The 57,671-nt window shown below is 43.2% G+C and carries 51 protein-coding genes and 1 other RNA gene (2 of these 52 cut by a window edge); 17 read left to right on the forward strand and 35 right to left on the reverse strand.

Annotated elements, in window-relative coordinates; genetic code table 11:
- On the forward strand, nt 1-796 hold the 3' portion of the coding sequence (locus tag DL796_RS01195) for a TolC family outer membrane protein (RefSeq protein WP_110199186.1). It extends 578 nt beyond the left edge of the window; only the last 796 of its 1,374 coding nucleotides appear in the window; the start codon falls outside the window, past its left edge; the stop codon is at nt 794-796.
- A gap of 40 nt (nt 797-836) precedes the next feature.
- Here DL796_RS01195 and waaA read toward each other — a convergent pair whose 3' ends face one another.
- Genes waaA through DL796_RS01210 form a run of 3 tightly spaced genes read right to left on the reverse strand, consistent with a single transcriptional unit; the run spans nt 837 to nt 2,873 of the window.
- Nucleotides 837-2,093 (reverse strand): lipid IV(A) 3-deoxy-D-manno-octulosonic acid transferase, encoded by a 1,257-nt coding sequence (gene waaA / locus DL796_RS01200; RefSeq protein WP_227592922.1) that lies wholly within the window; start codon nt 2,091-2,093, stop codon nt 837-839.
- Nucleotides 2,094-2,408, reverse strand: a complete 315-nt coding sequence (locus DL796_RS01205) for an RnfH family protein (protein WP_110199188.1) — start codon at nt 2,406-2,408, stop codon at nt 2,094-2,096.
- Between the two features lie 33 nt (nt 2,409-2,441).
- Entirely contained in the window at nt 2,442-2,873 is a 432-nt protein-coding gene (locus DL796_RS01210; protein ID WP_110199190.1) for a type II toxin-antitoxin system RatA family toxin, read from the reverse strand.
- A 137-nt stretch (nt 2,874-3,010) separates the two neighbouring features.
- Between DL796_RS01210 and smpB the strand changes: the two genes are divergently transcribed.
- Nucleotides 3,011-3,490 carry an SsrA-binding protein SmpB gene (gene smpB / locus DL796_RS01215; protein ID WP_110199192.1) on the forward strand — a complete coding sequence of 160 codons (480 nt, stop codon included), beginning with the start codon at nt 3,011-3,013 and terminating at the stop codon, nt 3,488-3,490.
- 83 nt (nt 3,491-3,573) lie between these two features.
- Complete coding sequence (locus tag DL796_RS01220) at nt 3,574-4,593, forward strand: LysM peptidoglycan-binding domain-containing protein (RefSeq protein WP_110199193.1); 1,020 nt, start codon at nt 3,574-3,576, stop codon at nt 4,591-4,593.
- Between the two features lie 2 nt (nt 4,594-4,595).
- Here DL796_RS01220 and DL796_RS01225 read toward each other — a convergent pair whose 3' ends face one another.
- Genes DL796_RS01225 through DL796_RS01235 form a run of 3 tightly spaced genes read right to left on the reverse strand, consistent with a single transcriptional unit; the run spans nt 4,596 to nt 7,659 of the window.
- Complete coding sequence (locus tag DL796_RS01225) at nt 4,596-6,293, reverse strand: serine/threonine protein kinase (protein ID WP_110199194.1); 1,698 nt, start codon at nt 6,291-6,293, stop codon at nt 4,596-4,598.
- Nucleotides 6,294-6,300: 7 nt separating this feature from the next.
- Nucleotides 6,301-6,855 carry an FHA domain-containing protein gene (locus tag DL796_RS01230; protein WP_110199196.1) on the reverse strand — a complete coding sequence of 185 codons (555 nt, stop codon included), beginning with the start codon at nt 6,853-6,855 and terminating at the stop codon, nt 6,301-6,303.
- Nucleotides 6,856-6,867: 12 nt separating this feature from the next.
- Nucleotides 6,868-7,659, reverse strand: a complete 792-nt coding sequence (locus tag DL796_RS01235; RefSeq protein ID WP_110199198.1) for a PP2C family protein-serine/threonine phosphatase — start codon at nt 7,657-7,659, stop codon at nt 6,868-6,870.
- A gap of 140 nt (nt 7,660-7,799) precedes the next feature.
- Here DL796_RS01235 and ssrA point away from each other — a divergent pair.
- Nucleotides 7,800-8,151, forward strand: a transfer-messenger RNA (tmRNA) gene (gene ssrA / locus DL796_RS01240).
- Nucleotides 8,152-8,301: 150 nt separating this feature from the next.
- On the opposite strand, the gene DL796_RS01245 is transcribed toward ssrA, so the two are convergent.
- From DL796_RS01245 to DL796_RS01255, 3 genes are read right to left on the reverse strand one after another with little or no spacing between them, the layout of a single operon-like run.
- Nucleotides 8,302-9,105 carry a DODA-type extradiol aromatic ring-opening family dioxygenase gene (locus DL796_RS01245; RefSeq protein WP_170114196.1) on the reverse strand — a complete coding sequence of 268 codons (804 nt, stop codon included), beginning with the start codon at nt 9,103-9,105 and terminating at the stop codon, nt 8,302-8,304.
- A 17-nt stretch (nt 9,106-9,122) separates the two neighbouring features.
- Nucleotides 9,123-10,067, reverse strand: coding sequence for a glutathione S-transferase family protein (locus tag DL796_RS01250; RefSeq protein ID WP_110199200.1), 945 nt, complete (start codon nt 10,065-10,067; stop codon nt 9,123-9,125).
- A 60-nt stretch (nt 10,068-10,127) separates the two neighbouring features.
- Nucleotides 10,128-10,619 (reverse strand): DoxX family protein, encoded by a 492-nt coding sequence (locus tag DL796_RS01255; protein ID WP_110199202.1) that lies wholly within the window; start codon nt 10,617-10,619, stop codon nt 10,128-10,130.
- A gap of 149 nt (nt 10,620-10,768) precedes the next feature.
- Between DL796_RS01255 and DL796_RS01260 the strand changes: the two genes are divergently transcribed.
- Nucleotides 10,769-11,677, forward strand: coding sequence for a LysR family transcriptional regulator (locus tag DL796_RS01260; protein WP_110199204.1), 909 nt, complete (start codon nt 10,769-10,771; stop codon nt 11,675-11,677).
- 291 nt (nt 11,678-11,968) lie between these two features.
- Here the strand turns inward: DL796_RS01260 and DL796_RS01265 are convergent, their stop codons facing one another.
- The 9 genes from DL796_RS01265 to DL796_RS01300 form a co-directional block, all read right to left on the reverse strand.
- Nucleotides 11,969-13,108: a 5-(carboxyamino)imidazole ribonucleotide synthase gene (locus DL796_RS01265; RefSeq protein WP_110199206.1), complete on the reverse strand. Its 1,140-nt coding sequence runs from the start codon at nt 13,106-13,108 to the stop codon at nt 11,969-11,971.
- Nucleotides 13,109-13,119: 11 nt separating this feature from the next.
- Nucleotides 13,120-13,602 carry a 5-(carboxyamino)imidazole ribonucleotide mutase gene (gene purE / locus DL796_RS01270; RefSeq protein ID WP_110199208.1) on the reverse strand — a complete coding sequence of 161 codons (483 nt, stop codon included), beginning with the start codon at nt 13,600-13,602 and terminating at the stop codon, nt 13,120-13,122.
- 225 nt (nt 13,603-13,827) lie between these two features.
- Complete coding sequence (locus DL796_RS01275) at nt 13,828-14,514, reverse strand: 2OG-Fe(II) oxygenase (protein ID WP_227592923.1); 687 nt, start codon at nt 14,512-14,514, stop codon at nt 13,828-13,830.
- Nucleotides 14,515-14,759: 245 nt separating this feature from the next.
- On the reverse strand, nt 14,760-16,511 hold the full coding sequence (locus tag DL796_RS01280; RefSeq protein ID WP_170114197.1) for a reprolysin-like metallopeptidase: 1,752 nt from the start codon (nt 16,509-16,511) through the stop codon (nt 14,760-14,762).
- A 337-nt stretch (nt 16,512-16,848) separates the two neighbouring features.
- Nucleotides 16,849-18,861, reverse strand: coding sequence for an asparagine synthase (glutamine-hydrolyzing) (gene asnB, locus DL796_RS01285; protein WP_110199212.1), 2,013 nt, complete (start codon nt 18,859-18,861; stop codon nt 16,849-16,851).
- 52 nt (nt 18,862-18,913) lie between these two features.
- Complete coding sequence (locus DL796_RS01290) at nt 18,914-19,972, reverse strand: aspartate/ornithine carbamoyltransferase family protein (protein ID WP_406946418.1); 1,059 nt, start codon at nt 19,970-19,972, stop codon at nt 18,914-18,916.
- A gap of 5 nt (nt 19,973-19,977) precedes the next feature.
- A complete protein-coding gene (locus DL796_RS11740) occupies nt 19,978-20,100 on the reverse strand; it encodes a hypothetical protein (protein ID WP_265090336.1) in 123 nt (40 codons plus the stop codon).
- On the reverse strand, nt 20,097-21,524 hold the full coding sequence (locus tag DL796_RS01295; protein ID WP_110199216.1) for a sodium:solute symporter family protein: 1,428 nt from the start codon (nt 21,522-21,524) through the stop codon (nt 20,097-20,099). Before DL796_RS01295 ends, DL796_RS11740 begins: the two co-directional genes overlap by 4 nt.
- A 2-nt stretch (nt 21,525-21,526) precedes the next feature.
- Nucleotides 21,527-22,078, reverse strand: a complete 552-nt coding sequence (locus tag DL796_RS01300) for a hypothetical protein (RefSeq protein WP_110199218.1) — start codon at nt 22,076-22,078, stop codon at nt 21,527-21,529.
- 111 nt (nt 22,079-22,189) lie between these two features.
- Between DL796_RS01300 and DL796_RS01305 the strand changes: the two genes are divergently transcribed.
- Nucleotides 22,190-23,419 (forward strand): Zn-dependent hydrolase, encoded by a 1,230-nt coding sequence (locus DL796_RS01305; RefSeq protein WP_110200679.1) that lies wholly within the window; start codon nt 22,190-22,192, stop codon nt 23,417-23,419.
- Nucleotides 23,420-23,513: 94 nt separating this feature from the next.
- Here the strand turns inward: DL796_RS01305 and DL796_RS01310 are convergent, their stop codons facing one another.
- From DL796_RS01310 to tcdA, 3 genes are all read right to left on the reverse strand, one after another.
- Nucleotides 23,514-23,987, reverse strand: coding sequence for an Hsp20 family protein (locus DL796_RS01310; RefSeq protein ID WP_110199220.1), 474 nt, complete (start codon nt 23,985-23,987; stop codon nt 23,514-23,516).
- 188 nt (nt 23,988-24,175) lie between these two features.
- Nucleotides 24,176-26,137: an alpha/beta hydrolase family protein gene (locus DL796_RS01315; protein WP_110199222.1), complete on the reverse strand. Its 1,962-nt coding sequence runs from the start codon at nt 26,135-26,137 to the stop codon at nt 24,176-24,178.
- A gap of 58 nt (nt 26,138-26,195) precedes the next feature.
- Nucleotides 26,196-26,969, reverse strand: coding sequence for a tRNA cyclic N6-threonylcarbamoyladenosine(37) synthase TcdA (gene tcdA, locus DL796_RS01320; protein WP_265090338.1), 774 nt, complete (start codon nt 26,967-26,969; stop codon nt 26,196-26,198).
- Between the two features lie 137 nt (nt 26,970-27,106).
- Between tcdA and DL796_RS01325 the strand changes: the two genes are divergently transcribed.
- A complete protein-coding gene (locus DL796_RS01325) occupies nt 27,107-27,862 on the forward strand; it encodes a TIGR04219 family outer membrane beta-barrel protein (protein WP_110199226.1) in 756 nt (251 codons plus the stop codon).
- A 45-nt stretch (nt 27,863-27,907) separates the two neighbouring features.
- Here DL796_RS01325 and DL796_RS01330 read toward each other — a convergent pair whose 3' ends face one another.
- A complete protein-coding gene (locus DL796_RS01330; RefSeq protein WP_406946415.1) occupies nt 27,908-29,287 on the reverse strand; it encodes an AmpG family muropeptide MFS transporter in 1,380 nt (459 codons plus the stop codon).
- 37 nt (nt 29,288-29,324) lie between these two features.
- Between DL796_RS01330 and msrB the strand changes: the two genes are divergently transcribed.
- Nucleotides 29,325-30,593, forward strand: coding sequence for a peptide-methionine (R)-S-oxide reductase MsrB (gene msrB, locus DL796_RS01335; RefSeq protein WP_110199230.1), 1,269 nt, complete (start codon nt 29,325-29,327; stop codon nt 30,591-30,593).
- Nucleotides 30,590-31,102: a thioredoxin family protein gene (locus DL796_RS01340; protein WP_110199232.1), complete on the forward strand. Its 513-nt coding sequence runs from the start codon at nt 30,590-30,592 to the stop codon at nt 31,100-31,102. Before msrB ends, DL796_RS01340 begins: the two co-directional genes overlap by 4 nt.
- On the opposite strand, the gene DL796_RS01345 is transcribed toward DL796_RS01340, so the two are convergent.
- Nucleotides 31,099-31,863: an SPOR domain-containing protein gene (locus DL796_RS01345; RefSeq protein WP_146205062.1), complete on the reverse strand. Its 765-nt coding sequence runs from the start codon at nt 31,861-31,863 to the stop codon at nt 31,099-31,101. The genes DL796_RS01340 and DL796_RS01345 overlap by 4 nt on opposite strands.
- Nucleotides 31,864-31,942: 79 nt before the next feature.
- Nucleotides 31,943-32,758, reverse strand: a complete 816-nt coding sequence (locus tag DL796_RS01350; protein WP_146205063.1) for a tetratricopeptide repeat protein — start codon at nt 32,756-32,758, stop codon at nt 31,943-31,945.
- Nucleotides 32,759-32,848: 90 nt separating this feature from the next.
- On the opposite strand from DL796_RS01350, the gene DL796_RS01355 reads away from it, so the two are divergent.
- Both DL796_RS01355 and DL796_RS01360 read left to right on the forward strand, forming a co-directional pair.
- Nucleotides 32,849-33,460: a malonic semialdehyde reductase gene (locus tag DL796_RS01355; RefSeq protein ID WP_110199238.1), complete on the forward strand. Its 612-nt coding sequence runs from the start codon at nt 32,849-32,851 to the stop codon at nt 33,458-33,460.
- Nucleotides 33,461-33,471: 11 nt separating this feature from the next.
- Nucleotides 33,472-34,344 carry a BPSS1780 family membrane protein gene (locus DL796_RS01360; protein ID WP_110199240.1) on the forward strand — a complete coding sequence of 291 codons (873 nt, stop codon included), beginning with the start codon at nt 33,472-33,474 and terminating at the stop codon, nt 34,342-34,344.
- Nucleotides 34,345-34,425: 81 nt separating this feature from the next.
- Here the strand turns inward: DL796_RS01360 and DL796_RS01365 are convergent, their stop codons facing one another.
- Entirely contained in the window at nt 34,426-36,852 is a 2,427-nt protein-coding gene (locus tag DL796_RS01365; protein WP_227592924.1) for an alpha/beta hydrolase family protein, read from the reverse strand.
- Nucleotides 36,853-37,255: 403 nt separating this feature from the next.
- Here DL796_RS01365 and DL796_RS01370 point away from each other — a divergent pair, with 403 nt between their 5' ends.
- Together DL796_RS01370 and DL796_RS01375 are read left to right on the forward strand one after the other, a co-directional pair.
- Nucleotides 37,256-38,980, forward strand: coding sequence for a M28 family metallopeptidase (locus DL796_RS01370; protein WP_110199242.1), 1,725 nt, complete (start codon nt 37,256-37,258; stop codon nt 38,978-38,980).
- Nucleotides 38,981-39,202: 222 nt separating this feature from the next.
- Nucleotides 39,203-40,840, forward strand: a complete 1,638-nt coding sequence (locus DL796_RS01375; protein ID WP_110199244.1) for a GGDEF domain-containing protein — start codon at nt 39,203-39,205, stop codon at nt 40,838-40,840.
- A 43-nt stretch (nt 40,841-40,883) separates the two neighbouring features.
- On the opposite strand, the gene DL796_RS01380 is transcribed toward DL796_RS01375, so the two are convergent.
- Together DL796_RS01380 and DL796_RS01385 are read right to left on the reverse strand one after the other, a co-directional pair.
- Nucleotides 40,884-41,678, reverse strand: a complete 795-nt coding sequence (locus tag DL796_RS01380) for an SDR family oxidoreductase (protein WP_227592925.1) — start codon at nt 41,676-41,678, stop codon at nt 40,884-40,886.
- 219 nt (nt 41,679-41,897) lie between these two features.
- Entirely contained in the window at nt 41,898-42,803 is a 906-nt protein-coding gene (locus tag DL796_RS01385) for a transcriptional regulator GcvA (RefSeq protein ID WP_110199248.1), read from the reverse strand.
- 445 nt (nt 42,804-43,248) lie between these two features.
- On the opposite strand from DL796_RS01385, the gene ctlX reads away from it, so the two are divergent.
- Entirely contained in the window at nt 43,249-44,175 is a 927-nt protein-coding gene (ctlX, locus tag DL796_RS01390) for a citrulline utilization hydrolase CtlX (RefSeq protein ID WP_227592926.1), read from the forward strand.
- Between the two features lie 45 nt (nt 44,176-44,220).
- Here ctlX and DL796_RS01395 read toward each other — a convergent pair whose 3' ends face one another.
- The 6 genes from DL796_RS01395 to DL796_RS01420 all read right to left on the reverse strand — a co-directional run bounded on the left by DL796_RS01395 (nt 44,221) and on the right by DL796_RS01420 (nt 52,594).
- Complete coding sequence (locus DL796_RS01395) at nt 44,221-45,378, reverse strand: hypothetical protein (RefSeq protein WP_110199252.1); 1,158 nt, start codon at nt 45,376-45,378, stop codon at nt 44,221-44,223.
- Nucleotides 45,371-45,880: a hypothetical protein gene (locus DL796_RS01400; protein ID WP_146205064.1), complete on the reverse strand. Its 510-nt coding sequence runs from the start codon at nt 45,878-45,880 to the stop codon at nt 45,371-45,373. Before DL796_RS01400 ends, DL796_RS01395 begins: the two co-directional genes overlap by 8 nt.
- Before the next feature lie 750 nt (nt 45,881-46,630).
- Nucleotides 46,631-49,627: a toxin VasX gene (locus DL796_RS01405; protein ID WP_110199256.1), complete on the reverse strand. Its 2,997-nt coding sequence runs from the start codon at nt 49,625-49,627 to the stop codon at nt 46,631-46,633.
- Nucleotides 49,617-50,651: a DUF4123 domain-containing protein gene (locus DL796_RS01410; protein ID WP_110199258.1), complete on the reverse strand. Its 1,035-nt coding sequence runs from the start codon at nt 50,649-50,651 to the stop codon at nt 49,617-49,619. The genes DL796_RS01405 and DL796_RS01410 overlap by 11 nt, the downstream gene beginning before the upstream one ends.
- 177 nt (nt 50,652-50,828) lie before the next feature.
- Nucleotides 50,829-52,085: a DUF819 family protein gene (locus DL796_RS01415; RefSeq protein WP_110199260.1), complete on the reverse strand. Its 1,257-nt coding sequence runs from the start codon at nt 52,083-52,085 to the stop codon at nt 50,829-50,831.
- Between the two features lie 41 nt (nt 52,086-52,126).
- Nucleotides 52,127-52,594: an Mpo1 family 2-hydroxy fatty acid dioxygenase gene (locus tag DL796_RS01420; protein ID WP_110199262.1), complete on the reverse strand. Its 468-nt coding sequence runs from the start codon at nt 52,592-52,594 to the stop codon at nt 52,127-52,129.
- 168 nt (nt 52,595-52,762) lie between these two features.
- On the opposite strand from DL796_RS01420, the gene mscL reads away from it, so the two are divergent.
- Complete coding sequence (gene mscL / locus DL796_RS01425) at nt 52,763-53,164, forward strand: large-conductance mechanosensitive channel protein MscL (RefSeq protein WP_110199264.1); 402 nt, start codon at nt 52,763-52,765, stop codon at nt 53,162-53,164.
- A 48-nt stretch (nt 53,165-53,212) separates the two neighbouring features.
- Here the strand turns inward: mscL and DL796_RS01430 are convergent, their stop codons facing one another.
- Together DL796_RS01430 and DL796_RS01435 are read right to left on the reverse strand one after the other, a co-directional pair.
- The gene (locus DL796_RS01430) at nt 53,213-54,085 is read right to left on the reverse strand and encodes a 1-aminocyclopropane-1-carboxylate deaminase/D-cysteine desulfhydrase (RefSeq protein ID WP_110199266.1); all 873 of its coding nucleotides are present in this window, start codon (nt 54,083-54,085) and stop codon (nt 53,213-53,215) included.
- A 122-nt stretch (nt 54,086-54,207) separates the two neighbouring features.
- A complete protein-coding gene (locus DL796_RS01435) occupies nt 54,208-55,182 on the reverse strand; it encodes a PstS family phosphate ABC transporter substrate-binding protein (RefSeq protein ID WP_110199268.1) in 975 nt (324 codons plus the stop codon).
- Between the two features lie 273 nt (nt 55,183-55,455).
- Between DL796_RS01435 and DL796_RS01440 the strand changes: the two genes are divergently transcribed.
- A complete protein-coding gene (locus DL796_RS01440) occupies nt 55,456-57,528 on the forward strand; it encodes a cytochrome D1 domain-containing protein (RefSeq protein ID WP_110199270.1) in 2,073 nt (690 codons plus the stop codon).
- Nucleotides 57,529-57,543: 15 nt separating this feature from the next.
- On the forward strand, nt 57,544-57,671 hold the 5' portion of the coding sequence (locus DL796_RS01445; RefSeq protein ID WP_110199272.1) for a TonB-dependent hemoglobin/transferrin/lactoferrin family receptor. 2,062 nt of this gene lie beyond the right edge of the window; only the first 128 of its 2,190 coding nucleotides appear in the window; the start codon lies at nt 57,544-57,546; the stop codon falls past the right edge of the window.

A 57,671-nucleotide genomic window follows, 5' to 3' on the forward strand; every position in this document is an offset into this window, starting at 1 on the left:
AGCGAACTTTGACCAGTCTGTTGCTAACGAAATCAGCCAAGAAACAAATTTAATTAACGCCCAAGAAGCGCTGCGCGAACTTACAGGGCAGTATTACAGCGAACTTGAGGATGTTGGCAATAGCATCCAAATGACACCACCGAGACCAGCTAATATTGATGACTGGTTACGAGTGGCTAATGAGTCGAATCTTGGTTTAAAAGCTCAGCAAATGAGTGTCCGTATCGCTCGAGATGAAATTAAGCGTAATCGCAGTGGGCATTATCCAAACGCTAACTTTCGAGTGAGTTATTCTGATCGTGAAAGTGATACCGAGCGCATGTTCCCTACTTTAGGTGTTAATCAAAACACATCAAATTTGACGGACGGCTACCAAGCTGGAGTTACGGTTTCTATCCCTATCTTTTCAGGGCTTAGAACCTCTGCTCAAACAGAGAAGGCGAAGCAAAACTATCTGCGGACGACTCACGAACTAGAGCAAAACGCGCGCCAAATACAACGTAGTGTGCGCTCGGCTTATACCACGCTCGAGGCTTCTATCCAGTCATTCAATGCAAATAAGCGTGTCCTTGAGTCGAGTCAAAGCTCTTTAGAAGCGACAAGAGATGGCTATCAGGCAGGAACACGAAACATTATTGATGTCTTGCAGGCGACTCGTTCCGTTTATGCCGCCCAACGCTCGCTAAGTCGAGCCAAGTTTGACTATTTAATTAATGGTTTAAAGCTGAAGGAAGCCGTTGGAACTTTAACTAAAGATGATATTGAAGAAGTGAATCAGTGGTTATTGAATAACTAGTCTAGCCATTAAAAACATGCAAAATGCTAGAGCTAATCTTTTATAAGAAAGGCTCTAGCTGATTAACCGTTTTATCTAACGCACCGCGGCTTTGCTCCACCACTGCTAAGGCTTTCTGCCCCATAAGCTGCCTTTCCTGCTGATCAAGCATCAAACGTGTCACAGCCCCGCTGATACTTTCCACTGAATCTACCGTTTTTGCGCCCCCTTGAGTGCTCAGCTCACGATATACCTCACTAAAGTTATGCACATGAGGCCCTGAAAGGACAGGTTTACCAAGCGAAGCCGGCTCAATCATATTATGGCCACCAATAAGCACTAAGCTTCCACCGACAAAGGCAATGTCAGAAAGTTTATAGGCCAGCATAAGCTCGCCCATACTGTCCCCAAGCATCACTTGATTGTCGTCATTCCAAGTGTTTGGTTGTGAGCGGCTGTGAAAACTAAAGCCAAGCTCAGCCACTAAGTCTGACACTTCATCAAAGCGCTCGGGATGGCGAGGCACAATAATCAGCTTAGCCTCAGGTAGCGATTCTAAAACCTTCTGATGCGCTTTTAATAAGATCTCATCTTCCCCTTTATGGGTACTGGCCGCCAACCACACTAAGGTACTAGGATTATTTTCCCAACTGTGAAAATAGGATTCATCGCCATTGCTTTTAAATACCTGATCAAACTTAATGTTTCCAGTAGTGACGCACCGTTCTGGACTGACTCCTAAACGAATAAAACGCTTGGCGTCTTTTTCATTAACAGGCAAGACCAATTTGAAAGCACTCATCATTTGCTGGCTTAAGGTGCGGAACTTTAAATACTTTTGCGCTGATTTTTCCGACATTCGAGCATTCGCCAGAATGACAGGTATATTCTTAGACTTGAGGTGATGCAACCAATTTGGCCACAGTTCGGTTTCCATTATAACCAAAGCGCTTGGTTGAATCCTCTTGGTGAAGCGTTTAATAGTTCCCGGTAGATCACAAGGCGAGTAATGATGAATCACCTTATCCCCTAGCCCCTCGATAATTTGTTTAGCACCTGTCGGAGTCGTGGTCGTAACCACAATATTTAGGTCCGGTTTAAGCTTAAGCAACTTCTCGATGATGGTTTTTGCGGCAATAGATTCGCCCATAGACACAGCATGAATCCATATCGATGACGTCTGCTGTCTTCGAACAATTCCAAAACGTTCACGCATCGGCTCACGATACTGGGGCGGTTTAAAGCTTTTATAAACCCAGCGCAAGCACAGCAAAGGTGCGCAAAGATAGTAAATCGTCGTATAAATAAATCGTAGCACCTATTTTTTTTCCTTGTTTTTTTCGGCGTCCTGTTTTGCCTTTAAGGCTCTTTGCTTTCTGACTTCTTTAGGGTCAATCAGTAAGGGGCGATAAATTTCAATTCTATCACCATCGTGTAATGTCGCATCCAACGTGGTCAGTTTACTGAAAATTCCTACTTTATTTTTTGATAAGTCTATCTCAGGATGAAGTTCCATCACCCCAGATTGGTGAATCACCTCTTCAACGGTTACATCTTTATCGACCATTAGCTCCAAAAGCGTCTGCTCTTCGGGTAAGGCATAACACACCTCAACACGCAGTTTATTGTCCATTAGAAGTCACTCCTAACTCGTCACCAGTCCACCTCAACCGTAAACTTCGGCGGCTCTTTTAGAAAAAGCTTCGACAAATGACTCTGCCAAGTGGTTGAAAACACTACTAAAAGCCATACTGGTTAAAATATTAGAGAATTCGAAGTTCACTACTAACTCTATCTTACAGGCTTTCTCGTCGAGAGACGTGAATTCCCAGCGCCCATCTAAATGTTTAAAAGGGCCATCGACAAGCTTCATATCAATGGAATCATAAGGATTATTCGTGTTCTTTGTTGTAAACGTCTTCTCAAAACCGCCTTTTGCTACGGCTAAACTCGCAACAACTTCCGTCTCTGTGCGCTCTATCTCAGTTGCGCCAACACAATTGGGCAAAAACTCTGGATATTTTTCAACGTCATTGACTAACTCAAACATCTGCTGCGCAGAATAAGGTAATAAGGCTTGGCGCTTAACTGTCTTCATAACTCTATCGTAAAACTGACTTGCGGCAATTGTAACATTGCCTGTTTTAAACTCCTAACCTATTGAGACTCTGTGCGTTGCCCCCTATAATCCCTTAACAGAGATTATTTTGAGTTTCAGCAACGAGAGTTCATTGAGTGGCAAAAAAAGGTAAAAACAAACCATCCAGTAGCGCCATAGCTTTAAATAAAAGAGCTAGACACGATTACTTCATCGAAGAAACTTTTGAAGCAGGCGTGATGCTACAAGGCTGGGAAGTCAAAAGTTTACGTGCAGGCAAAGTAAATTTGGCTGAAAGCTATGTATTACTGAAAAATGGGGAAGCATTTCTTTTTGGCTGCCATATTTCACCATTACTAAGCGCTTCTACTCACGTTGTCGCAGATCCCTTGCGGACCCGTAAGTTATTGTTGAATAACCATGAAATAGCCAAGTTATTTAGAGGTGTTGAACAGCAAGGTTATGCAGTCGTCGCGCTCAAGCTCTATTGGAAAAAATCCCTAGTCAAGCTAGAGATTGGCCTGGCTAAAGGTAAAAAGTTACACGATAAACGTGCTACCGAGAAAGAACGCGAATGGAACAAGACCAAAGAGCGTATTATGAAGCATAGTGTGTGACTTAGTTCAAGAAAGACCGGAGTTAGGCAGAGCCTCTGAATAATTCCTGCTACTATTGTTTGTTCACAATAATTATTAGGAAAATGAATAGTTTGAAAGCAACCACATCAATCAAAAGAGCCCCCCTATCAACGGGCTTCAAGCTTCTCGCCTTAACTGCGACAATTGCTTTGGCAGGGTGCTCCTTTAAGGAAGATCGAAATGATGTTGTGGTTCCTATCATCGATGCTACGCCAGCAAAAAAATCTGCAGATTATTCATCGACAGTGAATGAGCATGCTAACAATGAGTCAGACACTTATATCTACAGGGTGCAGCCTGGTGATACGCTAGGTACTATTGCACAGAAATATTTGGGTGCCTCAAGCCGCTATACAGAACTTTTGACGTTGAACAACTTGTCGCCTAATGACTCGATTTTTGTCGGACAAAAGCTAAAATTACCAACCAAAGGGTTAACCATTCCAAAAGAGCGCCAAAACTCACAGCCTACAAAAGCTCGTCAGGAAGTAGCCCAACAAACATCAACGACTGACTCTTTTCCAGAGTTAGAGTCTTTAATCGAAGCTGAAGACTACAACAAAGCTATACAGTGGGCATTAAACCACGAGCAACTTAGCTCCAACTCAGCTCTACAGCAAAAACTAGTTTTTGCCGCCAAAGCTCAATCACATCAATATAAACGTCAACAAAACACGGCTGATGCAGAAACGCTGCTTTCAGGTTTAATCAGTGAAGCACCTTTGTCGGAGCCGAATAAGGCCGAACTCGAGTCAGAACTGTCAACTCTTAGAGCAGAACAGCAGTTATTAACAGCTAAGCAATATGCAGATCGCTCACAATTCGATGACTCTTATGAGTTATTATTAAATGCTTGGAATAAGGTGGGGAAACCACTCGAAGAGAACATACTGTTCACGACCACTCGAAATAAAGTTTCTGAGAATTATCACCAAAAAGCACTTCGTCTATATCGTAATCAAAAACTTGATGATGCACTCGTTTTTTGGAAGAAGATACTAGCCATTAACCCTAACGATGACTTAGCATTGGTGTATCAGGATAGAGTAAAGGCACTACAGAACAAACTCGAAAATTTATAACATCATTGACTAGGATTTTCGTTAGAGTCGGCAACATCGATTAGTAATGTTTTCTCGATGTCTGTGAGCTCACTCAAAGCTGGGTCAGTATTGTTTTTAAAGCCCATATGTTGGGTTTTCGTTAGGCCCGCCAACTTCTGCGTTAGTTCGTTGACCTCTTGTTGCAGACGCCCCACTTCATCATGCGCATTAATTTTTATTAAGTCTGACTGACCGTGAGAACGAATATCTTTTATAACCTGACGCGTCTTATTAATTCGTTGCGTAAACTTATTCGCTAGCCAATAAACACCGGAAAATACCGCAAGCATAATCACAAACATCCAAATAATCATGGTTAACAGTGATGAGCGCGTAGCATTTATTAAGTTACTTCTTCCAACAGCGATATTAGCGTGGCCAATAACTTTTTCTTGGAACATGATGGGCGTATCGAAAATAAAAGCTTCTTGGTTAAAGCTATCTAAATTCTCATAAATTCGACTCGAACCTTTTCCGCCGATGATTTGACTGCCATCAAAGGGCTTGTAGATTTTGCCAACCTGGCTTTCAAGACTACTGCTTTGTACCAAGTTATCTTTGTCTCTTATGGATAAATACAAAACTTCTGAGCTATTAACTATATCTTGGGTAATGGCTTGTAACGCTACATCTTCATCCAATAACAATGGCTCTGCAGTTTCGCTAGAAATAATCTGAGCCATTGAGTTGCCATAATCAAATACTAGCTGGTTCATTAGTGTATTTTGCTTGTTATAAACCCAAATCATACCAAGCACCATCACAACCAAAACTAGCGAAGATAAAGACACAGCCCAACGGGCACGCATCGATACAAAGCGAATTGTCGAGATCCCTTTTCGTTCTTGCGCTATTTCCTCAGCTAAAGCCTCGAGCTCTTGTGTAAGCTCTTCCGTTTTCGTGTAACGTAAATCTGGGTTTTTCTGCAGCAGCCTAAAGATAATACTCTGCCAGATAAATCCCTGTTCTGAATAGGCGTTTAATGGTTCAGGGTTATCTTGTAATACGGCCTGCATCATAGCGCCGTAATTTGCAGCTTGGAAAGGCAATTCCCCTTTTGTCACCTTATAAAGAATAACTCCTAAGGAATACAGATCTGTTTTGAAGCTGGTTTCATTGCCTGAAATTTGTTCCGGTGACATATAAGCAGGTGTGCCCATTACTTTTTCTCGATCTTCTGTCCCAGCTTCCATAAACTGATGCTCAACACGAGCGATACCAAAGTCGGTAATTTTAAAACGCTTACCACCCTCTAGGACTAAAATATTCTCGGGCTTAATATCTCGATGGATTACGCCTTTAGAATGCGCATAATCTAGAGCATCTGTTAGTTGTTGAGCCAACTCAAGAGCATCACCAATTGAAAATACGCCGTGTTCTTCAAGATAATCATCCAAGTTATCCCCTTCAAGAAGCTCCATTGCGATATAAGGCCTATCTTGCCAGATACCAACATCATATATGGTCACGATCCCTGGGTGGCTTAAGCTTCCAGCTGCTCTTGCCTCTCGTAAAAATAAAGCACGGTACTCTTCTTCTTCAACAAGCTCATGTTTCAGAAGCTTGATCGCAAGAGAGCGCCCAATCTCAGGGTCTTTAGCTAGATAAACAACAGACATGGCGCCACGACCAATCTCCTCGATTAGCTCGTAACGACCGATTTTCAAATGGTTAGTCATTTAAGAATTATGCGAACAACCAGATTAATACACCAATAAAGATCACAGCCGCCACTCCTAGCGCACCGACTAACATCCAGTTTATTTCTGCAGACTCTTCTTCGTTTTCCTCTGGCGAATCAACCAGCGTGAATAAAAACTCGGTGTGACCAATTTGGATTTTGTCCCCAAGCGTTAAAACTCTCTCAGTAATTTTTTCGCCATTAACAATCGTACCGTTTGAGGATAATAGATTTAGGATTTTCCACTCGCCATTGTAATACGTTACTTGCGCGTGGGTGGACGAAGCAGCTGGATCGTAAATAGTTACACTGTTGCCTTTACCTCGACCAATGACATTTTTGCCATAACTTAGTAAAAAAGCTGTGCCTGCGTGGGGTTTTGTCGTAGCCAAAAGAGCTGGAACTTTAGTCCCATCATCTTCTAATTTCTGAATTTCTGCGGCAATCATCCTATCGACTTCTTTCGAGTCGAAAACAAGCGTTCCCTGCGGCCCAGCCTTATCTTCCCTATACCCCTTCTTTGGCTCAGCTTTTTTGTTTGACGAATCTTGTGATGACATATTTACCTCACGTTAATTTATTTTTAATAATTTTTTAATTTGATCGATAAAGCTTTTTTTCTTTCGCTTTTTTTGTGCCTTGACAGGTGACGATATAAGTATCACTGAAACATTGTCGCTGCCCCCATTCTTGCACGCAAGCGACACCATATATTCAATTTTTGCTTGGTTATCCCGCGGCATGCGCAACGCCCCAATTAACTCTGTGCGAGATAGCTCATCATATAAACCATCACTCGCTAACAACACATGCTCCCCGTAGTCCCACTCACGATTGATAAGTCCAATATGAAGCTGGTTATCATTTTCAATCCCTAAACATTGAGTAATGACGTGTCGCTTGGGGTGATGCTTTACTTGTGAATTCTCGATTAACCCTGCGTTGAGGAGTTTTTGAACTAAGGTGTGGTCTTCTGTTAATTGCGATAACTCGCCTGTCACCTCATTCCAGAGATAAGCCCGGCTATCGCCGACCCACGCTATATCATAGCTGTCTTCTTTTGAATGCAACGCTACGACCGTAGCTCCTCGGTCTTCTTCCTCATGCTTATTATACGCTTTTATCACTGAGTGTGCGGAATGAACCGCATTAAAAAGATTAGCGCCATTAGCGATAGATTTACGGATTTCTTTAACCGTGTAGAGACTTGCTTGCTCCCCCTGTTTCAAGCCCCCAACACCGTCGGATAACAACCACAAGCCTAGCTCAGAAGAACCATAAACTTTGTCATCATTATTTTCGCGAGAAACACCTTTATGAGATACCATCGCGGATTCAATGCGATTTTTTTCTAATTGTGACATTACCCCTCCTACTGTGGCTAGCAAAGTGTAACCTTTTGTTTACTAAAGGGATGTTAACCAAGCCACAATTTACTTTTAGTAATATAACCATTGAATCCTATATACACAATCCCCATATCAGTTATAATGGATTATTCCATGGGGGCGATTTGGCTTCGACGTGGATTACGAAACTTTAGTTGCATGTCGAGATGTTCAGCGAATCTCGTAAAATCAAAGCTGAAAACTTATAGTTGCAAACGAAGACAACTACGCTTTAGCCGCTTAATAGGCTAACTGTCTACTCTGAGCGTCCTTGGTAGGAGCTAGACAGTCATATACAGGGACTCGCAGGTAACTGTGCTCGGCAGCCAACTGTTAAACTTTCCTCGAGATCGCCACTGAAAGCCTGGCCATTGGCTCGTCATTGGTTAACTTAAAGATGGTTCTAAGCATGTAGATTCTAAAGCAGAGGATTCGCGGACGCGGGTTCGACTCCCGCCGCCTCCACCAAATTTTTAAGCCCTAATGAGCTCTCACCAGCCATTAGGGCTTTTTATTGACCCGCAACTTTACTATCAGTAAAAAAGGGTTGATGCGGGCAATTGAGTACTAGCTCACTCTCAAACGGCTTTAAGAGCACTCTTTCTTTAGCAACCAGCCTTAGCTCCTCCAATGAAACATTGACGATTGTTTTTTCATGATTTCAGCTTTGAATGTTTTCTCACTCGGTTGAGTGGCCATGCCATAACAAACATGCAAAGGGATTAAATGCTCCTCTCGAGGGTGGCAGAATCTGGCACTCGGAGCAGACTCCCAATCAGCAAGCCGCTCTTCTCTAACGCTTTCTACCAGCGTCCTATCGCTAACGACAGCTGTTAACCACTCATCAAAAGCAATATTATTCTGACGTGTTTCCTGTGAATTGGGGCTGAAAAATGCGCGCATGTTGTGAAACGAAAACCCAGAACCAATTACCAGCAAGTTATCCCACTCAAGTGACTGCAGTGCTTTCCCAATTTGGATATGAAGGTCTGCGTCAAGACTATGAACTAACGACAACTGCACACATGGGATGTCAGCATCGGGATACATGATTTTAAGCGGCACAAACAAGCCATGATCAAATCCACGTTGCTCATCTTGTAGTGCCTGAATGCCACTTGCGCCAAGCGCATTCACCACACCTTTTGCCAATTCAGGCTCGCCGGGTGCTGGGTACTCAATCTCATAAGCTTCCTTCGGAAAGCCACCGTAGTCATAAATAACTCCAGGATTTTTCCCCGAAGTGACCATAGGCAAACGCGCCTCCCAATGCGCACTGATCACCAGTATCGCGCTAGGTTTGTCCACTGCTGCAGCAATTTCTTTTAGTGTCTCGACCATTTCAAAATGCTCAGGATCCCCTAACAAAGGCATAGGACCGCCACCATGAGAAATGTAGACAATGTTTCGCTTCGATTTCATGTTAACTCCTGCTATTTTTAAAGCGCAGAACCAACGGGAACAATCCCTGTGGGATTAAGCGCTTTTATCGAGTAGTAGCCTGCTTTTATATGCTCAATATTTACCGTACTTTGAATACCCTTTATCGCCAAGATACGATGCATATAATTATAAAGTCTGGGCATGTCTTTAATCATGTTTCTGTTACACTTGAACAGCCCATGATAGGCCACATCGAATCGGATCAAGGTCACAAACAAACGAATATCTGATTCGGTGAGTGCGTCACCAAATAGAAATTGCCGACTATCTGCCAGCCTTTCTTCCAATGAATCGAGTGCAACGAACACTTTTTTAAAGGCCTCTTCGTACGCTTCTTGCGATGATGCAAAACCGGCTTGATACACGCCATTATTTAGATCTGAGTAAATGTATTCATTGAGCGAATCAACCTCTGACGCCATTTCCTCTGGAACTAAGTTAGGGCCTGAATCTACAAGATCGACAAACGCTGTATTGAACATGCGAACAATATCAGCAGACTCATTGTTCACAATCGTTTGTGTTTTTTTATCCCATAAAACAGGAACAGTTGCTCGGCCCGTAAAATCTGGTGCAACTTTGGTGTACAACTCATGCAAATAGGTCGCGCCATTTAGCTCATCAGTATGGCTTCCGTTGAAGCCCCCAAACTGCCAACCTTGCTCCGTCAGCTTTGGGTTGACCACTGAAATGGAGATGATTTCCTCCAAACCTTTTAGACTTCTCGCCATTAAAGTACGGCTTGCCCAAGGACAAATGTAGGCTACATACAGATGATATCGAGCCGCTTCTGCTTTAAAGCCGCCCTTACCAGTGAGACCGGGAGCTCCATCGGGTGTAATCCAATTACGAAATGATGAAGTTTGTCTAATAAAGCGACCTTTCTCGTCTTTGTTTTGAACCGGTTGCCAATTCTCTTGCCAAACGCCATTGACTAACATGATTAAATACCTCCGTAAAAAAGCCTCCCTGCAATACAGGAAGGCATGATTTATCGAGCACTAGGCAGCTTGCTTTAAGTGCGATGGCTCATTGACAGAAGCACTGCCCGCTACGTTTTTTGCTATTACATTATCAGCAGCATAGCTACCTGCGCCTTGAATCGTTAGTGCTACAGTCGCAGCAAACATTGCAAGCGCGAATTCATAGCCGTTATTCGTCAAGAAAAGGCCATGCTCAAAGTGAACGCTAAAAATGGCCACTAGCATCGTAAACGCGCTTACTGCTGCTGCAGGTCGGGTTAACAAGCCCAATACCAAGGCCAAACCTCCGAAAAACTCCGCACTGCCGGCTAATAAGGCCATCAAATATCCAGGTTCCAATCCGATACTGGCCATCCATTGGCCAGTTCCCTCAAGGCCATATCCACCAAACCAGCCGAACAATTTCTGTGCGCCATGAGCAGCCAGGATAATTCCAACTGGTACTCTCAAAGCCAAAGCTGCAATACCTGCATCTGATTTCAATAATTTGTGTAAAGTTTGCTTATTCATCGTTAATTCCTCTCTAAATCGTTTGTGATGACTGACCGCACTCACTGCCTCAATCAGGTTAATATCCATACTACTACCAATAAGATAATGAATAAACAGCGTATTTATGGAATAATTACCAACAAAATGTTTGCAATAGAGCTATATCAATGGACCGACTTGAAACAATGAAAGCGTTTATCACCGTGGCAGAACTAGGCAGCTTTACCAAAGCCGCAGAGAAACTAGAGACATCAAATCAACTCGTAAGCAAGTACGTCTCTCAGTTAGAAGAGCAACTGGGTGTAAGGCTATTTAACCGAACCACTCGACGCGTTCGCTTGACCCAGGAAGGTGAGCAGTGTTTACAGCATGCCATGCACATTCTAGAGAGTGTTCATGATATGGAAAACCACTTTGGTGAGCTTCAAAATTCCGCCAAAGGGATTCTTCATATAAGCGCGCCAGTGTCCTTTTCAACGTTACACCTCGCGCCACTTATTCGAGATTTCAAAAAGCTGTACCCAGAGGTGGGGGTCAACCTGGAGTTGAGTGATCGTAAAGTGGATGTCATCGAAGAAGGGTTTGATGTCGCCCTGAGAATAGGGCACTTAAAAAGCTCTTCCTTGATTGCAAAAAAAATTGCTCCAGTGAGACTAGTGCTTTGTGCATCCCCCTCATACATAAAACAATATGGAGAACCTACCCATCCAGAGGATTTAGAGAGCTCGCACTTTTTACGCTACAGCTATATGGATTACACAACATCCGAAAATCCTCTTATGAGAGTATTACGCGATAACTCACACCATAATCAAACAGAATTAGTTGCAAATAATGGGGAAATTTTGATGGCCTCAGCAATTGCTGGAGAAGGTTATATATTGCAACCAACATTCATCGTAGGAGAAGCGCTTAAACAAGGCAAGCTCAAAACCATGCTCAATGACTTTGAACTCGAAACAATGGGATTATATGCAATCTACCCTCATAGAAAATTGCTCGCACCAAAGCTTCGAGCTTTTATCGATTTTGCCAGCTCTTATTTTGGAGAGCCGCCTTATTGGGATGACTATTGATTAAAGCCTAATGAAACCGATAACCGCGTGGCATTAAAGGAAATTGATGCGTTCTTACTTCCGAAAACATTTGTCAACCGAGTTTCTACTAGCTTCTATCAAACAGGGTACTGAAGCTCCTGCGTAAGCATAAACCCGCATTAGCTTACTAAAGCAATTTAGGGGCTAATTCAGTTCTATTGTAGGAACCAAACCGGCGTCACACGGCACCACCAAATAAACAAAAAAGGTCACTAATTAGTGACCTTTTTTGTATCTATAGGAAGGTTTGAGAGTAACTTGGTATCTAAGTTAACGGCTCAGTAACTGATTAGCTCTCGCTTTAACACCGGGATAATCTTGCTCACTAAGATGCTCGCTAAGTTCGTTAAGACGCTTTCCTAGCTCGTTTAGTGTATCAGCACTAACATTGATGTGGCCCATTTTACGACCGGGCTTCACTTTCTTGCCGTACCAGTGGCTACGAGCACCAGTTGTTGCTAATACTTGTTGAGGTATCGCGTCTTGCCCTAGAACATTAATCATGGCGCTAGGTCGCAGTAAATCAGTGTTACCTAATGGCAAGCCGGCAACTGCTCGTACATGATTTTCGAACTGGCAACAGTAAGCGCCCTGCTGTGTCCAATGGCCAGAGTTGTGAACTCTTGGCGCAATTTCATTTACCAATAACTCACCATCTACTTCAAAGAACTCAATGGCCAATACGCCTACGTATTCAAGTTCCTCGGCTATCTTATGGTATGCATCAATTGCTTGAGCTTGAATATCTTGGTTTACAATTCCCGCTACAGACAGCGTTAGAACGCCATTGGTGTGTTCATTTTCTGTAACAGGATAAACCTTTACATTACCTTGCCTATCGCGAGCGCCGATAACTGACACTTCGCGCTCAAAAGGAATCATTTTTTCACAAATAATACTATGCGTGACATCTTTTTCCAAAAACGCCAGCATTTCTTGCCAAATGTCATCCGTTTGCTCGCTAGACTTTAAGCGCCATTGCCCTTTTCCGTCGTATCCCGCCTGACAGGTTTTAATGACCAAAGGTAGCCCAAACTCGTTGATGGCCTGATCTAGATGAAGACGTTCGGTAACCAGTACGTATGGTGCACTTGCTACACCCGCTGTATCTAATAAGGCTTTTTCTTTAGCGCGATCTCCACCACATTCGATAGCTTTTTTGCTTGGGAAAAACTTACCGCTTTGCTCGCAAAGCGCCAATACATCCAGTGGCACATGTTCAAATTCCGCGGTGATACGATCGCTCGCTTCAATGGCTTGCTGTAAGCTTTGCTCATAGCGCTCACCGGTCACCGGATGCAATACTTGCTTAGTAGTAACGTCGTAAGCTCGAATATGAATATCTAAAGGGGCAGCCACAAGCGCCATCATGCGCGCTAGCTGCCCTGCTCCAAGTACTAACATTTGCATATTAATGCTCGCTATTCAGCTGGGTTAGGGTTGGCCAAAATAGTTTCCGTTTGCTCGCTACGGAATTGGTCGATTTTTGCTAACAAATGTGGCTGCTGGCAACCTAAAATTTGCGCTGCTAGTAAGCCTGCGTTTGCCGCGCCAGCATCACCAATGGCTAGTGTACCCACCGCTACGCCTTTTGGCATTTGACAAATAGACAGCAATGAGTCGATTCCATTTAAGGCTTTAGACTTAACTGGAACTCCAAGCACAGGCAGCGAAGTAAAGGCCGCCGCCATACCTGGTAGGTGCGCGGCACCGCCGGCACCAGCGATGATGACTTTAATTCCGCGTTCCGAGGCTGAGGAAGCATAGTCAGCAAGTAATTGAGGAGTACGGTGCGCTGAAACGACTTTAGTTTCATACTCAACACCAAACTTATCAAGCATGTCCGCCGCATGTTGCATGGTAGGCCAATCTGATTTCGAGCCCATTATAATACCTACTTTCATTGCCTCTCCTCTTTAGAAAAATACGAATTAAAATAGCGCAGCGCGATGGCAGTGCATCGAGGGGTTGCCACGGCAGCGATTTTGGTATCGCTGAGAAATTGTTGCGCATTATACAAAAATCCCAGATAAAAAGCATGAATAAGTTGTGTTTATAGGTTTCCTATCGTATCTACTATTCTGCTTTTTATACAGTCTGTAAGAGTTTCTCCCCACACTACTAAAGCTTTATCGCGGTGGGTCGATTCGGTTGCCGATGCTATTGTTGAGCCGATACCAACCGGCAATCGAATATCGATCACGTTTAGCGGGTAATACTTCATGGGGAAAATCTTCGCTGAGAAAAGCAACAACGGTGCCAAAGGTCGGGCTTACTTTGATGCCTGTCATATCATGCTCGTCTCGATAAAGAACCAGCTCTCCTTTGTCTTCTTCTTCCCACTCTGGATTTAAATAGACGACAAGCGACAACAATCGGTTTGACTCTCCCTTGAAAGCGTCGAGGTGGCGTTTATAAAAATCGCCAGGCCCATAGTGTGCGAAATGGCTTTCAAAGGAAAAAAGGCCAAGAAACAGTTGTGAGTTTATGTATTCACGTAAGCCGCCGGCCCAGTTTAGCCAGTTCTGCCCAGTATTGGTACTGCCGTTTATCCAGCAGATTTCATCAGTTCTGACTCGAGTATCCACGGTATGTGCTTGCTGACGTCCAATACCTGCGGTATCAAACTCTGCTTGATTTAGCTCTAAGACCTGCTGATAAAGCGCTTTTGCTAAGCTTGGCGGTAATGCCTCGGGATTAATGCTATAACCTTGACGCACCAAATCATCGGTGATGGTTTCGTATAAGGATTCACTAGATGAATCACTTTTTACGGGGGTTTTAGAATCCACTGGGATCAATAGTAATACTCGCAACGGTTAACTCACGGCAAGATCTTAAGTGCGATTCGTGCCGAGAATGAGCTTTAATTAGAACTGCTTATTTTATAATTTAATTTAGAAGAATTATATAAAAAGTGGTGATTCCAAGGGCAGAGCTCAGAATGGAGCTTGAGAATGGAGCTTGAGAATGGAGCTTGAGAATGGAGCTTGAGAATTGAACTGGGGATGATAAAACTGCAAGAGCCGGAGTACCCTTGCAGTTTTAAGGTCAAAACTCGTTATTTTGGAATGCTGTATTGCAGTGTCGCTGTTGCTGAACCACTGTAACTATAGACGTACCAACGGTAATAACCCGCAGAGCCATTGTACTCAATGGTTTCATGGTTACTTGGCGTGTAGCTCGAGTCTACAGTTACCCACTGACGACCGTTCCACTTCTGGAAGTAGAGGTCAAAGTCAGTATTGCTGCTACTGCTACTTAATTGAGCTTTGTGTGTGCCTGATTTTGCGTAGTAATAACCATAGTTATTTCTCGGGAAAATTGTGCTGTAACGGCTATACACATAGGCCGACTCTGTATAGTCATAATCGTCACCACCATCGTCCTCGCCATACTCCGCGATAATACTCACGTTTCTGCTAGTCGCTTCTGCAGTCAGCATAATATAATAAGTCCCTCGCTGAGCATCTGCGAAGCTACAAGTTTCGCTATTACTGCCCGCACTTTCGCTAGCACAATCATGATTATTTTGATCAGCTCGACCTTCGTAGGTGACATATAGACTGACATCACCGCTACCGCCAGAAGTGCGAATAGTTAGATTCTTATCATTATTAGGAATGACAATTTTATAAGGTTGTGACTTACCCGCTTCGAGTGACGCTAGGGTTTCAGACTTACCCTTTTCTAACTCAATAACTTCAACAGGATCATCACCACCATCGTCATCGCCTTCACGGAACGCAGCAACAATCGCTCGCGTGTCATTTAAGCGGCGCGCATTGTTATGATAAGCAGTGCCCGTTGGAACGCCTCGATAGGTAATATCAGGATTTGAAAAGTTATTAATCACTGGACACCAGTTACACGAGCTGCCGTAAGCCATAATGGTGTGATAATTATTACTTAAGATATGTCCATAGTTGTACTGGTATGGTCCAGGTGTTCCACCAGCATTCGCCTCATCATGTTGAAGCCCCATGTTGTGACCAAACTCATGCGCCACAGTCCAACCGCCCAGACAGTTACGACGTGTCACTTGGAATCCGCGCGATGCAAAATTCGGGCTTGGGTTCGCCATGTACCAACCTAAACCACATAAGTTTCCTGGGTTCTCAACGAGGAAACCAACCAAATCTGCGCCATACTGGTTTCTAAGGCTAGCAACTCCTGAGTTGTTGGTTACCCAGTCCAAATCTGTATAGCCACTACCAGTTTCCGTGTATGCTACTTCGCCGGTATAGACCAAAGTTACATTCGCATCAACTTGGCTATTGGATAAAGAAAGATTCATTTGATCGACTGACTGCTGTGCTAGCGCTCTAATGTTACTCCCTGAGCCTGCACCATATTTGGCAGCCGATGTATAAATCAACATCACATCTACATTACTCGTAGCGTTCACTGAATCAGCAGTATCAAACTGCGAGACAAGCTGCGAAGAGAAATCATGCTCATACTCTAGTCCGCTGTCCTTTCCACCACCACAGGCATACTTACGCCCAAGAATAGGCTCTACTATAGAAATACCATCGCTTTTAGGCGTAATTTTATAGCTTTGTTCGCCCAGCATAATAATTCCCGCGAAAGCTGTGCCGTCTGCGGTATTAAAAGCGACTTGGTAGTCTGGCTGGCCTTTGACATAACCAAATAGTGAATAACTTTCACCGAAGTTATCATTCGCTCGATTAATGACGATGTCTTGAATACTACCGTCTGGTAGGCTGACTTGGAACTCAACCGGCTGCTGGTTGGCCGTATTCAATTCTGAGTCTTGGACTGCTTGATACTGCTGATCAAGGAATGACATGTCCACTCTAACAGTCATCGCAGCGTGGCTTTTGACGTGTGACTTTTGATCGTCGGCAAAAACTGTACTGTGTTGATGATAATCTATTGGCTCGAATTAGTCGGCAGCTTGCACATTAGCAGCCGCCAATAAGCCACTGACAAATATTAGTTTTTTCATAATTTACCCCTCAAATTTATTGTAATAAGCACAAGCGGCAAATCTGCGCCTATGCACTGTTTATTATAAACAAAGGGAACTCAAGACCATCTCAGATTTATTCGTAAAAACTTAAGCGCACTAACTATTTCCCTATAGTGTACGCTGGTTTTAAGTTTCGAAAATTAGTTATATGAACTTACGCAGCCCATCCAAGCTCATGCGCTTTAGCGGCAGCCTTTTTAGGGATATCTTGCTCAACAAAATGATAATGCAGCAGTTGGACGCCAAGAACATGGTTCAACAGCGCATCCATCTGCACTTTATGATCTCGTGGCACACTAGGATCAGCATGACTATCGATCATCTGCTTCAAGGCGTCATAATCGATTAGGCCCGCTTCTTTAATCCTTTTCTCGTTAGCAAACTCTTCCATCAGTTCCATTAAAGCATTCCATTTCTTTTCGTCGGTGTGTGCCGGTGGCGCCATAAAGGCGAATTTTTGACGCTTATAAAGTGTTTCTGGAAGCAAACCTTTCATCGCTTCTTTGAGCACATACTTCTCGACTGGACCTTTAATTCGCATCTGTGGCGGAATATTTACCGCGTAATCTGCTAAGTAGTGATCAAGAAACGGCGGACGCGCTTCCATCGAGTTTGCCATGTCGACTCTATCACCGCCCCAAGTGAGGATCTGCCCCTCAAGCATAGTTTTGATCCAAACGTATTGCGCTTTATCGAGTGGGTGACGCCCTTCTAGCTGAGATTCATCAAACTGCTCAGCTATCGCGCGACCAGCATCATAGCTTTTTATGTTTGCTTGGTGATCTTTACTCATCAAGTCACGCGCAAAGCCGTCGCAGCCCATCCAGCTTTGGATACAAGTTGGTGTAAAGCCGACTTTTTGATTAATGGCTTCTGAGTTAAATTCTTCCCGAGGCAACATAGCGCCTTTAAAGAGTTCATTTGATTCGGCCAAAGTGGACTGCAAATCAGTTCTTAAGTTGTCGGGCAAGTCTGATAAGCCATAAAGGAACATATCCTTACGGAAAGCCGGATACCCCGCAAACAACTCGTCACTGCCCTCACCTGTCAGCACCACTTTGTAACCCTGCTCACGAACCTTCTGGCTCATCAGTAGCTTGGCAACGCCTAGGGTGTTATAAATCGTGCGCTCGGTGTGCCAAATAGTTCGTTCAAAATGATCATACAAGTGCTCCGCAGACAAAGGCAGAATAATCTGCTCCGCTCCCGTCATCTCCGCCATTTCAGTAGCAATCGGCGTTTCATCATAATCCGCGTCATCAAAACCAATGGTAAAAGCTTTAACCGGATCTTGTCGCACCGATGCAGAAAGCCCTAAAATTGAGCAAGAGTCGATACCGCCAGAAAGGTAGGCTCCAACGGGAACATCCGCGTTTAGGCGTAAATGTACCGCTTCAAGCAACTGCTCGCGCACCCCTTCGATATATTCTTCTTCGTCTTTTACATTAAGGTGTGCTTCGGCTTGTGGAAAGTTTATGTCCCAATACTTATGTTGCTCAATATTGAGCTTACCGTCTTTGCGCTGAATTTTAATCCAGTGACCAGGGGGAACTTGGTTGATTCCTTTAAAAGCTGTAGAGCCGGGTACCATGACCTGAATGAGCTGGTGATACAAGCCTTCAGAGTCGATTTCTCGCTTCACCTCAGGATGCGCAAAAAGCACTTTTAATTCCGAACCGAAAACAACGCCATGTTCGGTTTCAGTCCAATACAAAGGCTTAATTCCAAACCGATCGCGCACTAAGTACATGGTTTCTTCTTCACGATCATAAATTGAAAACGCAAACTCACCACGCAATTGCTCAACGGTTTTTTCGATGCCGTAATGAGGATACATTTGTAAAACTAATTCTGAATCGCTTTTAGTGCCAAAGCGTGCACCCTGCGCGGTCATCGAGGCTCGGATACGCTGAAAATCATAGAACTCACCGTTATGCACCATCATGTAGCGGCCATCACTGCTCACATGCGGTTGGCGGCCACGTTCTTCATCTAAGTCAATGATCGTTAATCGCGCATGACTCAAGCCAACACCAGCACCTTGTGGATTGTGATAACCAAAATTATCAGGCCCACGATGGTATTGAATCGCTGCCATATTAACTAAAGTTTGCGAATCTATTGCTCGGTTTTTATCGTTATGAATCACACCCGCGATTCCGCACATACACTAAATCTCCTCGGATTTTAGTTACAATAAGGGTTTATAAAGTTCTCAGTTACACTACGTCTAAGACACGCTCTGTACGCTCAACCATGCACGTCAGTAGTGCCATTCTTAAGAACACAGCGCCCCTAGCCTGAGAGAAATACCAATTATGGGGTGTTTCATCCAAATCTGTGGACAACTCATCGCCCCTGGCGAGAGGGTGCAAAATAATGGCATCTTTTTTTAGCGGCGAGTCTTTATCCAGCTTGAACTTAGTGCCATGTTCTTCGTAAGAGTCGCCAACCCATGCAATAGCGTTGATATAAACCACGTCTAGCGTTGGTAATATATCGTCTAGCGTTCGACTAACGGTTAAATTTAGTCCCTTAGCTTCAAGTTTTTCACGCTGGCCTGGCGTAAAGATTTCATCTTCATCACTATCATGAATCAGCACCACTTCTGCAAAGATATCTGGAAATAGCGCAAACAGCTTCAACAAGCTACGCACAGTACGCATAAAGCTCGGCACACCAATGACACCAATTTTGATTTTAGTGCCATTGTTTTCGAGTAGCTCCGGCTTCCACTTGAAAATGGTATACAGATCCGCCATCGCTTGCGTTGGATGCTCTCGCGTTCCGTTGCCGGCATTAATAATTGGAATACGCAGTGTCGAAGTCATTTCTGTGACTGAGTCTTCGTTACTTTCACGCAAAACCACGCAGTCGCCGTAGTTATTAAACATTTCACCAACATCGGCGAGCGATTCGCCTTTTGCGATCCCTGTTGTGGCGCGATCGGTAATCGACATTATGTCACCACCCAAACGGTGCCAAGCACTTTCAAAAGATAAGCGAGTTCTTGTGCTAGGTTCATAGAAAGCGCTAATTAAGATTTTTCCTTTTAAGGGATTACTGTAGCGCTGAGGGTTACTTTCGTACTTGCTCGCCAAGCGAAACAGCTGCAATATCGTGTCAGCTTCAAACTGCTCCGCCGACACAATATGTTGGTTAGATAAAACTTGTAGCTTATCGCCATCTTCTTGAATTCGTTTCAATAAAGCTTTCGGGTGCGCATCACCAAATACATCAGGTTTAATACGTGAAAACTTCATGCTGTCATCAACCATTGGATTCACCATAGTTCTTCTTTTAACCAGTCCTTGATTAATAAAATAATTAAAATCACTGGCGATAAACAGGTCACTGCCATCGCCGCTAATACTAATGCTTCTAATGTTTCTAGAGAAATAATCACTGCGTTTTCTCCATGCTCTTAAGTCTTTGCCAATCGAAGTTGTCGTTCTTCACCAGCAGTCCGATCATGCAAATAACGAATGACACGATGCAGCTAAACAAAGCGGCTACATAAAAACCGATAGTGTGATACCCGATCAATCCGCTGACAGTTCCTAGCACTAACGCTGCGGTTACAAAATCTCCAGACATTCGGCGCTGGTACAAACCAAGAACAATCGGCCAAATCGTGCTAGCAACGAAAGCGCCCGTGAAATTTAGCAAAGCACCTAACGTAGTTATTTTAGGCAAACACAGCAGCCAAGTGACAAAACCAAGTCCCAGAATGACTAATTTGCTGATGCGGTGTAATGTTTTTTTATCTGCCTTTTTATTGATTAAACCGTTATAAATATCTCTAGTGACTAAATCACTAGTCGCAGCAAGCAGTGAATCCAAACTCGACGCTAACGCTGAAAAGACGACAATAAATACAAAGATAGCACCGATATCACCGAGTAAGTTGGCCGCAACCATAGGGCCAACCATGTCGCTTGAGTCGGGATACAAACCTAAAACGGGTGCAGACAGCGCAATAAAGCCTGCCACAATTGGAATCGGTAGCCATAAAAAACCAGACATGAAATAGGCTTTTCTGCCGATGCCTGGACGGAATGCCAAGGCTCGTGACCACCAGACATTCGAATGAAAAATTTCACCTAAACCAAAGAAGATATTATTGAACAGGAACATCATTGCCGCAGGGAAAAGAAGATTCAGTAATTCAGGGTGATGCTCTTTGTTATAGTCGTAAACCTTTTCGAGGCCTACCGTTTGGTAACACACAAAGCCGATGATTAAGACACCGACAATAATGATAATGGTTTGGACATAGTCGGTAGCGATAACCGCTCGAAGCCCTCCGAGCAAGGTATAGCCAACGCAGATGGCCAGAATTACTGTCATTCCAAGGTGATAACTTAAACCGCTTAAGGTATTGAGTAAGACTCCACCAGCCATTCCTAAGCTCACCAACCAGCCCATGGCGTAACAGAAAGAAACCACCAAAAATGCTATCCAAGCGGTTTTACCGTAGCGCACACGAATGAAATCACCACAGGTGTAACCTTCCGGCATAAGTTCTTTAATTCGCTTTGCCATTGGCGCGAATAGAATCAACCCAAGCGCCGCTAACGAATAGCCAACCATGCCCCATACACCAAGCTCGTAAGTCAGCTGTGGCGCAACTAAAGTCGTATTACTCGTTATCCAGGTTGCCATTGCGGTGGCGCCAGCAAAGGCTAAACCAACGTTTCGCCCTGCCAACATGAAGTCATCAAGTGACTTATTTTTTCGCCCCAACCACCAACCAAAAAATATCCACACTGCGCCAAAAACAACAAGTATTACCAGCGCGGTTGTAATTGAGATCGGGTTATAGTCCATAGTTATGCTTCTTCTTTATGTCGGAAAACATTAGCCATCATGTAACCAATAAGAATTAAGAATAATGTGGCGCCTGAAATAAAAACTAACCACACGTTAAACATGGAGTGATGATTTACTGTTAATTCGACTGAGTTACTGACCGCTTGATCATTAGCATCAAACAATCGTGCGTAATAAACGCCATCGGAGAAACCGGTTAAGCTTATCGCGCGCTGAGTATTGTGAATTTTTATTGAATGGCTAACGTTGGAAAACGTTGATTCGCTAGAAATCTTTAGGCGTGTTGCATAGTGTTGATCATTATCAAGAAGTGCCTCTTTTATTGCTGAAGATTCACCTCCACTGTCACCCTCTAAAGCTTGCTGTTTAGAAGCGTGCGTTTCCTTCTCTGTGGGCCACTCTAAATTAAAGTGACCGGCTGTAATTACCTCGTCCTTACCGTCCTTCAGCTGCAAATGTAATGAACATTGTTGTCCGTTACATAGACTGCCAGCTACCCCGCCACTTAACGTCAGCAGGAGCAGGAAGACCGGTACCATGTACTTGGTCATAACCTAAGGTTGCTGTCTCTGCGAAAGACAACCCACCTTAGCAAAGCTTTGAAATTAGATCAAACACGTGGTTATAATTTAGACAAAGCTCACCAACGACAAGGAAACATTATCTCTTCAATCAATATAGAACGAATTGAAAATGATTTATATGAATTATCAAAGTTTGGCTTCAATGAAAAAGACAAAGGTATTTATCGCCAAGGTTTGACAGAAATTGATATGGAAGCCCGACAATGGATGATGCGAAAATTTAAAGACGCAGGGCTCACAACACACATGGATGGCGCCGGCAACGTCTGTGGCCGTTTGGGTGATCCGGACAAGCCAGCAGTCCTCGTAGGTTCGCACCTCGACTCAGTACCCGCTGGCGGGATGTTTGACGGTACTTTAGGCGTCGTTGCAGGTTTAGAATGCATCCGCGTTATCCAAGAAAATAATATCGACGTCAATTGCCCGATTGAAATCATCGGAACCAGTGAAGAAGAAGGCCGCTTTGGTGGCATGCTTGGTGCGCAGGCATTAAGCGGTAACTTAACTTTAGATTGGTTAGAGTCAGCGCGCGATCCTAAAGGCGAGTATTTAAAAGATGCGCTAGAAAAATGTGGTTTAAATGTCCATGATACCTTGCGTGCACGTCGCGATCCTTCGAGCATGAAAGCATTCCTTGAACTGCATATTGAACAAGGTCCTGTACTCGAAAACTCTAATAAGTGCATCGGAGTGGTCGATGGAATTTCTGGTGTTTTTAAATGGTTAGTGAAATTAAAGGGTAAAGCCGATCACGCCGGAACTGCACCGATGGATATGCGCAGTGATGCGTTCATGGGGCTCGCCGATTTTGCTCATGAGATTAGTCGTATTATTGACGAGGAAGGCACTGATAAAAGTCGCATTACTATCGGTCGGGTCGATTTAAAGCCGGGTTATGCCCACACCATTCCAGGTGAAGCACACTTTACTATTGTCGGCCGTGATATGCAGGAAGATGTCATGCATCAATTAGCCAACAGTTGTCGCAAGGTTCTATCTTCTATCGCTCGTAAGCACAAACTTTACTTTGAGTATGAGCAAATGAGTTGGCTCGAACCTAAACACTTTAATCCCGAAGTTGTGGATTTAATTGAAGAAGAAGTTAAAGCTCTGGATTATTCATACATGAGGATGCCCAGTGGCGCCGGCCATGATATTCAGTTCTTTACCGATCTCACGCCAACAGGATTAATTTTTATTCCGAGCGTCGGTGGCGTCAGTCACGCTCCTGACGAATGGTCGCACTGGGACGACGTGGAAAAAGGTACTCAAGTTTTACTCAATACACTATTACGATTAGCACAATAAGTGCAATGCTAGAATCATGCATAAAAAATAGGGGCCTGTGGCCCCTATTTATTTTCAACAAAGATTTTATAAGCAAGATTTATGGTTTATAAAGTTAAGCGACCTTTTCGCTTTTCTCTGACTGATGTTCAATGGTTTTTGTATCCGCTTGACCAATTGAAATCTTCTTAGGCTTCATAGCCTCAGGGATTTCTTTAACCAAGTTAATCGTTAAAAGACCATTGCTCATGTTTGCGTCAGTCACTTCCACATAATCTGCTAAATTGAACTTGCGCTCGAAGGCTCTGTTGGCAATGCCTTGGTGCAAGAAATTGCGCTCTTTATCAGTGTCGGCTTTACGACCACGCACTGTTAAAACGCCTTTTTCTGTCTGGATATCCAGCTCATCGCGCTCAAATCCAGCAACAGCGATAGTAATTGCATATTCGTTTTCATCGAGAATTTCGATGTCGTAAGGTGGGTAACCACCTGAAGATTGCTCACCGCGTAAGGTATTATCTAACAATGACGCTAAGCGATCAAAGCCAACACTACTACGGTATAAAGGTGTTAAATCGATTCTGTTCATAAGGTATATCCTCCATTAGAAGCAATATAAAATGTTGATATTACGGCGTTAATCTCTCAGAGACTTAACGCTCATAACCTATATAAGAACGAATCAATTTTTTTCAAGGGTTGTTAATATTTATGTATTAATACACCTACAAAAAAGCCACCCGAAGGTGGCTTAGATTTGAAACTTAACAGTTTATTTTAATCACCGATATGTTCTTCTAAGAAATCAAAGATTTGCTCGAATGACTCTACACGGTATTCAACCTTTTGGAAACCGTGGCCATCTTCTCTGTAATAAGTCTTAACCTCTTTTCCTTCTTTCTTTAGTGCTTCTTCCATAACATAAGCATTGTCGATTGGTACACGAACGTCATCTTCGCCGTGGATCAAAAATACAGGTACTTTGACCTTATCAGCATTAAAAGCAGGAGAACGAGCCTCTAATACTTCTTTATCTGTAGAGCCGAAAGACTGAACGATATAACTATTCTTGTAGGCTGTGGAAGCATTGCGGAATGAATCAGCTTTATCCCACTGAAGTTCAATATCATAAAGCCCCGCTTCAGGGATAACACACTGATACAGGTCAGGGTGGCGCACTGCCGCATGCATCGAAGCGTAACCGCCATAACTGATGCCATGCATACAGATACGATCTTTATCTGCAAAACCTTGCTTTATAGCCCAAAGGGTTGCATCAGCGAGGTCATCTTGCATCTTCTCGCCCCACTCGCCATAACCCGCTTCTTGGAAGTCTTTGCCGTAGTTACCCGAGCCACGATAGTTTAACTGCATCACTAGGTAACCTCGATTCGCCAATAACTGAGCACGCCAGTCAAAGCCCCAATGATCAGTTGCGCCATAAGGGCCACCATGTGGGAAAACGACCATAGGAAGACCTTTCAACTCTTTACCATTTGGGATCGTCAATTGACCATACATTTTTAAGCCATCTCGAGCTTGCATAACGAAAGGTTCCACAAAAGACATTGAATTTGGCTTTATATGAGGCATCGAACTAGCGATATATTCTGCTTTGTTGTTTTCACGATTAAATAAGTAAAAATCACCTGGATTCCTATCGCTAGAAACTCTAACTACTGTTAGTTTTCCGTCATCACTATAGTTACTAATCGAAATGTCAGAACCTTTAAAGCTGGCTCGTAAAGATTTATGAAAACTAACTTCTTCCTTAGTGTCTGTATCCTCTAAATAATAATAGGTCGGGTAACCAGGCTCTACATAAACACCGATAACTTCCCCTTTAGCTCCCCTTATGGCACCTTGAATATCTACATCTGGGTGCCTATATAGCTTCTTTATCTGCTGCGTTTCAATATCAAGCACAAAAAAGCCAGTCACACCGTCATGATCTAAGTCATGGTTTGAAGCAAAGTAAAACTTATTATTTTTTTTATTGAATCCTAAAGGATAAACATTAGGGATATCGTCTCTTTGCTTTGGTAACTGTAGCACCATCCATTCGTCGAACTTATTTTTAATGTGTAACCTACTGACATCATCTGAGCTATCATCTTCATCTTGCTGATCATACTCCATGGCAACTCTAGGCACATCATTCAAATCTACACTGATAGAAAATATCCCTGCATTCTCCCCTACGGCTTTAGGCGAGTCTGGAGCATAATCTAGCTTACCTTTGTACACATCAAGGTAATGCAGTTTTACATCTTCGTCTTGCCAGTGAGACTTTGTTACCAAAACCTTTTCTTTATCATTATCTAATGTAGAAATTATTCTTATGCCAGAGCGCTGAAAGTCCCAAAGCTCTTTTCTTTTACTACCGTCAATATTACCTGCCATCAACCTGTAATTCTTTTTGGCACCATCAAGCCATCCCGTTATATTCCCAGCCAACAATACTACTCGCTCATCATTAGCCCAATAAAAATAAACCACTTCCCTCTCTGGGCCTACATCAAAGGATGTTAATAATTCTTTTTTCGTAAGGCTCATAATACCAAGCTTTACTTCTGTACCTTCTTCAAAGGTAAAGGCAAGATGCTCTCCATTGGGTGATATTCTAGTAGACTTAAATTGTGATTTTTTGGCAAAGTCTTCTATCGGAATGAATTTAGACTGCGCAATGGTTGAGAAAGCCATCAAAATGCCAAGCAGGAAAATGGTTATTTTTTTCATGTAAAATCCTTTCTAATAATAAGTTTTTCAGTAGTTTAAACGATGATAAGCGCTAGTTTTAGTGTTTTTTTGTAGCAAGCTTCTTTAGCAATAAACCCACGGCGAAGTAGCCAAATGTTGCTGTTATATGTGTAGCTGAGCCCATTCCTACGTCACACGCCATACGCAAGGCTCTATCCGAGTCGGGCTTTTGGTGAGTTATGCCCCCATCAGGTAAAGGGTAAGCTAGTTGCTCTGTGGAATAGACGCAAGGAACCTGATATTTGCGCTTTAGATTACTGGAAAATCCGAAGTCATAGCGCAAAATGGAACGTGTTTTGGCAAGCAAGGGGTCATTATGGGTCCGTGTAATATCCGCCACAGTAATTTGCTGTGGGTCGACTTGGCCTCCTGCACCACCAATACAAACGATTGGTATTTTGTTGCGCTTACAATGACGAATTAAGGCTGCTTTACTTCGAGCGCTGTCAATCGCATCGACCACGTAATCAAACTTGGTGTCTATCAACTCACGGGTATTTTCTGGCTTCAATAAATCTTCGACTACAGTGACTTCACAATCAGGATTAATATCGGCAATGCGCTCGACTAAAACATCACATTTCCCCTTACCAACTGTACTCCCAAGCGCCACTAGCTGACGGTTAATATTACTTTCGCTCACTTCGTCAGGGTCAATCATGGTGATTTTACCGATTCCAGAGCGAGCCAGCGCCTCAACCACCCAAGAGCCAACACCACCTACGCCAATAACGCACACATGAGATTCTTTAAATACATTAAGCGCAGCTTGCCCATACAGCCTCGCTATACCACCAAATCGTTCGTCCACATTAATTTATCAGTCAATAAAGATGTCACAATTATAGCAATTCATTCGTCTGGAAGTTAGAACAGTTGATAAGTTAGGTATTTTTTACCCATAAAAAGCTATAAAATAGCACCAAATATAAATAGAGGATATCCCCCATGAAATTACAGACAACACTTATCGCTAGTGCCATCTTAGCGGCATCAGGCACTGCAAGCGCTGACTTTATTGGCATCTATGCTGGTGCAGAGCGCTGGAATTATGATCTAGACGGTTATGTTAACTCTGGCGATCAAAACGTTGATTTAAACCAAGACCTTGGATTTAAAGACAGCGATGACAATACCTATTACGTTGCTTTCGAGCATCCAATACCGTTTTTGCCGAATATAAAAGTACAGCAAAATAACTTAGAAGGTAGCGCAGTTGGTAATGCATCAAAGACTTTCACCTTCGATGGTGTTGTCTTCGCAGAAGGTAGCGAATTAACTTCAGGCTATGATTTTTCACATACTGATTACACATTATATTACGAGCTACTCGACAACTGGGTGAATTTAGACCTAGGTTTAACGGCAAAAGAGTTTGATGGTTTCACTGAAATCAACTACACCGCGACCACTGGCGTAGTTGGCTCACGCTTAAACTTTAAAGGCACGGTACCAACAATCTATGGTAAAGCTCAGTTCGACTTACCATTCACTGGCCTTAGAACTGGCGCCATCGTAAACATTGGTGAGAAGTCTGGTGATAAAATCTCAGACATTAAAGCTTATGTTGCTTACGAGGGTGACAGTGGCTTTGGAGTGGAGCTAGGCTACCGCACATTTGACGTAGAGTTTGATAACTTTGACTCACTAGCTAGTGACATCAAGATCGACGGCATCTATGCAGGCTTTACGCTACACCTGTAACCGTATGTTGAGCAAAACCCTAAAAGGCGCTTCATGGCGCCTTTTTTATTGCTCCCTACTCAGCCTTCGCTCTCGATAGAATAAAGCTAGTATTAATAAAAAGGCAGGGATTCCTAACGAAGCTGCGTAGGTGAAAAACATGGGATAGCCCCAATTTTCGATGTTCACCCCACTGAAACCGCCTAAGATTTTTCCTGTTAAAGTCATCAAAGATGTATAAAGTGCAAACTGTGTGGCCGTAAACTCTTGGTTAATGAGCGTTGCAAAGTAAGCCATCAATACCCCCATCGAAAAACCACCAGCCATGTTGTCCGCACTTATCACAGAAATTAAGAAACCCACGTCTTTTGGTTGAGTCGCCATATAAGCAAACAAAAGGTTGGTTAATATCACTAGGACAATGCCCCATAAAAGGCACCACAGAATTTTCACTTTATTGACCACATAGCCGCCAATGAAAGCACCTAAAATAGTCATTATGACGCCGTATATCTTTGAGTAGTCTGCTATCTCATCCTTGGTAAAGCCCATGTCGTCGTAAAATACGTTAGTCATAACCCCAAGAACAATATCGCTAACTCTAAAAGATAGAATAAAGGCTATGATTACCAAGCCCCACCATTTGTAACGCTTGAAAAAATCAACAAATGGCGATAACACGGCTTTTACAAAATACTGAAAAGCGGTTGATGACTCTATTTTGTGTTTTAGCCTGATCTTATCTTTAGCTAAAGGTTGCAGTACTGTTTCAGTGATCTCCTTCTCGAGATCAGTTTCGCCGAGAACTTGCTTTTTATGTGGTGGCTCCGGCGATAGTAAGCCTCCAATAATACCAACGCCCATACAAAGCGCCATAACTTGGTAACTAGTTGACCAGTCAAAGTTAGCGGCTAACTTCAAAGCGCCGGCTCCGGCGACAATCATTCCCAACCTATACCCCATAATATAAGTTGCTGCCGCTGCACCTTGTTTTTTATCATCGTTTGACTCTACCCGAAAAGCATCTATCACTATGTCTTGGGTTGCAGACAAAAACGCTGTTATTAAAGCGAATATAACCAACCGTTGAGTATGTGTGCCGGCGTCAGTCTGAGAAATCATGTATAGACCAATCGCGATCCCAACCTGTGCAAACAGGAGCCATCCTTTTCGCTTTCCCAATAAGCGACTGAGTATGGGCAGCTTAAAATTATCAACAACAGGCGACCAAAGAACTTTGATGGAGTATGCTAAACCTATCCACGAAGCGAAGCCTATTTCGCTTTTTGAAATACCGGCGTCTTTAAGCAGTAAGGAGAGAGTTCCTAAAACCAATAACAAAGGAAGACCAGCCGAAAACCCAAGGAACAACATCCTAAAGACCTCAGGCTGAAAGTAGACAAAGTTTCGAATACTGTTCAGGAGTTTTTTTCTTGTTAAAATCACTATAAGATAATTCTCAATTCATTAATGATGGTACATCATGATTTCTATTCTTGGTGCTGGCGCGGTTGGCCAGTTGTTAGCTCATAAACTAACCGAAGCGTCTATCGATTGCCAGTTAATTGTCAGAGCCGAAAACAATGCTCGCTCAAGCCTATGGTGTCTGCATGACCAAGAGCAACAAATTTACCATGAAATTCCCCCTATAACCGCCTCTGAATGTGATGAATTAGGGCAAGTTTGGCTTTGCGTCAAGTCTCACCAGTTAGAAACAGCTCTAGAGTCCATTAGCCACGCTATCAGCGATACCACTAAAATAGTCCTGTTTCAAAACGGTATGGGGCATGAGCAAATAGCGTTACGTTTTGTAAACCCAGTACAAATCTATTTCGCTAGCAATACCCACGGCGCTTTTACCTCAGAAACAAACACCGTTCATTATGCAGGGCGCGGCTCTGTTACCTTTGGTAGTTTTCATACCACCGAGCCATCAGACTTTTTAAGCTCGAATGTTCTAGAAGCAGTCAATGGTCAGTGGCACTCAGATATTAAAACCGTTCTCTGGCAAAAGCTGTTTATTAATGCAGTAATTAATCCTTTAACCGCTATTTACCAGTGCAAAAACGGGGCTTTGCTTGATCATGACAAGAAACCAGCAGTGTTAGCCCTCATCAATGAGAATCAACGTCTAGCTGACATCCTCGACTTAAACTTTGAGCAAGCCATAAAAGATATTACGCTAAAGGTTATCCAAGCCACAGCAGCTAATAACTCTTCGATGTTACAAGATATTCAGCAGGGCAATATTACTGAGATCAACGCCATTAACGGTTATTTGCTGGATCAAGCCGCGAAAATTGGCGCGCAAGTTCCACATAATTGGCAACTGTGGAGTCAGTTTCATATAGCCCACCCTCCACTTAAGTCTGTGGCGCAACAGCGCGCTAAAGAGCTAGACACACTCAGTTATCAAGTGACCCAGCAACATGGCACTGAGCCACCTTTTTCAGGCGCATACAATTTGCATCAAGAAAAAGGCATTTATCATTGCGTCTGTTGTGAGTCGCCACTTTTTCGTCATGACTCTAAATTTGACGCAGGGTGTGGCTGGCCAAGCTTCGATCGAGCGCAGGACAATAAAGCCATCGCTTATAAACAAGACCACAGCCATGGTATGACTCGCACAGAAATCCTCTGTGCCCAGTGTGGCTCACACCTTGGTCATGTTTTTGACGACGGCCCCACAGTAACCGGTCAGCGCTTTTGCGTAAACTCAGTAAGCCTTAACTTTAAACAGGACGACTCATGACAGCCAAACTCATAACTTTTGCTACTATTCTTGGAACTATTGCTGCGTGCACAAGCCCTCATAACGATAATAGCGAGTCAGAAAACAGTCGCTTCGCTCAGCACATGGATGCCTCAGGCCCAATGACTATAGACGAGTTGCAAAGCCAGTATCCAGTGTTTGCAGTTAAAAGAAATAGTCCTTTAAATAGCGAGGCGCTCGAGCAACTAAATGCGGTAACTACCCCAACTCAAATCACTGCGTACCTTGGTACTTGGTGTCACGATAGCCAGCGTGAGATCCCAAGACTGATCCAGCTTAAAAAAGCACTTAGTAACCCCAATATACAACTGCAACTGATCACTCTAGATAGACAAAAGTCGGATAGTGAAGGGCTGGCTAAAAAAGCAGATGTGAAATATACGCCAACGATAATCGTCTACCAAAACCAAGAAGAGCTCGGGCGAATTGTTGAAAGTACCTCAGAACCCATAGAGATAGAGCTACTGGATATTATCAATAAGAACTAGTGACTCAGATTCTTTCCAAAGGAAGCGCCACTTCGCACCCAAGGAGAAATTCTCGGCTGGCGCTTTTTTAATTCTGCTGCGGCATTTTCAGCCTCTAATCGGCTGTTAAAACCAAGCAATGCCACGGTAAAATAGTGCTTTCCTTTAACGAGAGTTTTAAAAACCTGCCCTTGGTTTATGGCTTTTACAAGCCACTCGGCAGAACTCTCTGTACTGTATGCCGCTAGCTGCACAACCCAAGGCGAAATGTCTGTACTTGAGATCTGTGTGTCTTTAGCACTGATTGGCTCTTGAATAACTGCGGTGTCAGTAGGCGCTACTAGGGAAGTTTCTGTCGATGACTGGGTTGTAAATTCGGCTGAAAGCTCGGCAGAAATATTACTCGGTTTACTTGCAGGCTCCGGCGGGACATCACTATTTTTCGGCTCGCTCGTCGCTAATTCCTGCAGCTCAGCGCTCCCTTCTTCTAATTCTGCGAATTTTACGGGCTTCTCTGTACCGACTTCATTAACGCTTTCTTCTTGAGGTATATTGCCTACTGTCCACTTCGATTCAGTCTCTGCGGGCTTTGCTGGAGCCAACTGCTTAAAGCTTGTATCGTCTTTCTCACACAGCCATTCCTCTGACTGTTGGGGCACACAGAACCACTGTTTATCTTGCTCAGTAAGCTTTAGAGCACCCTTATTGCTGACACAACCAGTAAGCCCAAAGATGATACTTATGGTAATCAAGCAAAGAGTTTTTGACTGAGTATATCCCATGAATTCCTTAATGAAATGAATGACATAAAGCCGAAAGCATGAACTAACGCCTTCGAAGTTTAGCTTACCACTGGAGCTGTTAGTCAAACAAGCTTTCTTCTAAAGGCTCTTTTTTAAGGTAGTGTTCAAGGTGGCCTTGGTAATACTCCACAAGTTTTGGAGTACAGTTTTCGCATTCGCTGGATTTAGCGAGCTCGATGACTTTTTGTTGCACCTCTACCGCTAATTCATACTGACCGTTGGCCGCATAGGCTGCCGCTAATGTATCGAGATAGCCATGACTCTTGGGGTATTTTTTTACCACTTTTAAGGCCAGTTCGACTGCCCCAGCCGGATCATACAATTCACTTTCGCGTGCCAATGCTTTAATCCAAGCTAAGTTATTCATGGCTCTATGGTTATTTTGTTTAACCGCCATTTGATACCAGTAGCTGGCCTCATTCGGGCTTGGTTTTTGCTTTGCGCTACCGAATAGAAAGACATTACCCATCCAATATTGCGCAACATCATCCCCCGCTTCTGCATACTGTTGCATTCGCTGTAATGCTTGAGCAGTTATTTCCGAGTCTTCGCCTTCCAAAAGGGCCTTTACAGTTTGGTGGAATTCGGCTTTATGAAAACCTGCCTTGGCTGATGCTTCAATTAACGCCTGTCCTTCAGTCTTTTTGCCCTGATCGATATACATTAAACCAAGATAATATTTCGCATCGGCATGATCATGCTCCACTGCTTTTTCGCAATGTTTTACAGCCACTTTATAGCTTTTGGCATTAAAGTGCGTTTCACACAATGCGCCCGACTTGTCGTCCGCGTCACAAGCAACAAGCAGCAAAAAGGCAAAACTCAGCATGATCGCGTTCTTCACAGAAGAGGCAAAATATCGGAGTGATTTCATCAAGGTTTACAATTTTCCCAATAAAGATACCTTTATTATGGTAAAACAATCGGTAAAATGCACCATAATTCAAGTAATAAAGAGGTAATTATGTCAGATAACACTAAAAAGCACGCCGAGCCGTTAAGCCAAAGCGCTCTCGACACGCTATTTAACGACGCGCGTACTTATAACGATTTCGAAGATACAGAAGTTTCAGACGAGCTACTGCACAAGTTACACGATTTGGTGAAAATGGCGCCGACTTCAGCCAACTGCTGCCCCATGCGCGTAGTTTTAGTAAAGAGTGATGAGGCCAAAGCGAAGCTTAAAGACTGTTTAATGGAAGGTAACGTCGATAAAACCATGTCTGCGCCAGTTTGTGCCATCATTGGTATGGATATGGAGTTTTATGAGCATTTACCAAAACTATTCCCACACACGGACGCCAAGAGCTGGTTCGTTGGCAATGACTCTTTTATTGAATCAACAGCATTTCGTAACAGCTCGCTTCAAGGTGGCTACTTCATCATGGCAGCCCGCGCTTTAGGTTTGGATTGTGGCCCTATGTCTGGATTTAGTCCGAAAAAGATTAACGAAGCATTTTTCGCTGGCACTAGCACTAAAGTGAACTTCTTATGCAACCTGGGTTACGGCACCAAGAAAGACCTGTTCCCAAGAAGCCCACGCTTTGATTTTGATGACGTCAACTCAATCGTTTAAAGGTTTGATAAATGGACAATAATAACGAATTTATTCACGAGGACGAACAGAGCCCGAACCCTTACGAGCCTGCACAAAGTCAGACTGTCTCGCCACTTCGCGGCTTTTTCTGGCTAGAGCGCAGTTTAAGCGAGATCTATGCACCACACTTTAAAGTGTGGTTCATAGCCGCGCTAATTTACTCGCTAATGACGACGCTGATCCCTGCTTTATTACCGCCGACAGCATTCCTATTTGCTATCATTAATCCGATGTTAGTTGCCGGTTTATTGCTAGGTGCGCATGCTGTTTACACCAAGCAAAGGAGTGTCAAACCGCTGCAACTATTCGAAGCCTTCAAGCACCCGAATGTCGTTCAGCTTTTGATTTATACGGTTTTAGCCATCCTTTTAGTGGTAGTTGCCGTACTGATACTCATGTCGGTAATTGGCTTTGATACGCTTAACGCTATCGATCTAGTTAGAGTCCAGTCGGGTGACGAAGTTTACGTCACTTCGGTTTTTAAGCAGTTATCGCCAGCTATTCCTTGGGCCGTTTTGTTATTCTTGTTTATTTCTTTAGCCACTTGGTTTGCGGTCAGCTTGATATTGTTTAGCGGGCAGAATGCTCTTGCATCTCTCGGTAATAGTTTATTGGGTGGTCTTAAAAACTTCTTTGCAGTATTAGTGTTTGTATTAACGTTGATTGTCTGCGGTATTGTTATCGTTTTATTATCATCGCTAATAGTAACTATGTTTGGCAGTCTTCTCGCTAACCCTTTCGTTAACTTGATTTTCGATCTGGTTGTTAATGCTCTAGTCATGCCAATATTTATCGGCGTTACTTACATCGCCTATCGTGAGATATTTTTAGGTGATATCACGAAGTCAGAGAATAGCTTATAAACACTAATAGGTATTCGCTGTAGAATAAAAAAGAGGAGCTTCGGCTCCTCTTTTTCATTAACTACAACTTATTATCGTGCTTTAGTCTTTCAAGTGCTCTTCAAACAAGTAGTAAATACGCTTGTACTCATCTAGCCAGCTCGAAGGCTCTTTAAAACCGTGCGGCTCGATTGGATAAATCGCTGTTTCGAAATACTCGGTTTTCTCAAGCTCAATCAAACGCTGAACTAAGCGAACTGTATCTTTAAAGAATACGTTATCATCGACCATGCCGTGTGCGATTAGTAGCGGCTTATTTAGCCCTTCCGCAAACTCAATCGGCGAGCTACGCTCATAGGCCACAGGATCAACCTCTGGTGTATTGAGGATGTTTGACGTGTACGGATGATTGTAATGAACCCAGTCCGTTACAGGACGCAGTGCCGCACCAGCAGCGAACTCGTCAGGCGCTGTAAACAAGCCCATAAAGGTTAGGAAACCGCCGTAAGAACCGCCATAGATACCAACATTTTGGCGATCAACATTAGCGTTCGCCTCCATCCAGTTCGCACCATCAATCAGATCGACCACTTCTGGCGTGCCCATCTTGCGGTAAATCGCCGTTCTCCAATCACGACCATAGCCCGCAGAGCCGCGATAATCGATGTCTAATACCACATAACCTTGCTGGTTCAAGAAGGTATGGAACATGAATTCACGGAAATAATTTGACCAGCCTTGGTGTGCGTTCTGTAGGTAGCCGGCACCGTGAATAAAGATCACCGCTGGGTATTTTTCAGCTTTTTCGGCATCAAAATTTTCTGGCTTATAAAGACGCGCATAAATTGGCTGATCCGCTTCTCGCGAAGGAATCTCAACGTATTCAGGCTTCGACCAGTTAAATGATTTAAACTTTTCTGAGGTTGTAAAAGTCAGTTGTTTCGCATCGCCACCTTTAACAGGCTTTACAAAAAGCTCTGGCGGGCTCAAGGCTTCAGAGTGTGTGATTAGGACTTTAGAGCTATCTGGAGACAGCACATAATCATTCTTACCACCTAAATCCGTCACAGCTTCTGAGTCACCACCATCAGCATCCACACGGTAAACTTCGTAGATACCAGGATGTTTTTTGTTCGCACGGTAATACAAATAATTACTGTTTGGATCTTTTGTCACGCTATCGACAATATAACGCCCTTTGGTTAAAGCGCTTGGTCGTCTGCCTAGCTCTTTCACATAAAGATGACTGTAGCCCGTGTCTTCAGAGGTAAAAAAGATAGTCTCGTTATTAACCCAACCAAAATCGTTGAAGTTCCAGTCGTTAACCCAAGCCAAATCACGCAAGTGATGCTCGGTATTCAATTCTTTATCTTCGGTATCTAGGCTCACTAACCAGCGGTCTTTATTGTCGTCCGAATAAAGCATGATCATCGCTTTATCGCCTTTTGCATTCCACTCGATGCCACGGTTGGCAATCCAATCAAACACGGCAACGCCACGCGGTTTTTTATCCGCTTTATACTTTTCACCATTACGTTTCGCGGTTGCACGCTTAATGTCAGCCAATGGATCGTCGCTTAGCTTTGGTAAGTCATCATACGAAAGCTCAGTTTTTTCACCGCTTACCAAATCCAATAAATAAAGCGTTTCATGACGAGGGATATAAGTTCCAACTAAAGGACGAACCGTTTCATTTTTAACGTAACCATCTTCGGTGACAAAGCGTGGCATATTGTCGCTACGGCCTTTTTTGTCAGACTTTTCATAAGTCCCCACCACTACGAATTGGCCGTTTGGCGAGAGACTTAGAGTATGAATTTCTTTTTTGCCTAAATACCAAGGGTCACTAACGGCGCGCGGACTGCTTGCTTTGATTTCTTTGTGGCGCTTTTTATTATGAGCACGGTTTTCTTGCTTTAAACGGACATAATCAAAGTAACGCGTTTGCTGCTTTTCTAAGTAACCAGGTTTCTTTTCTTTCGCAGGATCATCTTTAAGGCGAATATCGGCAATTTGTGTCACGAGGCCAGTAGCTAGGTCGATGCTGTAAAACGAATTACCTTTGCGATACGCCACTTTGTCATTGCCAATAAACTGTGGAGTCCCTTCATTGGCAAGTGTTTTAGTAAGTTGGCGCACATCACCAGAATCTAGGTACTTAACGTACAGGTCGCCCTGTAAGTTATAAGCCTTCAGCTTTTTGTTCGGGCTCAAAGTCCCACGATTGCTGTCTACTTCGAAAAGGTCAGCATCGCTTACTGTGGTCAACTTGTTATTGGACAAATCTAAACGCCACAATTGACGCTCGCTGAAACCTTTGACTTTTTGACGGTAGTAAATCGCTTGACCATCGTCAGCCCAATAAGGCGACTCTGGAGCATTACCGATCCAATCTGGATTGGCCATAACTTGCTCAAGCGTTAACTCGGTTGTAGATGCTTCTTTGGCTTCGCTACTAGCGGCGAAGGCTAGGCCTGTAGCAATACCAGCTGCCACAAGCCACGATTTGACGGATTGTTTTATAACCACTTAATTACTCCACATTGCAATAAGATGATTCTGTGCCTACTGGGATGCTGTAGGCTTTAGAGCTCGGAAGATAGTCCGCTTCGAGGCCCATGAGCAGTTCAGCAAGAGTAACACTCTCGGCTACAGCTGTAACCCCGAAATGCACGCAATGAATAGCCTTCCAACGAAAACTGACATGCACTTTATACTGGGGAAATACTTTTGGCAAGGCAATAACCAAGACTGATCTTGTCTTAAATATAGCTTCCAGTAATTATGGCTAGAAGGCCGAAATACGCCTAAAGCACCAAGCTAGCCGATGGATTAGCGCCCGCTGGTTTAAAACAAGCTTTAACCATCAAAGCATTGAGATTCGTCGGCACCATGGGTAATATGAGCCGACTCATTAAACAAAGGTAGTACTATGAAAAAAACAACCTTAAGTTTGTCTATCGCTGCGCTGTTGCTATCAGCCTGTGGCGACAACGACACAAACAAGAACCAAGACAGCTCGCAAGCTGTTGATAAAAAAGAACAAACCGTTGAAGTAAGCACCAAGAAAGACAGCGACACGGGAGCTGGTTCTTTCCTTGTTGCTTATAACAATATCGACCTCGATGTGTATAAAGAGCGCGTCAAAACCTTATCGAGCGACGAATTCGAAGGTCGTAGCCCTGCGACAGAAGGTGGTCGTAAAACTTCTGAATACTTGAAAAAGCAGTTTGCAGCCGTTGGCGCGAAGCCTGGTAATGGCGACAGCTATTTCCAACAGGTGCCGCTTATCAGCATCGAAGCAGACTCAAGCATGGAATTGCAATTAGGCGATTCGACTTTGGAATACAGCAAGGATTTTGTTGCTGGGACTTCGCAAACAGTTGAATCTATTAGCTTAGACAACTCAGAGTTGGTATACGTGGGTTATGGCGTGGTTGCTCCAGAATACGACTGGAACGATTACGAAGGCGTTGATATGGAAGGCAAAACTGCTGTAATCCTGATTAACGACCCTGGTTTTGCTCAGCCGGACGCAGGTATCTTTCAAGGCAAAGCCATGACCTATTACGGTCGCTGGACTTATAAATACGAAGAAGCAGCACGCCAAGGTGCGGCTGGTGCCATTATCATCCACGATACAGCTCCTGCTTCTTATGGCTGGAATGTTGTCTCTAGCAGTTGGTCGGGCCCACAATATCACTTACCAAGCACAGGTAATGAGCCTAAGGTCAAAGCTGAGATGTGGATTACTTTAGATCAAGCGCACAACCTATTTAAGCAATCGGGATTAGACTTAGCTGAAATGCAGAAAAAAGCATTAAGCAAAGAGTTTAAGCCAGTGCCTCTAAAAAGCACAGCATCCGTCACAATCAACAACACAATCGAAGAATCGCAATCAGCTAACGTAATCGCGACCATTCCGGGCAAAAAGCGTCCTGACGAGCACGTTATCTATATGGCGCACTGGGATCACCTAGGTTCACGCAAAGGAATCGATGGCGATCATATCTACAATGGTGCAATCGATAACGCAACAGGCACAGCCGGCATTATCAGTATTGCCGAAGCTTTCAGCCAACTAGACGAAGCTCCTGATCGTAGCGTCACTTTTGTCGCGGTAACTGCTGAAGAACAAGGTTTACTAGGTTCAAAGTATTTCGCAGCTAACCCAACAGTGCCATTGAACAAAATTGTAGGTGCTTTCAACATCGACAGTATGAATACTAGCGGTCGTATGAAAGACTTCACCGTCGTTGGTTACCCGAAATCAGAAGTGGAAACCTTCGTTGAGCAAGCGGCTAAGCGCCAAAACCGTGCCTTAAGCCCAGAAAGCGCACCTGAGCGTGGTGGCTATTACCGCTCTGATCACTTCAGCTTAGCGAAGTTTGGTGTGCCAGCTGTTTATGGCGGTGGCGGTACCGAGCTACAAGACGATGCTGATAAAGAAGCAGCCAAAAAGTGGGCTGAAATGCGCGGCAAATGCTACCACGAGCTGTGTGATGAATACCAAGAAGACTGGGTATGGCAGGCAGCTTTAGATGATGTCCAAATCTTCTTTGAAGCTGGCTATTTACTCAGCAACAGCGATCAGTTCCCGAACTGGTACGAAGGCACTGAATTTAAAAGCATTCGTGACGAAAGCTTAAAGCAGTAACCTCAAACTCCCCATGCCGTTTCTCGCGGTGTGGGGATTTTCCCTACTCTCTTCAAACTCCCCCCAAACTCTTCCAATTCTTCTGACACTTAAGAACAACCGTCCTACACCCAAGGCTCAATTACTCTCCAGCTTTACAAAACCTAAGGAATTGGCATAGGATGCTAGTAGGGAGGGCTTGTTATAAAGTCGATATTAGTAACTATTAGTGCAACTATAGGATTGCTATTACTCAGTATTTTTTATGCTGATTGCCTCTATGCAGAAGCTCCCGCCAAATCCCAGCTACCTTTAACGCTAAACAATAACTGGACGCTTTGCGTTAATATAGGCCAAAGCAAAATCGACTGCCAACAACAGCAAACCCTATTCGCCATCGAAAAAACCTTCAACGATTATAACGGCGAAGCCATTTACCACACCAGATTTCAGCTCGACCAGAGTCTCGTTAATAGCGCCCTGTCGCTCTATATCCCACACCTTAGGGATGCAGATAAAGTATTTTTAAACGGGCAGCAAATTGGTCAAACGGGCCAGTTCCCACCAAACTTCCAGAAAGCGACCCTATATTCACGAAGTTATTCGTTACCTAATAATTTACTCCGTTACGGAGCGGAGCAAGACAATAAGATCGTAGTCAGAGTTTTCAATCACGTGCGCCAAGGTGGCTTTAGCGGTCAAGCTCCAACAATAGACACAACTGAAAAAATTAAAGCTCAAGAGCTTGAAGCGGAAAGTCTGCTGATGCTGTTTATTGGCATCATGGTTATTATCGCAACGGTTCAACTATTTTATTTCGCGGCACAGACCGATAGTAAAGATCACCTCTATTTTGGCCTTTTCTGTATCGCCGAAGCGCTCTACATACTGACCTACTCGCAGTTTATTCAAACCACGGGCATCGAGCTTAATACTATTTTTCGATTTAATATCGCCCTGTTCGGTGTCTTAACTTTGCTATTCTTTTTGTTCATGACCTGTTTCTTTAAGTACTGCGTTCACCGCTGGTTTTATTGGTCATTGATTAGTCTACTCACTGTATTCAGTATAATTCCTTTTGTTATTTCGATAGACCATATTTACTCGGTGGTTTACCTCCTACAAATCCTAAGCGCCTTTGTATTAGCACCTTTTTACTTATACCTATTTTACCGTGCTATCAAAGAGAACCTAGCTTACGCAAAGCTCATGGCATGGACCTTAGGGCTTTTTATTTTCGCCGTAATTATCGACTTTTTGGTTGATTTACAAGTGATCCCGCCAGTCATGGGTAAGTTTCAAGGTCTACTATCACCGCTATTTTTAATCGGCATCTTTATCGTTTTAACCCTCATCCTGATCCACAAACACTGGCACTATTATCAGGACGCTACCTATGACTTTCTGACCAATAGCCTAAGACGTTCGGCATTCACCGAGCGACTTAACGAAGAGCTACAGCGAATCCATCGCAATAATGGCACCTTGGTACTGGCGTTACTCGATTTGGATAACTTTAAGCAGATCAACGATAAGTACAATCACATTGTTGGCGATACGATTTTACGCACGGTAGCAAAGCGCGCACATCGAGAACTTCGTGAATTTGACCTACTAGGTAGATATGGTGGCGACGAGTTTATTTTAGCGGCTCAAGTCTCCGACCATCATGATGCGCTTCAGTTTTTGAAGCGAGTTCATACCAGCATTACCGAAACACCAATAACCACCAATGATAAAAAAAGTCTTAAAATTAGTGTGACTATTGGTGGTGTTAGCACAACCACTGGCGACACTAAATCCGCAGAAGAGTTGATCGAAGAAGCCGATGAAATCTTAATTAAAGGAAAAGTTAAACAAAAAGGACGAGTCCACATTTAGCAACTCGCCCTTCTATTAGCCCCAGTACAATATCTTATATAGCCTAGGTTACTTTGGCTTTTCGCACCACCTTCGCGAAAATACTTGGAAAAAAACGTTTCATTAACACAGCCTTAGTCTCCTTGCCACCAATGTAAGCTTCCGCTTTCCCTTTTTGATAAGCATATAAAATCTTTTTAGCACACTCTTCTGGTGGCATGCCCTCTTCTTGCGCTCGATCCATCGAGTTTTGTTCGGCGCCATCACCCAGCAGTGCTTTATAGGTTAAGTTAGTGCGAATAAAGCCTGGATAAATAGTGGTGAATTGCAAACCAGAGTCGTGCAATTCCGCACGCAAACTATCCATATAAGCAGTGATGGCATGCTTCGAGGCTGAGTAAGCTGAGCGTAGTGGTGTCGTAAACTTGCCAACAAGTGAGCTAACGGTGATAACGCCTCCACTTTTCTGCATCAGCAAGTGCGGCAGTATGGCTTGCGTCAAAGCGACAGTGCCAAAATAATTCACTTCCATGATGCGTCGATGAACTTCAAGCGAAGTCTCCATCACTAAAGCTCGCTGGCTTAGGCCGGCATTATTAATCAATAAATCAATACCAGAGTGATCCTGCCACACTTTCTCAACTAACGCATCGAAGCCGCAGCTGTCAGCAAGATCTAACGCAATAATGCTATGCTTCTCGCTATTACTACAGGCACGCTTTACTCGCTCTAATTCGTCGACGCGTCGAGCGGACAGCACCAAATTAGCGCCCAGCCCCGCCAACTCGTAAGCTAGAGCTTCACCAATCCCTGACGAAGCGCCTGTAATCCAAACTGTTTTATTTTTTAGGTCAATCATGCTCTTACCTATCATTCCATTAATCAAATGACTAACAACCGTTATAACGAAAATAGTCACTCTCGACCAGGACTGTTTGAAATATAGTTTGAATAATAGGATCGATAAAGAAAGAGGCTTAAAATTAGACTATCTTATGAAAATACCGCAAGAAAGGATGCCACCCCTAACGCTGCAGGAGTGGCACATTTAGAACCTTGTCTGTAACACTTGCTGAGATTAGTACAAGACCTCGTCATCAACATCTTCGTTGACTTTAGACAGGAGCCATTCTCTGAAAGCGACGATCTTAGGGCGATCGTGAGAGTTTTCAGGACAGACTAAGTCGTAAGAATGACCACTATCGACTACGATATCAAAAGGCGCCACTAATCGGGCTGTGTCTAAGTCCATTTGTGATAAAACACTATGGCCCATAGCCACACCTTGTCCGTGACGTGCAGCCTGTAGCACCATGCCAGAGTGGCTAAACACAGGGCCTTGCTCTGGATTAACACCTTTCACATCAGCGTGCTTAATCCAAGTTTTCCATTCGTCAGTGCATGCATCGTGCAATAACGTGTGGTTCGCTAGATCTTGCGGAGTATTCAAGGTTCCAGACTCTGCTAACGCTGGCGAACAAACCGGCGTTAAATGCTCTTGGAATAGCTGATCACAATGTAAGCCAGCATATTCGCCCTGACCGTAGTAAATCGCGATATCAACGTCTTCACGCACAAAGTCGACTTCAGTATCCGATGCTTTAATGCGCACATCAATTTCAGGGTACAGCTGACTAAACTCTGCTAATCGAGGCACCAACCATAAAGTGGCAAAGGTTGGAATAACGCTAACCGTCAAAGAACCCGTCGCACCTTGCGCTTTAACCTGTTCGGTAGCGTTGACTAGTTTTTCAAAAACATCACGAATCTTAGGCCAATATAACTGACCTTCATCCGTTAATAGGAGTTTTCTATTTCTTCGAATAAATAACTCAACACCAAGGTATTCCTCTAAGGCCTTGATTTGGTGGCTAATTGCAGCCTGTGTCACGAATAACTCTTCCGCCGCTTTAGTAAAACTTAAGTGACGTGCAGCAGCTTCGAAAGCTCTTAAACTATTCAGTGGGGGCAACCGTCTAGGCATTACCTCTCCTTAACATTAATTTTTTTAATCTGAACCATGAAAAAATATCGTTTGCATCTGGTCGTACTACTGTATATTATTTGACCTGCCTTGAGGGGCGAGCCCAAACTAAAATTAAGTTATAGCTTGGGCTAGACAAATATTGGCCAGATACCTCTATTCTGTCAAAACCTCTTATCAAAAGGCAAATACTTTGTTAATTTTTTTAATGAGTAAAGAGATTAGCCTAGTGGTTTAAGGAATAAGCGATGCTTATTCTAGCCAGAAGTCCTCTTCTGGTAAGTTGGTAAACAGTTTCATAGACTGACTCCTTTGTTTAGCGAGCGGGCATGTTTTATATACCTACCCCCATTTGGTCCTTATGACCCGCAAATTGCTAATAATAGGCTTGCATATTGCAAGCCTTTTTTTTATCTTACGTTCACGTTTAAAATCCTTAACCCTTATGTCTCAGACAACTCACTCAATTATCATGGTGCCGCCAACGGACTTTTGCTTTAACCATGAAACCGCGCAAGACAACGAATTTCAACAAACCCCAGATTCGCCGCACTATCTAGTCAAAGAAAACGCCCTAGAAGAATTCAATGTGATGGTTAATCAGCTGCGTGATCACCATGTAGAAGTGTTGCTTCTAAACAAGCATCACGGCGAACCAGAGATGCCTGACGCTGTTTTCCCGAACAATTGGTTCTGTACACGCCCAGACGGCACTATCGACTTGTTCCCTATGAAAACCCCTAATCGTCAGGTTGAAGTGCGCCCACAGGCTTTGGAAAAGCTACTGACGCATAATGGTTACCAGGTTAAACAAATTAATGATCACCGTGACAGCAACGGCGCTTTCTTAGAAGGCACTGGCGCTATGATATTTGATCATCGCCATAATAAAACTTTTGCGGCTATTTCCGAGCGGTGTGATGCAGAGCTTTTAGCTAAATATAGCGCGCTACGCGACTATGAAACGGTTTCCTTCAACAGCGCCAGCAGTAACGACACACCCTTTTATCATACCAACGTCATGATGAGCATTGGTGAGCAGTTCGCGGTAATCTGCCTCGACTCAATAAAGGCACCGAAGCAACGAGCCCACGTCGAAGAGCAACTAAAGCAGTCGCAAAAAGAAATAATCGACATTAGCTTCGAGCAGGCCGAAAAGCACTTCTGCGCAAACCTCATTCAGTTACGCAATCAAAAGAATGAGCCACTTATCGTATTGTCCGAATCCGCCTATAACGCTTTCACTAAGGAGCAAAAACAAAAGCTCGAAGCACACGGCAAACTGGTTCCATGCGATATCCACACCATAGAAAGTGTTGGTGGCGGCAGTGCTCGCTGCATGATTGCTGAAAACTTTTTACCTAAGCAGTAATTAACCAGTCCTCCATAAAAAAAGCGGCTAAATAGCCGCTTTGTCTTATTCTTGAGAAGTAGAGTCGTCTATAGATTCCTGAATATAATTAAAGTAACTTAAATAAAAGCGAGCCATTGGTTCAGTCTCACTTTGAGCGGATATAATGACACTTTTATCATCTAATAAGAGTTTACTTGCTGAAAAATAAACATGCTTAGAAGGGTTATAGGTATACGTGAATTTAACCAATAAGTTCGTATCATCCTTATACACAGTATCAATTTCATAGCTCCGCTTTTCATAGTATGAAATAGCTTCATCATCTATACGTTTTAAATAGTGCCACAACTCTTTATCTGTCAGATCCTTATTAAAGACTCTAAGATTTGTATCGCTGTTGCTAACAGCCACAAGCGTGAGTGAAGGCATACCTTTACTATGCTCCAAACTCTTAGAGTTTCCTATATCTAAGCTCGCACTTTCTTTTGTTAACTTAATGACTGCGTCCTCATACAGATTGAGGGCATGCCAAGGGAGCTCTTTTTTATACTGACTCCAACGAAATATGTAAGACTCAATGTTATTATTAGTTGATATTAACCCCTTTAGTAGACGCAAATCATCAACAATTGGATAAATTAAATCATCGTCTTCATTAGTTTCTAATATAACAACAGCGTTCTCAATAGTCGGATGCTTGGCATCAGCTTTACTACTTGTATATACTACGTGCAGTCCATTGCTCTCAACAAAGTCATAATATAAAGTGTAAAGCATACCTCCGACACCCTCTTGTCTGTAGACTATTATGTTTTTGTCTTGATACTCAATAATATAGTTATTGTTATCTCCAAAAATAAAACTTGCATCCTTTCCATTATCAAAAATATCACCGACTGTAATGTTTGCATCATCGGATTTGAAAACATAGATACTTCCAACACTACCGAATTCAAAAAAAGAGTTAACACTATAAGCTTTGAGCTCTTTTTTGTGCTTAATAAAGCTCGGAGCATCCCCTATACTTTTTTCTTTTAAAGAGTAGTGAAATGGAATATTAAACTTCCACCCTGTTGATGACTCTTGATATGTCAATTTTAAAGGCATCTGCTTCTTAACATCCACAGCACCCAATATAAGCCCATCACTTTCTCCACTTTCGCAGGAAACAATTAAGAGGCAAGCTACCAAATAAAGAAGCACTGATATTTTTTTACCCATTTTTGACTCCCTTAGCAACTTCCCGACGTTTTTTTGGCAACGTTTGGTTGAGATATGTCTTCCAGTCGTTCCAGTATTTATATAAGTCTTTAATATGAGGCGGATAGTCTTTTTCCTTGATTCTAAAGTCTTCGTCGCCCGGCGCTTTATCATCGCCAATCAGTGATAGGGCTTGCTGCTCCATATTGTCTGGTAACTTCTTTCGGAATGGCACAAAGTAGTCCAACAGTCCTTTTCTATCGACAGGGGCATGCACAAAATCAGGGCCTTTATCCATATACAATATCAACCAGCCACGCATCCCTTCCCAACGCTTCATCCAGCTCAAGCCTGAATCCCACAAATAACCTATCCAGTACTCAAAGTGATAGTGATAACCCGCTAAAGAGAACCACTTCGGCTGCCAGTTACCCTGCTCATCTTTGGTATAAAGCTCCAACCCCAATCCATTAGATAAATGCCCTGAGGTTGGACTAATGGATAAAGTATCCCAATCACTCACATAAACTTTTCCTTTGTATTGTGTATAAACAATACGTTTCTTGCGGTCGAATATAATCGGAGGAGGTGCTTTTTTGAAAAAGAGGCATGCCCAGCCTAGTAGACCAAAGAGCATTAAAGTGAAAGGAAAGTGTCTGCTGCTTAGAAATATTGAGTTCAGTTTCTCAAGAGCCGGTCCATCGTTGTTATACCTTAGCTTTATTGTGCACCACCTTGCATGTATGTAGCCGGAGATTCCTCCCCCCGTATATACGCTTTTCCTATAACCTGTTTCTAGTTCAATTTCATTCGTAATACAGTATTGCCGAGACTCCCCATACTTTAAATAATCCTTCATAAAGATCATAAAGCCCAGCATAAAAATTATTCCGAAGACGTACCCACCTAGAACGATTCTTCTAGTGAAAAACCGATGATCGCTCCGAACCGTACATTTATCGTTGGAAAAAGAGGTCACATGTGAGCTACAGTAAGGTGGCACCTCAAAAGTTCTATCTCTAGGTCCATACACTCCAGATTTCCACTTCGCAAAGCCCCCACCGAAAAAGGAAAAAAAGTTTCTTTTTTGTTGACGCTTTTTGGGGTACTCCCCTACATAGTCTCTAGCTACTGGGTTATTAACAATAAGAGGTTTTAGTAGCCATAGTAATAAAGGCAATACAGTCACCATAGATAGTCCTATAGCACCCCAAAACCCAAGGCCAGTCACCCATTCTTTTATTGCTTCATACATAAACTGCCACTTATTAATTTATCGAATTCGAATACTTTTCTTACCACCAATACTTTCGACTTCCCAGCCATCGGACCATAGATAGTCATCATAATAAATTGGTATTGTAATTTGTGTGTTTGGAGAGTAAGTCCAACCCTCTTCATTCTCTTTTTTACCAAAAGCAACTTTACTGACATCCCAATACAGGTTATTGAGTATATCCTTGTCCGTATTATTGGATTCACTTATTTCAAAAAAGCTCTCTAGCAACCCAGCACTTTCATTGTAGACACGCAAGTTCTGACGAAACTGACTGGTTACCTCTTCTACACGGAACCGATTAGCATACCTCTGAGTTTTTCCTTCATACTCTATAAGCGCATAAACTCGTGCATCCAGCGTAGAAACACCATCAACAAAGCCGGGGAGTCTAAACCTGACGCCAACACGCTTCCGATCGCTTTCTGTCAAAGTTGTTGTACGATTAAATGGCCAAAGGCCTACTTCGCGAACTCCCCGTATTTCAGGGGGAGGCGCTTCTCTTTGTGGCCAATAAATCAGCTCATAATACTCCTGCATTTCACGCTTAAAGTATCGAGAAATATCAAATTTATCAGGCGGGCTAAAAGAAGCATATTTTTGAGCATCCATAATATCTGAAATTCCTGTTTTTTCAGATATCTCTAGCCTTTCTTTATCATCCCAATATAAGTAATCAGCAGTATCCCCCCAAAATCCATTCTTAAGCCAACGAGTTACAGGATCATCAACAAAGAAGTTAGCGATGAAGCCAATAAGCAGTAGAACAATACCAACAATAACTGCATAACCAGCTCCGGAACTAAATAAGGCAGTACCTGTAGCGGCAATAATCGTCAAAGCGCCCAATCCAGTCGCGGCCATTGACACCATCCCCATGCTATCGCCTCGTTTATAAGCTTCATAAGCTTTGAAGAGATCCAATAAGCCAAGTATTACGCCTGCTGCATTACCGACCTTAACCACTGTTCTGAGTAACTTACTTCCTACACTAGAGGCTGGTGGTACAGGTGCTTTCCCCATTCGGCCTTCAGCAGCGACCGTTTTAATGAAATCATCAGTAATGTCAGTTCCTTTGAGTAGTCGTTTTAACTGGCTTTTTCTCAGCTGCCCTCTAACAAAATAACGCCTACCTATAGGGTCTAGCCCATAGTTATTTGGGATATCCAGAATTTTCCCTAAGCCTTCGATACTGGCCAAAATTAGTGCCGTCCTGTTACCAGCAATTCGTCCCAAGTTTCCTTGTAACTGGCCTTTTTCTTGCGGCTGACTCAATGACACAATATTTAGCGCATTAGCAAATAAAGCAAATCCTGCCGCGCCAGCCGAACCCACCTTATGCTTTATCTGGTCATACCCCTCTGTTCTTGCGACATGAATTTCTCCATCAAACTTATAAACACCTGTATTCACTTGGTTACGATTAACCCTGAAGCCCTTCTGAATGATCGTGCTTTGCTCCGTCCTAGTACTACCGTGGAAGATTTCTTTAAGAGCATTATCGATAGGCACCTCAACTTTAGTCGTGGTTTTATTAATGATTCCATTCTGGAATTGGCTGACTTCTTTTAGCAAATCAATACGCTGCAACTCTTCGATTTCAAGAGCAAAAGGCATGGCTAGGTCAGTCATCAAATTACTTGCGGCATCAGCACTTTTGCGCACTTCCTTCGCAATATCTGAGCTAGCCGAGATTGCCTGACTAACGATTGCTATCGTTTGTTGAACAGGATTATTCGACTTCTGCCACGCAGATTCAGAAACAATAGCACTACGAATATATTCTTGCCCAAGTTTAGATGATGATAAAGAACCTACTGTTGAACTTGCAAACGTAATAAGATCTTGTATTTCTCTTGCTAGCTGAGAACCTGGATCGAAGGTCGTAAGGTGTGTCTGTAAGGAGCCTGGTGTGCTATCGGGGTTGGCGTTACCCATTTCATAATATGAGTTCCATGTATCCAGTATGGTCTTTAAAGTATCATCGTAGTCTTTTGCATTGGCCTCAGCCTCCTCAATCATATCCTTATACTCAGGCTTAACCGACTCTTGCCACTCCTCAAACATATCCTTTTCTTTTGATGATACATTACCTCTTTTTAACCTTGACTCAGCTGATTTCATAAAAGTTTCTACAGCCTTAGCTGTTGTAAGAGGGTAAGTGATTGACTCCAAATACATATTCTTCGCTAGAGTTTTGTTGGTGTGAGCCGTAGTGATTTCCCTCACCACGCCGACAGGATCGTGTAGCGCAACCAATAGAGCGGGAGAGTTGGCTTTTGTTACTGAACTGGATTCCAACAAATCATCTGCGCAATGAGACTTTATCGACAAGTCACTTAAGATGTTCCACTCTTCATGGCTGTGGACAATACCGTCCTCAGTATAGTCTTCTACGCAAGCACCAAGACTGTCTAGTTTATCACTAAATACAGAACTAGTAGGTTCCAGTACGTTTAGCTTTGTCATGACGCTATCACGAAAACCCGCTTGATTAGCCTGTGCTTTCTCGAAGATCGCTTGTGACCATCGATGTTCGCTATAAGCAATCCATATTTCATCGGCCGAGTTAGGGACGTAGACTGTTTCTAAGGCTCGCTCATCGGTTGTAACCCAGTCACCATCAGCATTATCAACCCAATGTAACTTTGCAAAAGATTCGGGTCTACCGGAGAGGCTTCCGTTGGGGGAATATACAAAAATTGACCAAACATCGTTAAGTCCATCATAAATATAAACATAACCTTCGCGTAATATCCTGAGGCTATAACCACCTTTACCTTCTAGGTCGTTACCTGATTGAAGATCCGAGATCGCTGCGGGGTATTGAACTGCTGTTGATTCCCCATAGATATCCGCAAAAGCAATCCTCACTGGGTATATGGGAACAATATTCGGGTCTTCACAGGGTTTACAGGAAGTTGTTTCAGCAAGCCCGCTCAGTGCATCCAGTCCGGTTTTTTCTGTTTGATCGTAGGATATCTTAATGTCCATGTTCTAAGCTCCGTCTTTTAATATTGTTAATGACTTGTTCAAGTAGTTTTTTGGTTTTTCTATTCTCGTGCTCCATGGCTGAGGCATAAAACCCAACACTCGCCAAATCTTCTTTATCCAAAGTCCTACCGACAAACACCGATGCTGCGATAAAGTAACCTCTAGCCTGCTCACTTTTCAAGCCTAACTGTCGTGATATATGGTTGCTTTTGACAATAAAATCAGTAAGTTCTTTGTTATTGCCATCATAATTATCACCATCATAGTATTGTGAAAAATCATCCTTTATTATGCCCACCATCTTCTGTGAAAAGAGTTTATCGGTATACCTGTCTGATAAACCCTGATAATAATCATCAAAAATTAATGGTTTTTGTTTGGGCTGATAAGCCTGAAGCTTGCTAGTGGCTTTAAATGTCTTGAATAATCTGGTGTCATACTCGTATATTGAATAGTTTTCAATCATCTGCTTGTTTGTACTGTAAAACCAACGTGAGCAATACTCTGGCTCGCCCATCATTTCTTCCAACATAAAACTAAAAAACTTAGAGTCAGCGAAACGAAAATAGCGCCACTTATCTTGCTTATCTCTTAGACGAGTAAATTTTTTGAAAAAATAAGCTAACTCGTCCAGCTCAAATTCCGACTGAAGAAATACACCAACCGAGCGGTCTGCTAGACACCAAGAGGGCTTCTTATCTCCTTCGCCTTCTGTAAAAAGCCATGTAAGGAGCTCTTTAGATCGTTTTAAGTCAAACAGGTAGGTTGCTACGGACTTATAGTCTTCTTTAATACTGTCACCCAACAAGATTTCATACTCTGTATCTATTAATGAGAGTAAGTCATGAAACCGCTCTAACGAGGCCGCATCAATTAAGACATATGTATTGAGTCTTTGCTGGCTAAAGTAGCTTTCCAAACTAACCGGGACAGTTAATTTATCTTTAACACCATATTGGAAATCTAACGGCTCTATATCAGTTTTTGAAGAAACGTCGAGCGTGGGGACAGACTGAAGCTCCACCTCATACCTTTAGGATAAACCTTATATATTTTTATGATTTAATTATATCGATTTAATGATTCAAGTCTAACGATGCGCACTATAAATGTTAATTAGTTCTATTTCAGTCGCTGGGATAAAGTTCTAAAGAATAAAAAAAGCGGCTAGATAGCCGCTTTTTTGTTCTCACATTAATTTCTATCCGCCGACAACAATTCGCATCATTTCTGCGGTTAAGTAAGCGCCGAAGGTACCAACGGCGTAGCCTAGAATCGCTAATAATACGCCAACTGGGGCTAACGACGGGTGGAAAGCTGCCGCTACCACTGGTGCTGAAGCGGCACCACCAACGTTGGCTTTACTACCGACAGCAATAAAGAAGGCCGGTGCTTTGATGGCTTTCGCTACAATAAATAGCAGGATGATATGAATCAACATCCAAACCGCGCCAACAAAGAACAGCTGCCAGTTATGGTAGATTTCACCAAGGTTCATCTTCATACCAATACTCGCCACTAGCACATAGATAAAGACCGAGCCGATCTTCGAGGCACCAGCGTGTTCGTATTCACGAGTCCGCGTAAAGGATAAGCCAACTCCAGCGAAAGTCGCCGTAAGAATTAACCATAAGAAGCTACTGTTTAAGCTGTACTCTTTTGCCCAAGCATACTGATCAAAGAAAGGAGCTAACCAGCCGCCAATCAAGTGCCCAAGGCCAACTACGGCAAAAGCAATACCCAGAATAATCATGTAGTCATTCAAGTATGAAACACGTTCATTCTCGCGAGTGTACTTTTCTACCGTAATTTTTAAATCTTCAATTTTTGAGTTATCGGCACCTAGCATTTTGTCCATGCCGTCAGACTTCTTGGCCATGATTAAAAGGCCAATCATCCAAATTTCAGCGACCAGAACATCCACTGCGATCATGGTGCCAAAAAGGCTTTCCTGAACATCATACAGTTCTTTCATCGCCGCCTGATTAGCGCCACCGCCAATCCAGCTACCGGCTACTGTAGACATACCTTTCCAAACATCGCCCGCAACCCACTCTGGGCTTATGACATGGAATAGCCAAATTGCTAAAGGCCCACCGATAATAATACCAACTGTCGCGGTAAAGAACATCGCAAGCGCTCGCCAACCCAAGCCAAAAATCTTTTTAAGATCAATGCTTAAGGTCAACAAGAACAAACTAGCAGGAAGCAAATAGCGCGATGAAATGTGATAAATGCTATCCCCCGCACTTTCCGTAAAGAAGCCCAAAGAGTTTAAAGCACCAGGCACAAAGTAACAAAGCAATAATGCTGGAATATGCTTATAAAACTGGTGCCAAAAGCCATGCTGACGGCTCGATGTATAAAAAATAAGTCCTAACACCGCCATGATAAAGCCAAAGGCTACGGCGTCAGACTGAATCAATGCTACTGTCTCAGTAGTTTCGGATACTGCCATGAGTCAATCCCCAAGTTGCAAACTGGTTGAAAAAGTGAATCTTAAGAAATTATACGGATCTTACGCAAGAAATAATTAGCTTCCCACGCAGGTCCGACTAATAAAAATAGTAAGTCTTTGAAAAATGATGGCTTTTTACCTTCGATATGATGCCCAACGAATTGCCCAATCCAAGCAGCGATAAACACTACAAGCGCAATAGACCACAGCGGAACGGGCGCAACCTGTTCGAGCCAAGCAGTAAACATCAACATTAGAAGGCTGACGATTAACATGGTCAGGAAAATGGCGAAGCCGAATGTTAGGTAAAATAATTGTGCGAGAACGACAAACACCGTCGCCCAGTTTAACCATGGGTGGAACTGCATGGCTTCAGGCACGGGTATCGACCATAAAAAAGCTATTACCGTCCACATAATGGCCGGAACACATATCCAGTGCAACAGCTTATTAGTAGGATTTCTGTGGCTTTCACTATACTCAGCAATCCACTCTTGGCCGCTTCTCATGGCACCCTCATTCTTCAAAAAAAATAATCATATCATATAAAATTGTAAAATTAGGACTAAATCCACTCCTTTATCCTCCCTATATAGCCTAGCTTGTGGTAATAATAAATAGTTTTGGGCTATCAGCTCGGGCAAAACAATTATATAGACTGATACAGGAGTTTTATTATGGGAATGGTTAGTGAGTTTAAAAAATTTGCGATGAAGGGCAACGTGGTTGATATGGCCGTCGGTATCGTCATCGGCGCAGCCTTCGGAAAAATCGTTAGTTCTTTTGTTAATGACATCCTAATGCCGCCGATTGGTATGATGATTGGGGGTGTCGATTTTAGTCAGCTGTCGTTCACGCTAAAAGAAGCCGTTGGCGAAACGGCTGCCGTGACCATCAATTACGGTAACTTTATCCAAACCGCGCTCGACTTTATTATTATCGCTTTCGCAATCTTCATGGTGGTAAAAGGCATGAATCGAATGAAAAAAAAGGAAGAAGAAAAGCCTGCTGCGCCACCTAAACCAACCAATGAAGAAGTGTTGCTGGCTGAAATCCGTGACTTATTGAAAAAAGATTAAGAAAAAGATACTTTAAGAGCCCGCTTAGGCGGGCTTTTTTATGTCTGGCTAAAGGCATCGAGTACCCTGTATACCGCCAGTATGCAACATAAGCACTCGTTTCCCCTTAGAAAATGCTCCGGATTTTAAGCGGCTCTGTAAAGCAAGAAAGGCTTTACCATTGTAAACGGGATCTAGCTTGAAAGAGTTTAACTGCTCCAGCTCTTCAATCATATCCTCGAGATCTTTGCTTGTTTTTGCAAAACCTCCGCAGTGGTGTTTCGTATCGATTTCCCAGTTGTCTATGTTGCTGCCTAGATGTTGCGTCAGCTCATCACGCAGATACTCAGCCCCAGAAAAAGCCGCGACGCCAATAATCTGACTCTTAGGAAAGGCTTTTGCAAGACCACACAGTGTAGCCCCAGAGCCACAAGCTACCACAATATAGTCGTAGTGTTTATCAACCTCATCGGCGATATCCATGACGCCTTTTATTGCTAGCTCGCTGAAACCACCTTCACTTAGCCAGTAGCTGTTAGGCTGGTTGTTATGGAAGAAATCCCAAGCTTTCTGCTCGCGGTATTCGACATATTCTTTGCGTGTGGTGAACCGAAGCTCCATGCCCCAAAGCTCGCAGTCTTTAAGTGTCGGCGTTAAAGCTTGCTCAGCATGCGCTCTAACTATGCCGGTAGTTTTTAAGCCCAGCTCTTTGCCCGCATAGGCCACAGCGTGTAAGTGATTCGACCAATTACCGCCCATGGTGATAATCTTCGAGCATTGTTTGTCTTTAGCATCAGCCAGTAAATATTTAAGTTTGCGCCACTTATTACCAGATACCACAGAGTGCAGTAAATCATCGCGCTTAATATCGACGCTGATAGAATTATCACTAGCGAGTTGCCACTGAACTTTTTGAATTGGTGAAGGTTTGAGCTTGAGCATCTTGGCCTTTTGGGATCATTTCGAACTATTTTAACTGAGGCCTGTTATCAAGACTAATATAAAAAACCGACTGTCCTGTTAGGGAGCAGCCGGTCAACAAATACCAAGGTAGGGGTAAACTTTTACTTCATTAATTTCTTAAGCTGTAATTCTGCGGCTTTAGCTGGCAGTGGGATATAGCCATCTTTTACTACCACTTCCTGACCAACCTTTGAAAGAACCATTTTTAGGAACTCTAATTCAATTGGAGATAGCGGTTTGTTTGGATGCTTATTAACGTATAACAATAACTGACGGCCTAGTGGATACTCGCCAGAAATTGCTGTTTCAGCGTTAGCTTCTACATAGTTGGTATCATTTTTCTTAGTTAAAGGCACCGCTCGAACACCCGATGTTTTATAACCAATGCCAGAATAACCGATACCGTTTTTCGACAAGCTTACCGACTGCACCACCGATGCTGAGCCAGGCTGTTCGTTAACTGAGTTCTTGAAGTCACCTTTACACAAAGCTTTTTTCTTAAAGTAACCATAAGTACCTGAAACCGAGTTACGACCATAAAGCTGAATATCGCCTACACCATCAATTCCTAGGTCTCCCCAATTCGAAATATCACTATCACCACCACACTTACGCGTTGATGAAAAAATAGAATCCACCTGAGCGATGGTTAAGCCTTCAATAGGATTGTCTTTATGCACATATACCGCTAAAGCATCGATAGCTACCGCCACAGGAGTCGGCTTATAACCATGCTTCTTTTCGAAGGACTCCAACTCTTTATCCTTCATCATACGACTCATAGGCCCGAAGTTAGCTGTTCCCTCAGTCAGCGCAGGCGGTGCTGTTGAAGACCCTGCAGCTTGGATTTGAATATTCACATTCGGATATTGACGCTTGAACTCTTCTGCCCACAAAGTCATCAAGTTAGCTAAGGTGTCGGAACCTACGCTCGATAGGTTACCTGAAATACCACTTGTTTTTTCGTAGGTTGGCAATTTGTCATCCACTTTCGCCTGAGCAGGGTTACTGAATGATGCAGCAAGCGTTAAAGTCGACGTTGCCGCAACAAAAGCAACTTTTTTAAATAGTTTCATTAGAAAACTCCAGATAGTTATTATTAACAGACGCTGTAATTATGCGTCGACTATATGAAAGCCAAGTGACTGGAGTGTTACGCTTTTGTGACACTAACTCCTAGTTTCGATTCTTACTTTACTGAGCCGTTTGCCTCAAATTAATACCACAAAAGCAGGTTGGTTAAAATTTGAACAGCTCTATGCTAAAGTATTGATCTCGATCAGTACCCTGTTCAATCAATGTACTATGATTTAGATGGAATAACTTTAAATGTTAACAAGGGGTACACAATGGGACAGAAAATCTCATCCAAGCTAGCGCTATTGAGCTTATCAATAGGCCTGCTATTTCAAACCGATATTGTGCAAGCTAAAGGACTCGAAGAAGGCAAGAAAGCCTATCAATCCAGCTGTCAAGCGTGTCACCAAGCTACAGGCCAAGGTCTAACAGGCGCTTTCCCGCCTTTAGCCGGTAATGAAAACTTAAAAGCGAATAAGACTTACGTGATTGAAACGATTCTCGCCGGTAAGTCTGGACCGATAGAGGTTAATGGCAAAAAATATAATGCCGTGATGCCATCGATGCAGCACCTAACGGATAAAGAAGTTGCCGATATTAGTAACTATGTTTTGAACACATGGGGTAACGATTACGGCAAGGTGACTGTGGCAGAGGTCGCTAAGCTGCGTAAAAAAGAAGGTAAGGAAGATCGCGCACAAGGTAAGCCTCACCCAGGCACTACTATGGCGGAAGCAAAGTATAAAAGTGCTTCTTCAGCCATTGAGGGTGGTAAACAAGTCGTTTCTCCTGGTGCACCTAACATGACCGAGGACGAATTTGCCTTCGCTCAAAAAACCTATTTCCAACGTTGCGCCGGTTGTCACGGTGTATTGCGTAAAGGAGCAACAGGCTTACCTTTAACTACTGACATTACTCAGAAAAAAGGTACCGACTACTTAAAATCTTTAATTAAATTCGGTTCTCCTGGCGGTATGCCAAACTGGGGTACTTCCGGCGAATTAACTGATGCTCAGATCGATATCATGGCTCGCTTCTTGCAACATGAACCGCCGACACCTCCTGAGTGGGGTATGCCTGAGATGAAAAATAGCTGGAAGGTGTTAGTCAAACCAGAAGACCGTCTCAAAGAACCTGAACATGATTACGATATCGACAATATTTTCGCGGTAACATTACGCGATGCCGGTGAAGTCGCCATCATTGACGGTGATAGTAAAAAAGTCCTTAACTATGTACCAACGGGTTACGCAGTACATATTTCTAGAGCTTCGAGCTCAGGCCGTTACTTCACAACGATTGGCCGCGACGGAAAGATTGATTTAATCGACTTATACATGAAAAAACCTGATGTTGTAGCCTCGATTAAAATTGGTCTTGAAGCACGTTCTGTGGAGAACTCTCGCTATAAAGGTTATGAAGACAAGATCGCCATTGCTGGCGCTTATTGGCCACCACACTATGTGTTAATGGATGGTCAGACTTTAGAACCTAAGAAAATTGTCTCTACTCGTGGCATGACTGTGGATACACAAGAGTATCACCCTGAGCCTCGTGTCGCTGCAATTGTCGGCTCGCACAAGCACCCTGAGTTTATCGTAAACGTAAAAGAAACTGGCCAAATCAAGCTGGTGGATTATTCGGACATCGATAACCTTCAAGTTACTACAATTGATGCAGCACCATTTTTACACGATGGTGGTTGGGATAGCTCTCGTCGTTACTTTATGACAGCGGCCAACGAAAATGATCGTATCGCTGTTGTTGATGCACTTGAGCGTAAGCTTGAAGCATTAATCCCTGTCGAGCGTATTCCGCACCCAGGTCGTGGCGCTAACTTTATTGACCCTAAATATGGTCCAGTTTGGGCAACCAGTGCTTTAGGTAATGCTAACATTACATTGATTGGTACTGACCCTGAAAACCATAAAGAGCATGCCTTTAAAGTGGCTCGTATCTTGGAAGGTCAAGGCGGTGGTTCTTTGTTTATCAAAACTCACCCTAAGTCGAAAAACCTATGGGTTGATACACCACTAAACCCTGATCCAGCTATCAGCCAATCGGTCGCGGTGTTTGATATTGATAACCTCGATGCCGGCTTTAAAACTTTGCCAATCGCAGAGTGGGCAGATCTTGGTCCTGGACCTAAACGTATCGTTCAGCCTGAATACAATAAGGCGGGTGATGAAGTTTGGTTCTCAGTCTGGAGCGGCATGAACGAGAAGTCTGCCATCGTTATTGTTGACGACAAGACTCGAAAACTAAAGCACGTGATCAAAGGTGATAAAATTGTTACACCTACAGGTAAATTTAACAACTACAATACACGCAACGAAATTTACTAAGGTCAACAATCTGTAATGAAAAACAGCTATCCTTTGTTAGTTGCTATGTTCGGAGGTGCGCTGCTGACAACAGCGCACGCTTCTGAGCTAGACAGCAATGATACCAACTCACAAGAAGAATCCATTGAAACAATCACCGTTGT

This window comes from Kangiella spongicola, assembly GCF_003194565.2.
Classification (GTDB): domain Bacteria; phylum Pseudomonadota; class Gammaproteobacteria; order Enterobacterales; family Kangiellaceae; genus Kangiella; species Kangiella spongicola.

Bases quoted from the DNA above. Each gene is read 5' to 3' on its own strand.
- DL796_RS01205 (WP_110199188.1), bottom strand. From the start codon at position 2,408: ATGGACAATAAACTGCGTGTTGAGGTGTGTTATGCCTTACCCGAAGAG.
- DL796_RS01210 (WP_110199190.1), bottom strand. From the start codon at position 2,873: ATGAAGACAGTTAAGCGCCAAGCCTTATTACCTTATTCTGCGCAGCAG.
- DL796_RS01220 (WP_110199193.1), top strand. From the start codon at position 3,574: ATGAATAGTTTGAAAGCAACCACATCAATCAAAAGAGCCCCCCTATCA.
- DL796_RS01225 (WP_110199194.1), bottom strand. From the start codon at position 6,293: ATGACTAACCATTTGAAAATCGGTCGTTACGAGCTAATCGAGGAGATT.
- DL796_RS01230 (WP_110199196.1), bottom strand. From the start codon at position 6,855: ATGTCATCACAAGATTCGTCAAACAAAAAAGCTGAGCCAAAGAAGGGG.
- DL796_RS01235 (WP_110199198.1), bottom strand. From the start codon at position 7,659: ATGTCACAATTAGAAAAAAATCGCATTGAATCCGCGATGGTATCTCAT.
- DL796_RS01245 (WP_170114196.1), bottom strand. From the start codon at position 9,105: ATGAAATCGAAGCGAAACATTGTCTACATTTCTCATGGTGGCGGTCCT.
- DL796_RS01250 (WP_110199200.1), bottom strand. From the start codon at position 10,067: ATGTTAGTCAATGGCGTTTGGCAAGAGAATTGGCAACCGGTTCAAAAC.
- DL796_RS01255 (WP_110199202.1), bottom strand. From the start codon at position 10,619: ATGAATAAGCAAACTTTACACAAATTATTGAAATCAGATGCAGGTATT.
- DL796_RS01260 (WP_110199204.1), top strand. From the start codon at position 10,769: ATGGACCGACTTGAAACAATGAAAGCGTTTATCACCGTGGCAGAACTA.
- DL796_RS01265 (WP_110199206.1), bottom strand. From the start codon at position 13,108: ATGCAAATGTTAGTACTTGGAGCAGGGCAGCTAGCGCGCATGATGGCG.
- purE (WP_110199208.1), bottom strand. From the start codon at position 13,602: ATGAAAGTAGGTATTATAATGGGCTCGAAATCAGATTGGCCTACCATG.
- DL796_RS01280 (WP_170114197.1), bottom strand. From the start codon at position 16,511: ATGTCATTCCTTGATCAGCAGTATCAAGCAGTCCAAGACTCAGAATTG.
- asnB (WP_110199212.1), bottom strand. From the start codon at position 18,861: ATGTGCGGAATCGCGGGTGTGATTCATAACGATAAAAACCGAGCAATA.
- DL796_RS01290 (WP_406946418.1), bottom strand. From the start codon at position 19,972: ATGGTTGATGACAGCATGAAGTTTTCACGTATTAAACCTGATGTATTT.
- DL796_RS01295 (WP_110199216.1), bottom strand. From the start codon at position 21,524: ATGGACTATAACCCGATCTCAATTACAACCGCGCTGGTAATACTTGTT.
- DL796_RS01300 (WP_110199218.1), bottom strand. From the start codon at position 22,078: ATGACCAAGTACATGGTACCGGTCTTCCTGCTCCTGCTGACGTTAAGT.
- DL796_RS01310 (WP_110199220.1), bottom strand. From the start codon at position 23,987: ATGAACAGAATCGATTTAACACCTTTATACCGTAGTAGTGTTGGCTTT.
- DL796_RS01315 (WP_110199222.1), bottom strand. From the start codon at position 26,137: ATGAAAAAAATAACCATTTTCCTGCTTGGCATTTTGATGGCTTTCTCA.
- DL796_RS01325 (WP_110199226.1), top strand. From the start codon at position 27,107: ATGAAATTACAGACAACACTTATCGCTAGTGCCATCTTAGCGGCATCA.
- msrB (WP_110199230.1), top strand. From the start codon at position 29,325: ATGATTTCTATTCTTGGTGCTGGCGCGGTTGGCCAGTTGTTAGCTCAT.
- DL796_RS01340 (WP_110199232.1), top strand. From the start codon at position 30,590: ATGACAGCCAAACTCATAACTTTTGCTACTATTCTTGGAACTATTGCT.
- DL796_RS01345 (WP_146205062.1), bottom strand. From the start codon at position 31,863: ATGGGATATACTCAGTCAAAAACTCTTTGCTTGATTACCATAAGTATC.
- DL796_RS01350 (WP_146205063.1), bottom strand. From the start codon at position 32,758: ATGAAATCACTCCGATATTTTGCCTCTTCTGTGAAGAACGCGATCATG.
- DL796_RS01355 (WP_110199238.1), top strand. From the start codon at position 32,849: ATGTCAGATAACACTAAAAAGCACGCCGAGCCGTTAAGCCAAAGCGCT.
- DL796_RS01360 (WP_110199240.1), top strand. From the start codon at position 33,472: ATGGACAATAATAACGAATTTATTCACGAGGACGAACAGAGCCCGAAC.
- DL796_RS01370 (WP_110199242.1), top strand. From the start codon at position 37,256: ATGAAAAAAACAACCTTAAGTTTGTCTATCGCTGCGCTGTTGCTATCA.
- DL796_RS01380 (WP_227592925.1), bottom strand. From the start codon at position 41,678: ATGATTGACCTAAAAAATAAAACAGTTTGGATTACAGGCGCTTCGTCA.
- DL796_RS01385 (WP_110199248.1), bottom strand. From the start codon at position 42,803: ATGCCTAGACGGTTGCCCCCACTGAATAGTTTAAGAGCTTTCGAAGCT.
- ctlX (WP_227592926.1), top strand. From the start codon at position 43,249: ATGTCTCAGACAACTCACTCAATTATCATGGTGCCGCCAACGGACTTT.
- DL796_RS01395 (WP_110199252.1), bottom strand. From the start codon at position 45,378: ATGGGTAAAAAAATATCAGTGCTTCTTTATTTGGTAGCTTGCCTCTTA.
- DL796_RS01405 (WP_110199256.1), bottom strand. From the start codon at position 49,627: ATGGACATTAAGATATCCTACGATCAAACAGAAAAAACCGGACTGGAT.
- DL796_RS01415 (WP_110199260.1), bottom strand. From the start codon at position 52,085: ATGGCAGTATCCGAAACTACTGAGACAGTAGCATTGATTCAGTCTGAC.
- DL796_RS01420 (WP_110199262.1), bottom strand. From the start codon at position 52,594: ATGAGAAGCGGCCAAGAGTGGATTGCTGAGTATAGTGAAAGCCACAGA.
- mscL (WP_110199264.1), top strand. From the start codon at position 52,763: ATGGGAATGGTTAGTGAGTTTAAAAAATTTGCGATGAAGGGCAACGTG.
- DL796_RS01430 (WP_110199266.1), bottom strand. From the start codon at position 54,085: ATGCTCAAGCTCAAACCTTCACCAATTCAAAAAGTTCAGTGGCAACTC.
- DL796_RS01435 (WP_110199268.1), bottom strand. From the start codon at position 55,182: ATGAAACTATTTAAAAAAGTTGCTTTTGTTGCGGCAACGTCGACTTTA.
- DL796_RS01440 (WP_110199270.1), top strand. From the start codon at position 55,456: ATGGGACAGAAAATCTCATCCAAGCTAGCGCTATTGAGCTTATCAATA.